This window comes from Pedobacter sp. UYEF25, from assembly GCF_054061655.1.
Map to the genome: position 1 here is coordinate 1 of NZ_JBSSEL010000026.1, position 42640 is coordinate 42640.

Below are 42640 nucleotides of genomic sequence, written 5' to 3' on the forward strand. Positions count from 1 at the left end.
AAGGTAAAATTGTCATGCCATCATAAACTGATGAGCCAGATCCCTAGGGGGGTCAGTATCATGCATTACCGGGGTCAACATGTCCGGAATATCCATCTATTACCCGTATTATATTATTTTTATAGGTCGTATAAATTGTTAGTAATTATTCCTTTAATTTTTATATTTCTACAATTTTTTGTTTTATCCATTTTTATATTTATCCTAATTCCGTTCATAGTTACATGGATTATTACAATGATACTCTTAAAACCTACCAAAGTTCAAAATTAATTTTCAGGTTGGAAAATCTTGCCATTCGCCATCTTCGGCAGTGCGATGTCGAATTTAAAACAAAATGTAATTGCAATATCCTGCTATTAAACACTTATTGATCTAACAGTTTTAGATCTTTGGTAAGATATTCTAAAATATCGTTTGGATTTACCTCTATCGCCAAAGCGACTAAATACAATTCATCAACCCTCAAATGTGAATTTGCTTGAGTTGATAACCTAGCCAACCGCGTTATGCTAATTCCTGTTTTCTGACTTACTAAAGATCTATTTACAGACTTTTTCGCCAGATAAATTCCAAATTCCGTTAACGTGTTTTTTTCAATTTTAGCCAATTCTGTTCTAATGAACTTAAAGCTACACTATGATATATTCTTAATTAAATAAACCTTTTATTAGATACATTATGTAATTACTTCAACACATCATGTATCAATTTATTATTTTCTAGGAGAAATCATGTTTTTAGAGGATGATAAGGTAGCTTTTGGGAGAAATTCAACACACTGATCAGTTATTTTTGAAAGACCTTAATAAAAAAAGGGAATCTGTTGATTCCCTTTTTTAGTTTCCGAAGGACAATTGGAGGGTTATAGAACGATTTTTTGGTTTTAATCGGTTAACAAAACAATTATTTCAATATGAATTTAATTAAAAATAAATTATGATAAAAACGCGTGGACACTGTCGCTTATTTTACCATGTAATGTTCTATATTTTTTTCCAACTTGTTAAGCGATAAATAAGCTTCAAGGCAATGAAGTAAAAAAACCGTCACTATCTTACCTTTATGATATCATCCCAAGAATTTGTGTAATCTGGCATCAGATAACTTCGACGCATATCCCATTTTTTCTTCAAACCTTCACTAGCCACTCTAATTGTTCCATTACCATAATATTTATTTAGGCTATCAATCACAGCACTCACTTCATTATTCTTTGACTTAAACTCCTTAAATAAATTTAGCTGCACTTCTTCTTCTGGTATAAGATTAGTCGCCAACACTTCTACTTTTTGAAATTTATATCCTTTTACAAAAATTCTCTTAAGGCCATTAAGCGCTACTTTAACAAGTTCTGGGGTGTTGTTGGCAGGATGATCTAGTTTGATCGTTATACTTGGATAAATTTGAGGCATGTCTGCTCTAAATCGATTGGTTAATAATCTTATCGAAATTACGTTGGTACAGAGCTGTTCCCGTCTTAACTTTTTTGCTAGCCGGGAGGCATAACTTGCGGTTGCCTGCTCCATGTCTGCAAAACTATCTACTAGTTTTCCAAAAGATCTGCTTGTACACATCGCCTTTCTAGGGTTTAAATGCTTTTTAAGATGTAAACAGCTTTCGCCTCTCAGCTCCTTCCACAAACGAACGCCAACTATAGACATGTTTTTGTTCACCCATTCGATTGGCAACACCCTAAATTTCTCCGCGGTATCGATATCTATCGAAATTAGCTTCTTAGCATATTGTCTCCCGATTCCCCAAACATCTCCGACAGGATAATTTTTAACAGCTTCGCTAATTTTAGATTCTGTATCTAACATTACGACCCCCCTACCTTTTTTAGCTAATTTGTTTGCAAGCTTAGCAAGTGTCTTAGTCGGCCCATAGCCTACACTAACAGGTATTCCTGTATTTTTAATGATAGTTGTGCGAATTTTGAAAAGGTATGGCTCTATATCAGAGAATCCTTCAAGTCTTAAGAAACATTCATCTATGCTGTACACTTCAATATCAGGACTAAATCGAGCTAAGTTATTCATCACCCGTTCGCTCATATTTCCGTATAATGCGTAATGGCTACTAAAAACGATTACCCCTTTTTCCTTAATTAAATCTTTGATCTGAAAGAAGGGTGTCCCCATTTCAATATTTAATGCTTTTGCTTCGTTGCTTCTGGCTATTACGCATCCATCATTATTACTTAACACCACAACTGGCGAAGTTCTATATTGAGGCATCCACACCCTATGACAGCTCGCATAAAAATTATTGCAATCTACTAGGACGTACATATTTACTTTTTTGAGGAACGCAATGCCAGGTTACGGCTCCGAATATTTCTATATCTTTTCCAGTAATATTTATTGGCGGTTTATGTCTGGAAGCATACAGTAATATCTGATTGTCTTTTTTAACAATAAATCTGTTCAACCATTCTCCATCTACATTGCAGATAATTAGGGAACCATTAAAAATTTCGCGAGATCTATCTACAATGATGATAGTACCTTCAGTTATTCCGTGCTCCTTCATTTCATCATTCATTGCTTCGAAATAAAAGGTATTTGTCGGATCGGCAACTATTTTTTGTGCGATATGAAGCTTTCTGTCTTTGTAATCTTCTGCAGGACTGATAAAACCACTTACAGAACCTGCATTCTCCAAGGGTTCTTGTTCATCATTTCGTGGAATTTCAATTTCTCGCAGCATCTTAATAGAATTATAATACAAAATAATGCTAATATTTTTAGCATTCCAAATTTAAACTAACGCTATTTTTTTTTAATTTTTAAAAGATTTGGCTGATGGCTGATGCTTATCTAGTTAGGGGAATTAAAGATGATTTTTATTCTTATGTTGGCAGGATCTTCAGTTTTGGGAAGCGCAAGTAAAAAAAGTTGAAGCGAGCCTTACGAGCGAAAGTGTTTTTTCGATGCGGTGCGTATCGGAAGATGTTTGATATGAATTGGGTTTGGAATGGCTATTAAACTTCTGGAGATAGAAGGATTAAAGTTCTGAAAAAGGTTTTACGCTGAATTTAATTTAAAATCTAGATCCGCCACCTAACTGTAATCTCAAATTTTTTCATACTAAAATTACAAAACTCTAGTTCGTCTTTTTTTTTAAAACTGATTTCTATATATTTATGTTTTCAACTAGAATTTGCATTTAAATTTAAGTGCCTGTTCCGTTCAGATAAAAAGTTTTCTAATGACTAGTATAATTGTAAATCAAGCATCTTGCTTTTCAAAAATGACATATGGAGCAATTCAAAACTAGGATTACAACAGCATACGGGAAAAATATTGTGAGGTGTAGTTTTGTAGAAGAAAACCTTATGCTTGTCATTGTAGAACAAACTGTTGATTTTGAAGAATTCTTGAGCGCGGTTAGAGATACCGTAAGGGGACATGTAACATTTAAACATCCTTACACCTTATTTCTGTTACAGTCTTCTGATTATCAGAGTGCATCAGATGCAAATTACAAGCAGGCACTCGTAGAAATTAATAATTAATCCTTTTACCATGTGCTATCTAGTAACCCAAAAAAGTAATGCTTCGGAGATAAGTGCCTATTACGATGCGCCCGTAACTAACTCTGAAGAAATTGAGGAGATGAAAACGTGGTTTAAAGCAGACGGGTTTGCTCATCCAAAATTAATGGTTTTACGAGATCAGGAAGGAAAGCGTGAATTGGAACTACAGCAGTGGGGATTGATGCCATCTTGGAATATGCCAATGGATAAAATGTTAAAGCTTGCGAAGGGCACATTAAACGCGAAGTCTGAAACGATAAGGGATTTAAAATCTTTTAAAAATTCCATCGATTCTAAAAGATGTATTATTCCGGTGAATAATTTTTTTGAATACAAGCATGTAAAGGAAGAAAAAGAAGTTCAAAAGCTACCCTATCTAATTCATCCTGTCGAGCAGCCCTTCTTCAACTTAGCAGGCATTTACAGCCATTACAAAAATCCCGCGACTGACCAGTGGATTACTTCATTTTCTATCGTCACAGAGCCTGCTAATGTTTTTATGGCAGGAATACACAATAGCGCTAAACGAATGCCTCTAATGGTGTCAAATGAACTAATTAATGACTGGATTAACCCAAGTTCTCCTCAAAAAATGGTTGATGAGATTATGCAATTTGCTTGTGACGATTCTTATCTAGCTGCTTATCGGGTTAGGCAAGATTTGAAAAAGGCAGGAAATGATGAGAGTGTGATGGCACAAATTGAGAGTTAACTAAGGTTTTGCAACTCGGATCGAATCTTTTAGTCGTCTAATTGAATCCTCCATGCTTCTGTTCGCATATTCTAAAATTGCGAGGATAGATTTTACATCTTCGGGGTTTCTTTCACTTAAAAAACTACTCTTTATAATACTGATTGTTCTTCCTTCGCCAATTTCTAAATCGTTTGATAAATTTAGCGCTACTAAATTAGTTTGAAAATAGTCTAAAGCTTTTATTTTTTCCTCATTATCGAAGCTAACGTACCCCACATCTACGGTGTCTTCAGAAAGTTATCCATATTTAGTCAAAAATTGAGTTTTTACTCTAAGTTTTAGACTATCTAAAATTTCAATTTTTTGGAAATCTATTGGGAATCCAGTGGAGTCTAGAATTAAGCTGCCAAATAGATATTTTCGATAGTCTGATGTTAATTTTATAATCTTACTTTCTGTAGAATTTAAGAGCATAGGAAAATCATTCAAAACTGATCCACCCATATCCTTATAGTAATGCCTCCCATTATTCCCTTTAACTTCTAATAAAAGTGTACTTCCAAGGATCATTTCAATCTGATTCCCAGTATTTTTAAATAAAAACGGTACCTCGATAGTAAATTTATCATTGTTATAGTTCGGGGAGAAAAAAGTATACTGCACTTCATGATTTTTATAAAAGAACTGAAAGTATACAGCAATTAATGAAACTAATAATGCTGAAATACTTAAAACGTCTGAAATTGATATTTTGTAAACCCGCTCTTTAGATTTTTTGACTATTTTCTTCAAGTTATAAATTCTATTGTATCCCTTTATTATTGATTAAATATCACTTTCAAAATCGTAAAACAAACGGTTAACAGTTACGCTTCCACGATAGCTATCTCTTCTTCAGTGAGGTTGTAAAGTTGATAAACTAGTTGGTCTAATTTATTTACAAGGTCTAGGGAATTGACGGGAGCAATTTCGTTTCTAATGTTTTTAACTAATATTGAAATACGATTTTGGTATTCAGAGTTTTCAGGAATATTAAAAGATGACAAGGTATCCGTATTAATTTTCGGAAAAGCAGCTCGATCAAGATTTACATTAGATGACTTTACGACGTAGGAAAGGAATCTCGAACAAATTAATCCCAAATAAAAATCTAAATCGATATCTCTATTTTTTGGTTTAAGGGTAATTACGTCTGTATTGCTAATTTTAAAAGTAGATTCTATAGTAGCATCAATATAACGTTTAGACACTATTCGTCCCACCAATATTCTTTTATCGTTAAAGATATGGCGTTGGCGCGATGCCGCTAAATTTTCGCCATACTTTACAAAATAATTTGAATTGGTGGTTTTAAATCGTTTAATGTCCCTTGCTCTCAATAACTCTACATAACTATCATCTATTTTAGTATTTGATTCATAAATTTTTTCTTTAGAAAAATCTTTCGTCTGAACTGGTAGGCCTTTACCAACTTCATAAAGCTTTGCTCCAAACCTCAAATCAAAAACTTCGCCTATAGTCATAGTACCTTTCGAAACAATTTTTTTCTCAAATGAAATTTGTGGGATTTTATCGCTAATTTTTGATTTGAACGTCTCGTCATAAATCCAAGACTTAGCATGAATTGCGTCTAAACGTTCGTTAATTGTTTTAAATTCTCGATCGATGGACACAACTTGCATTAATTTAGTATCTATTTCACTTTTTAACGTGAAGATAATTAAGGTATCTACTGTTGCTAATTCAAAAATAGAATATGTATTTACCAGCAAATACGAGTGATAAGTTTTGAACAAGTATCTTCTTAACAGGTCATCATACTTCGTAGACAACCAATAATTAGGAACAATATAGCACTGAAGCCCTTCTAATTTTAGAATTTTTAACCCTTTTTCAGCAAACAGACCGAAAGTATTAATTTGGTATTCTGAGGTTTCAAAATTTTCCTCGAGAAATTTCTTTTCTATTTTCTCAATTTTATTTGAAGGTATGTAAGGCGGGTTGCCAATCACCACATCAAACCCAACAAAGCCTCCCTCATTGTTCAGTACTTCAGGAAATTCAAAACGCCATTCAAAGGCATTTTCGAAAACCTTATTCGATTTTATCTCTTCAATTTCATTCTCGAGCAGTTTAATTTCTTTGCTGAGATTTTCTACATCTTTAGTCCAATTCGCTTTCTCCTTCTTACCTTTTTCAAAAAGTTGCACTTGGTTAGTTAATTGAAATAACTCTCCCGAAAGTTTTCTTAGCTTAACCGCTTTTTTATCATTCAAAGAAATCTCACTTCTAAAGTCAGATTTAATTGCTGCGATAAGCCGTTCCATCTCTCGCTTCTCGTCTTTATTTTTTGCATTCCGATAGGTATCTACCGCTACCCGATAGCTATCTATACTCCATTTGCTTTTTTTCAGTGCCTGTTTTAAGTCGGCATCTATGGCAAACCTACTTATCAAAGAATTGCCGCACTTTATATTGATATCAATGTTCGGAAGCGTTTCTAATTCCGTGGCATTCTTGTAATAGGCATTTTTTAAAAGTTCTATCCATAACCTTAACCTGCAAATTTTAACAGAATTAGGGTTTATATCAACGCCAAATAAACAGTTTTCTATAATGGTCTGCTTTTCATGAAACAGCGTTTCTTGTATCCTTTGGCTCTCTTTATTGTTCGGATTATAGTCGAATAATTCGCCATCTTCATCAGTAAGAATAAGTTCATCATTTACCACTTCTATGTGATATTCTTTTAAACGTTTCCCACCTCTATCTTGTAATATTTTGAGGTCGTTCTTTACCGAAATTATTTCGTTTAGTGCCGAGACTAAGAAATGCCCAGAACCAACGGCCGGATCACATATTTTTATACTGTTAACAATTTCATTTGCTTCTTTTCTATTCTCAATTTTATCATACAAATCTTCCAAGTTGATACAGTGCCAATTTTTACGCTCGTTAAATTTTTGTACAATTGCTTTTCTAATGGTCTCGCGGCACATGTACATGGTAATAAATCCAGGTGTAAAGAAAGAGCCATCTTTATAACCGTTTATTTTCTCGAAGATTAAGCCAAGAACAGAAGCATTAATTAAGGTTTTGTTTTCTTCTTGTATTTCCTCAGAACCTTCGCTAGTAAAGTCGTATGCATTTAAAAACTCAAATAGGTATTGGAGCGTGGTCAGATTGCCAGTGAGCTTATTACCATGCTCATTTTTTAAAACCGTAGAAGATATTATCGGTATTTTTTTATCGTCTTTTAAATTACTAATGTACAACCCAAGATGCTCGATCTCTGTCGGTTCAAATAACGAAGAATTTAGATAAGGTACTTTGTCAAACAGCTGCTTTACATCTTTATTTCGATCTTCGAATTTCCTCGCTAATACTTGAAAGAACAGACTGTTTAAATCATCGTAGTTTTTAATTTTATCACTATTTAAAAATGCAAAAGAAGTATCTCCTTTATGGTAGGTAATAAGTTGAGCTTCTAATAATTTTAAAAACAGGATCCTATTTATCCAAGTAATAGAAAGTTCTAGCGCTAAATTAAATAGCCGTTCTTGGTGGGTAGCACCAAATTGGCTGGGTTTTTCCAGCCTGCCAATTTTATCCATCGTGTCTAACTGGATAATGGCATCTTCTAAAATACTCCCAGTATTTCTATTGGCCTCTTTGTTCCGGCCAATTAATTTTTTTCCTCCTTCTTTAGTTTCTGCTAAACCAATTATATGAAGCAGTTCGCTATAAAAGCGCTTATCTAAGCTATTGCTATCATTGGTAAAAGGAAGTTTTAATAAATGCTCCGGAGAGAGTATTTTGTAAAGTGCGATTAAAATATGATCATCTTTTTTATCTTCGTTTCTTAGTGGCTTCTGATAATCTTGCAAATTGAAATGAGTAAATTCAATTTCCGATTGGATACTATCTATAAACGGCTGCGCAATTTGACTATAAAAAAATTCTGTTTTTACTTCTGCCAATCGACCGCCTTCAAAATCTAAAAATTTTTGCTCCAAACTTTTGTTCTGTGCAAACAACCTGTCGAAGGTTACGGCATCAAAAATAAACCATTCGTTAATATTGGTAACAACGAGGTGTCTAACCTCTAAATTTTTATGGGTAATACGCTCCCGTAAATAATAGAGCACCAACTCTTGAAAAGCTTTAACGTTCAGCTTTGAGGCGCTGATCATTTCGCTTTTGTTTGTCGGTTTTTTTGCTTCAATAATAACTCCTACCGTAGTCTCCGCTTTATTTCCGTTATGAATGACTAAATCATTTCTCCCTTTCGTATTTATGAAATGATTAGGCTCGTAATACGTTCTCTTTAAGAAATCGCTCACCAAATTTTTATGAAACTCTTCAGATTCATGGTCATTGGTTCGGTCCAACAATTGAATAAGATTAGTTTTAAATTTTTCGATTTCCGCCCTGCTAGGTTTAACTTTTAGAAAAGCCTTGTTTAATGCCTTTCTCGGTTTGAATTCTTTTAAAATCATCTATCGCTTTTGAGAGGTTGTTAAGATAGGGAATATAGGGGAATTATAATTGAAAAGAGGACATTCTTTGCTCCCTACTAAAGATTTTTTTGTACCATGCAATAATGGTATTGAGCTTTACGAAAATTTATAGATTAAATATTTCCCTTTTAAAATCTACATAATTTTCGCTTGGATCTAATAATGATTTAAAGATGTCGTCTGCCTTTATTTTAGTAAAACTGTTTCCCAAATCTTTTCGAACTAATGCGGCCAATTCCGCCCAATTCCAAAGTCGTTTTCCAGAAAGTCTATTTTTCTCCCATTTAAAAAATTTGTTGATAATCAAGGAGTTTGGAGATCCTATAGTTTCCGACCTTCTTTGTAGTTACGTAAGTACAAATCCCAATTATTTCTATGCTCTTTTCTAAATTTAAACCGATTAGGAACACGTGGTTTTTTTCTGATGCGCATGTAGTTAAAAGGTAAAAATACAAAAGGATAAACTCGCGAAGGCACAGGTTTTTAAGCTTAAGAGAAATTAGAAGTAGCGAAAGGAACAGATAGGAAAGCGGTTTTATCAAAATAAAAAAAAGTCAATTTTGTTTGCACTATGTTTGCACCAATAATTTTTTAAATTTGTAAACAATTCACTATTAAGTATTTGACAAATAAAATTCGAACCCCTCATTTCCCACATTATTAATAACAACTGAAAGGAAACGTCTAGAAACCGTTTCCTTTTTGCATTTAAAGCCCTTTTCTCAGGATATTTAAGTTAGCAATCAATATTTTTTGCACCAATGTCTGCACCAAAATGGCTTCAATAAAAGCTCTACACTATACTAGAAAGACGTATTCAGGTGGCGGTCATTCGACTATTTCCAACTAATCGATCTTCGACAGGTTTTAAAAAAAGTAATATATAATTGCATCCCAAAATATTGGGATTTAAGTCTCTCGTTTAAGGTCAGCCGCCCCAAATGCCTTTGAAATAAATAGACTCATAAATTATCTGATCAATGTGACGGAGCCTGTAATTGGCTTGGCTGATTTTGTGGTGATTACGTAATAATAAACCCCTTCAGGTATATCCTCACCATGTATCCTACCATCCCAAACTGGCTTAATTCCCTTGCCTTCAAATACGATGACCCCATACCGGTTGTATACGCGCACTACTGCTTCTGGATGATCTTCTAAGCGCTCCACCTTCCATACGTCGTTTAGTCCGTCACCGTTGGGACTGAAAGCATTGGCCGGGCTTAATGGCGGGCAATAGGCTACTACAATATAGGCGGTATACGCCTTACAGCCACCTGCATCCGCCACTTCCAGCGTATAGGTTCCCGGCTCAGTAACTTCCAGATAATTGGCTGTTCCGGCCTGCCCTTGCCAAGTATAGGTTTCAAATCCTTCTGCTGCGGTAGGCCTTAAACTTGGCTTCCGAATGGTACAGATCTGTATTTCCGGTAAGTGGTCTAACTTGATCTCACTTTGCACAATTACTGCTGTGGGCGCGCTCACCTTTTGGCAATAGGAGTCGAGGGTCATCGAAAAAAAATAGTCTCCAGATTTGTTAACTTCAATTTCACGGGTCGTTTCCCCGCTACTCCACCGGTAAGTAGCGCCCAAAAGTAAGGGAGCAGTTAGCTTTACTGTTTCGCCATAACACAGCGATTTATCCGTACTGCGGGTAATGATCGGTTCAGGCAACTGCAGGAAATTGACTTTCACGGATTTTGAGGGAGTGTAATACTCATCACAATTATTGACTTCTACAAGGTAAACCCCGGGGGACGTGACCCTGTAGGTGTTGGAAGTTCCGCCATTTATTGGGTTCCCATCCTTCATCCACTGGTAACGGTAGGTATTGTTGGCTGCAGTCGTTAACAATTTTGACCCGCCTTGGCAAATGTTGATCTCGTCAGGCGGTTGGAAAGTGATCATGGGATCGGGTGTATTCCTAATGGTGATGTTACCAATTTCCGTCACTATATTTTCGCAAAGCGAGGTCACTATCACACCATAAGTGCCCCGTCTGGTCACCAGTATTGATTTTCGGCCATGAAGGTCGATCATCTCTACCCGGTCACCATAGTTGTCTTCAGACCGCATCCATTTTACGTCGTATCTTTGTGCATAGTCGGCAGGTAAGTTAAGGTGCAGATCAACCCCACCACCACACAGGTTGAAAAAGGGATTTGCACAAATTGTGCCCTCAGCCTGTGGGTTATCAGAACTTAGCAGAAAGCTCGAACAAATATCACCCCGAACGTTTATGGGGTTTATGGTCAGTTTTTTAATACCAGCATCCGTTGCCACCCAGATCACCTGCTCGCAAAAATCAATGAGACTTTCTGGGGCACGGTTTGAGCCATTTGAGATTTCCGTTGCGATGCCGTTTACTTTTCCCAATGCCATCATCACCCCTTCTGCAGCCGGCAAGGTTAAATCCGGCTGAAAACTGAAACTTCGGATGTAATAAAGCCCTTTATTTGTTCCGGCCAACAGAAATCTGGTATTGGCGGAAGACCTCAACAAGTTGATCTCCGCCAGATCGCTCACTTTTGTATCGCTGAGTATGGTTCCGGTGCCGCATTGATCTTCCTGTTTAAAGTATAGACCGTTGTTTGTGCCCCAAAAGTCATAGAGCGTGCCGGAACGCCCCGGGATCGCATTAAAAGGGGATTCAAACAAAGTACAGTTGATGTTTGAAGGATTTGGCACCGAAGGTTCGGCCAAAAATGTTGATACGGGCTCTCCCGCCAACCGATTTAACACTCCCTCATTTGCCGGAGCGCCCGAGCAGGTTAAGCCAAATCCTTTATACTTAAATTCAATTGATTTCAGTCCCGAGTTGGTTATTCGCCAGTCTGTTTTATTAGGAGCCGAAGCAACCATTGGTGTGCCCACGATAAGCGGGGCGTCTCTGAAAACCGGATAGAGATTGTTATCTGTTGCCATGGCGAGCCAATCTCTTGTTCCGTAATAACTGCTAAAATCCGGGTTGATGCGCGCATTTACAACTGCGATATCGTTGATGCTGTTCACCCCTGCCGGACTGGAGATGGGCTGTAAAATCCCGTGATGATCTGAATAACTGATTACTTGCGGTCCCGGAAGCGCCGGCTGCATCAGAAAATACAGCTCGTTTTCGTTGTAACCTGTTATGTCTGTAATTTTTTGACCTGCAGTTGGTGTAAATACCGAGAATTCATTCTGAGTGATCAGCTTATAATAAACCACGCCGGTCGCAGATACGGCCCAAACCGATCTGTCTTCGGTACAAACAAACACCTTGGCCATCGCCTCCGTAGGAAACGTTCCCGGCGCCTCGGTAAGCCTAAAGTCGTACTGACCAAATCCCTTTAGCCAAATCAGCAAAAAAAATAATATGGATAATATTTTGATGCTCACTAGAATTGTTGAAGAAACTAACTCCCTCTCGGTGATTCAAATATAAACATTTTATGAATAGTGATTTGGCTGTTCAGAATTTTTGTTCCAATGACCATCTGCTCTCTATTCTGCTGCTATTAACTCCATACCATCGGCAATACTTATTCGCTCGTGGCTCTTTTACGTTGGTTCTAGCAAACGTAAGAAAATCATCGAACAGTTTGTCAAATAACAAATCCCTTTTAAATGACATTCAATAATTTTATAACTTATGGAAGCAGTCTTTAATTATTTACTACAGTTTGAGCACCTCAATCAACAACAGATGACCACCACTAACACCATAAGCGTAGCAGACACCGTAAAGGGCCTAAAACCAAATTCCAACGTCATTAAAATTCCTTATCTACTGTTAAAAGCGGCTAAATTAACTTTCTATATCCTCGATTTTCAGGTTGATAAATTCTCCCACCCGAAATCCACAGCCATAAATAAGACTTAGCATAGTTCGATGTTTTAGGTTCTCACAACTTCCTATGCCGGACGCGATAATCTTGGCGTCCAGCATTTTCGGCAATATGCTTTCTTTCTGCGGCCTTCAATCTCATTTTTATAGCTGCCAAATTTCAATAGGTTCCGGCAATAATAAATCAAAAATTTGATCAACGTGTAAGCGCTGCTTGCACGGAGGCTAATTTTTTCGAAATAGAATTCATGTTGTAATTTAGCTGAAAACATCCTACATTACTACAGCGTTTTCCGGCATCGATTCGTAAGAAAACTTTGCTTCACAATTCCTAAAAACTCAATGAATCAAATAAAATTTAAATATTGGATAGAAGCAGATGGCAAAAAGTTTTATGGGCCAGGCCCGCATGAACTGCTGGAAAAAATCCAAACTTTAGGTTCGCTTTCCAAAGCTGCCAAAGAGATGCAAATGTCTTATAAAAAAGCATGGGAAATGGTGCAGCGGCTAAATAAATATGCCGATGACCCACTGGTGATCATGAAAAAAGGCGGGGCAACAGGCGGCGGAGCAGAAATTACACCATGCGGACTTGCAATTATGAATGCCTACTCCATTTTTCAAAAAAAGATCAAAACACTCATAAATAAAGAGAAAGTGCTTCTCGCATTTTTGAAATAAACTTTCGTGTGCAGGTATTTCATAGAAATTGCTAAATTTGTTAAGCGTTATGTTTTCAAAAATATAGCGTTTTTTCAATGATAGTAAAAGATTTGGCACAAGATTATTTTGCGGGCTTCGAGCTAATAAATTCATGAGAGAGTTAGATTCTATCATAAAAAAATACGAAAATTTAAAAGCTCAAGGAACAAATTCCGTTCTTGCAACCGTTGTGCATGTAGAAGGCTCTGCATATAGGCGCGCTGGCGCAAGAATGATTGTTGATGAATTTGGAAATATTACAGGCGCCATTAGCGGCGGATGTTTAGAAGGTGATGCACTTCGAAAAGCGCTACTTGCATTGCACCAACAGCAGAATAAATTGATCACCTACGATACAAATGAGGATGCTGACGCAACAATTGGCGCACAATTAGGCTGCAATGGCGTTATCCAGGTGTTGTTTGAACCCATATACTACCATGACAGTACCAACCCTTGTGAATTACTAAAGGTTTTAGTTTTGCAACAAGTTGCATCAGCAATTGTTATCGGTTTTAATTTCGACAAAGCAAAACAACAATTGGGGACTACCTTAGTTTTTGATGAAGATCAGAAGCGTTTTGGAATGCAACCTGAAATTGAGTTTTTAGAGATGGTGAGTAAGGAAGCAAATCTAGTGCTAAAAAACCAAAAATCTAGCGCTATTCAATTGATTATCGAAGGAGAAACGCAACAGATTTTTATACAAAATTATCAACCGCCGATTAAGTTAATTATAGTTGGCGCAGGCAATGATGCGCAAATTTTGGCAAACCTAGCAGAATTGTTGGGTTGGGAAGTTATTGTTGCAGATGGCAGACCTTCCCATGCCAGCAAGCAACGTTTTGTAAGTAGCTGCCAAGTAATTGTAACTAAACCCCAACAAATACTTTCTTCCATCGATGTAGACTGCAGAAGTTATTTCGTGCTAATGAGTCATAATTACAATTACGATCTGGAAGTACTGAGTGTTTTGATTGCTGAAGATGAAGTACAATATATAGGAATTCTTGGTCCGTTAAAAAAATATCAGCGTATGCGAAGCGATTTGAAAAATAAAGGATTTGAATTAACTAACGCGATAAATAAGAAGATTTACGCGCCTATTGGCTTAGATATCGGTGCTGAAACTCCTGCAGAAATAGGACTTTCAATTTTGGCAGAAATACAGAAAAGCTTAACCAAGAGTAGTGGCAGTTCTTTGAGAGAAAAAACAACCCCTGTGCACAAAGTAGAAGACAATCAATTAAAACACGTAAAAATTTGATCTCCTCCGCTAAAATTGGTGTTGTCATTCTTGCTGCTGGTTCGTCTAGTAGACTAGGATATGCAAAACAATTAGTTGAACTTAATGGAAAGTTTTTATTACAAAATGTTATTGATGTAGCAGAGGAGTTAAATGTTGAACCACGAGTGTTGGTTTTAGGGGCGAGGGCAAATGAAATAGCAGGTAACATTAATTTTAGAAATTTTGAGGTTTTAATAAATCGAAATTGGGAAGAAGGGATGTCTAGCAGCATCAAACTCGGGTTGGAGAGCGCTCAAAAAATGCAAACCAATCTAGCACATTTGCTTATATTGCTGTCAGATCAACCGCTTGTGAGTAAAATAAATTTGGAAAATTTGATTTCAACTCATCTAGCCCATGATAATCAGGCAACTTTTTCAGAATATGCTGGAGATATTGGTGTTCCGGCAATTTTTTCGTCAATCGTTTTCCCATATTTAAAAAAGCTCAAAGGTGACCATGGAGCAAAAAAATTGATAGAACAGGAAATGCTTAATTTTGGGACTGTAAAATTTGATGGAGGAAAGTTTGATGTTGATACCGAAAAAGATGTAGCCACACTTAAACAATTTGAGATAAAAAATGAAAGTTAGTGTAAAATATTTTGGCCTGATGGCAGAATTAGCAGGCAAGAATGAAGAGGTTCTAGAAATACAGGACAGCTGTTTCGCTGAAGCTGTCAAACTTAAACTTGTAGAGAAATATAACATTCCTGATTCTGCTTCTGTTCAATTGGCCGTTAACAAAACTTTAGACTACTTGCTAGCCATAGAAGATGGTGATGAGCTTGCCCTTTTACCACCATTTGCCGGAGGATGATGCGGTACGATAGACAGATAAAGTTAGACGAAGTTGGTGTTTCTGGACAGGAAAAACTGGCAATGGCGCGCATACTAATTATTGGTATCGGTGGCCTCGGTTGTCCTGCGGCGCAATATCTTGTAGGTGCAGGTGTAGGTAAAATCGGCCTCATGGATTTTGATAAGGTTTCTATCACGAATTTACATCGCCAAGTGTTGTATGGTGAATTTGATGTTGGAAAACCAAAAGCTACTGTAGCTAAAGAAAAATTATCAGCATTAAATAGCGAAGTAAAGTTGGTTTCAATTAATCAAGCGCTGACCAAAGAAAATGCCGAAGAATTATTTAGTCAATATGATCTAATATTAGATGGAACGGACAATTTTGAAACCAAATATTTAATTAACGATGCGTGTATATTAACTGGAAAGCCATGGATTTACGCATCTATTTATAAGCAAGAAGGACAGCTTTCGGTTTTCAATTATCAAAATGGACCATCTTATAGATGTTTGTTCCCAAAAACTACGAAGCAACATATAAGTTGCGAAGAAACTGGAGTTTTGGGATTTGTGCCTGGCGTTTTTGGACTGCTGCTGGGGCTGGAAGCGCTAAAAATTATGCTTGGTATTGGAAACGTATTTTCTGGAAAAATCCTAATTTACAACCTTCTAAGTGGCGAGCAGGAAACTTTAAGCCTTCGGCGGAAGCCAGAAGAAATTGAAAAAATAAGGCAACAAGGAATTATACCAATGCAACTAAGTTGTGAATTGAATAACCAGAATCTGAAATATTTAGATGTTCGTGAAGCATCTGAACAGCCAAAAATAAATGGTGTAAATGTAGTTCAAATTCCGATTGCAGAGTTAAGGCATCGCTACCGCGAAATCCCGAATAAAGAAGAAGTATTGGTGTTTTGTCAATCGGGATCGAGAAGCCTTAAAGCAATTGAGATTTTGCAGCAGGAATTCAATTTTAATAATTTAAAAAATGTAACTGGTGGGATAAAATCAATTATAAATGGATAGGAAAACGCCAAAGAAAGTATTTGCGCATGGAGCTATTTCGCCAGACCAAATTTCAAAATCAATTGCCAACCATAGCTCCAAAACCAATATTGGTGCGCATAGCATCTTTTTGGGCCAAGTGAGAGCAGATGAAATTGATGGCAAAATAGTAAGTGCGATAGAATACTCAGCCTATGAAGAAATGGCCGAAAATATTTTTCACGAAATTAGAGAAGCCGCTTTTTTAAAATTTGATATGACCTGCGCACACATTTATCATAGTTTGGGCGAAGTTAAGGCAGGAGAAATATGTCTTTTCGTTTTTACCTCCTCTGCGCATAGAAAAATTGCGATAGAAGCTTGTAACTATTTTGTTGAAGAAATAAAAGCCAAAGTGCCCGTTTTTGGCAAAGAGATTTTTGAGGATTCATCCCACACATGGAAAGTAAATAAATGGTAGATATAACCCATAAAATTAATACGTTAAGAGAAGCTACAGCCATTGCAATTGTTAGAGTTTCTAGCTTGGAGACTATAAAAGCAATCGAAGACAATAAAGTTCCAAAAGGAAATGTGTTCGAAATGGCTAAAGCAGCAGGCTTACTCGGAGTTAAGAAGACACCAGATTTATTGCCGGATTGCCATCCAATACCTATAGAGTTTACCGGTATAAATTATAAAATCGAAGGATTAGAAATTAAAATCTTCCTAACGGTTAAGACCATTTATAAAACGGGAGTTGAAGTTGAAGCCATGCATGGTGCAAGTATAGTTGCATTAACAATGTATGATATGCTGAAACCGATAGATAAGCATGTAGAAATTGGGACGATCAGACTCGATCATAAAAAAGGTGGAAAATCATCCTTTGAAGTGGATGCTACAGGCTTAACAGCACTCGTTGTAGTGTGTTCTGATCGAATTTCTAGTGGCATCGGTACGGATGCTTCAGGAGAAATTATCCTATCGAAAGTAGAAAAATTCGGAATAAGCACGAGCAAAATTATTATCCCAGATGAGGTAGAAAAGATAGTATCGGTATTAAATTCAGCAAATGCCGATTTAATAATTTTTACGGGTGGAACGGGCGTTGGGCCTCGAGATGTTACACCAAAAAGCATCGTTCCCTTGTTAGATTTGAGGTTAAATGGTGTAGAAGAGCAGATGAGAAGTTACGGACAAGCACGAATGCCCTTTGCAATGCTTTCTAGATCTATTGCGGGAATAAAAGACGGAAAAATAGTTTTAGCGCTGCCAGGTTCTACTAAAGGAGCGGCAGAATGTATTGACGCCGTTTTTCCACATCTATTGCACATTTTTAAGGTAATTGAAGGAAATAGACATGACTGAAAGATACCCAAAGATAATTGACAACTTTGGCAGGCCGCATACCTACCTCCGCATTTCTTTAACCGACCGGTGTAATCTCCGTTGCTTCTATTGTATGCCAGAAGATGGCATCGAACTCATGGAAAAATCAAACATCATGAGCATAGAGGAAATTATAGCACTTGCAAAAGTTTTTCGAGATTTAGGTGTCCATACCATACGTTTAACCGGCGGAGAACCTTTGGTACGAAAGGATTTTGGATTTTTGATTGAAGAACTAGCTAAGCTAAAAGTTGTTTTAAAAATCACCACGAATGGCATTCTACTCGATAAATATTTAGATACTTTCCAAAAGATTGGTCTCAAAAAAATAAATTTAAGTCTGGATACCTTAGATAAAGCAAAGTCTGTTTTTATAACAAAAAGGGACTATTTCCAGCGGATCTTAAAAAATCTAGAAACGGCTTTAGAGATGGACATGGAAGTAAAACTAAATATTGTGTTGATTAAGGGCGTTAACGATAACGAGATAATTAACTTTATTGAGTTGACCAGACATAAAAACCTTACTATTAAATTTATAGAATTTATGCCTTTTAAAGGCAATAAGTGGGATTGGAGTAAGGGCGTGGGTAAAGAGGAAATTTTAACCACCATTGCTGCAAATTTCGGGAGTGTAGAAGAACTTAATAATCCAACACATAGTACATCTTCCAATTTTAGGGTAGAAAATCATGTCGGAACTTTTGCAATTGTAAGCACCATTACCAATCCATTTTGCGGTGATTGTAACCGAATTAGGCTTACCGCCGATGGGAAGATGAAAAATTGTCTTTTTGCAAATTCCGAAACAGATTTGTTAACACCTTTTCGAAATGGAGATGAAATGGAAGGTATTATTGTAAACGCTATTAAAAGCAAGAAATACGCCCGCGATGGAATGGATTTAAAAATGGATGCTGAACATTACGAGCAAAATAGATCTATGATTTCAATTGGAGGATGATGGTTAAGATAGAAGAAGCGCTTAAAATTATAAAGAGCCAAAAGGTGCTGCTAAAAGAAGAGATTAAAAACCTTAACGAAAGTGTTAATTATGCCCTTGCTGAAGACATTAACGCACCATTTGATCTGCCATCGTTTGATAATTCTGCAATGGATGGCTACGCTTTATGCGGAAGTTTTTTGGAATATAAAATTGTAGGAGAGGTTGCAGCTGGCGACGAACTTGAGTTAAATTTATCAGAAGGCGAAGCCGTTCGGATTTTTACCGGAGCTAAACTTCCATTAAATACTTTTGCAATTGCAATGCAGGAAAAAGTAACTTTAGCAGAAAATAAACTCTGCTTGGAAGAATTTCCAAAAAGAAATCAATTTATTAGAAAACAAGGTGCAGAACTGCCTAAAGGAAAATTAGTTTTTAAAAAGGGATATGGCATTACGCCTGCCGGAATAGGTTTATTGGGAAGTTTCGGACTTAAAAAGATAGAAGTCTTTAAAAAACCGATGATCAGTATAATCACCACCGGAAATGAACTTGTTGAACCTGGCGACTTAAAAGCCAAAGCCCAAATTTATGAGTCTAACAGTTATGCGCTTGAAGCCGCTTGCAATCAGTTTGGCTTTTATTGTGTTGAAAAAAAACGCATTGAAGATAATTTTCAAGAAATTAAAAAGGGAATTGAAACCGCTTTTCAAGTTTCAGATCTTTTAATTCTCTCTGGTGGAATTTCTGTGGGAGATTATGATTTCGTAAAAAAAGCGTTAGAAGAAAATGAAGTAGAGCAGCAGTTCTATCAAGTATTCCAGAAACCCGGTAAGCCAATTTATTTTGGCAAAAAGGGAGATAAATTCGTTTTTGCCTTACCTGGAAATCCTGCCTCTACACTAACTTGTTTTTATGTTTACGTGCTACCCTTTCTCTATCAGCTAAGCGGCTCTGAAAAAACTGGGCTACCTTGCTTTTCGTTGCCAATCGCTCATAATTTTGAACACAACAGTGATAGACCATCATTTTTGAAGGCAAAAATTATAGATGGGGAAATTGAAATTTTGGATGGGCAGGGTTCTTCGATGATCTCGTCTATGGCTTTCGGAAATGCTTTGGCATTTATAGATATTGAAAAATTGCTTAAAAAAGGGGATAAAATATCTTGTATGCTAATTCCGTAAAATGCTAGCAGAATATTTACCCATCCTCTTCTTTTTTATTGCGCTGCTTTACAGTTCTGTAGGTTTTGGTGGAGGATCTAGTTATTTGGCCATTTTAAGTTTGGTATTGCCCAACTTTTATGAAATTAGATCTACCGCACTCTTACTAAACATTTTAGTGGTAACCATAGGCACATTTATCTACGTAAAAGACGGCGTATTAAAACCAAAGCAAATTTATCCATTTTTTATTTTGAGCATTCCCATGGCCTACTTTGGTGCACAGGTAAAAGTAACCCAACATGTCTTTTTCTTAATATTAGGAGGTGGATTAGTCCTGGCAGCTTTGTTTATGGTGCTGAGGTTTGTCAAGCAAAACATCGAGACCACCGAATTCTCCATTGCGAAAAAAATAATGTTAGGAGGCGCTATTGGGTTGCTCTCAGGTATTTCTGGGATAGGCGGGGGGATTTTTCTATCGCCGGTTTTAAACCTTTTGAAGTGGGCAAACCCAAGAATTATTGCCGCACTAGCCTCTGTTTTTATTTTGGTTAATTCCATTTCGGGGCTTATTGGCTTAAAAATGGCAGGTACGTTCACTTTCAACTCCGAGCGAATTATAAAATTGGGAATTGCCGTAGTACTTGGCGGGTTGTTGGGCTCTTATCTATCAAGCAAAAAAATAAATTTAAAGTACTTAGGGGTGTTAACGGCTATTTTGGTTTTTTATGTAGGTGCAAAATTAGTGCTCCTTCATGGATTTAAGATTAATATTTAAGGAAGATTGTTGTGGCAATTTTAGAACGCTACTTTAATCAAGCGATATAAACAGATAGAATAGCCTATTAATTTAAGAAAAAATTACTAGGAAAGACCGGTTACCTTCATAAATGCTTTTACAATTGCGCGCTTTCCAAGTTCTATTTTGTAGTCATTGTCACCGTAACCTTTGGCATCTTTCATTACTTTATCGGCAATTTGTTGAAAAAGTGCTCTGCTTGGTTTTTTACCTCTAAACATTGCTTCCGCCTCTAAGTCTCGCCAAGGTTTGGCCGCAACGCTACCCAAAGCCATTCGAGCATCTTTAATTATGCCGTTTTCTACTACTACAGCTGCAGCAACAGAAACCAATGCAAATGCGTAAGAATGTCTATCTCTTACTTTTAAATAATAGGAAGATTTTGCGAAAGCTCTAGAGGTTTCGGGGAGATCAATTGAAGTAATCAGTTCACCGGGCTTCAGATTGGTATCAATCTCCGGACTATTGCCTGGCAACCTTCTAAAATCAATCAAAGGAAGCGCTCTTTTTCCTCCATCTGCCGTTTGAATCTGTACTACAGCATCTAACGCTGCAAGTGCAGTGCACATATCAGACGGGTAAGACGCAATACAATCATTTGAAGTACCGAGTACAGATAAAATACGATTATGCCCTTTTATAGCATCACAACCGCTGCCAGGGTTGCGCTTATTACAAGCAAAATGTGGGGACATGTAGTAAGAACAACGGGTATTTTGCATTAAGTTGCCTCCGTTTGTAGCCTTATTTCTCAATTGATCCGTTGCTCCAAGTAGAATAGCCTCGCTAACCATCGGATAATCTTTTAAAACCAAAGCATTGTCTGCAGTATCGCTATTGCTTGCCAATGCACCCAATCGAAGAACATTGCCGACGCGCTCTATCTTGGAAAATGGCAATTCTGTTACATCAATAAGATAATCTGGCCGGATAACATCTCTACGCATTTGATCTATCAGATTTGTTCCTCCAGCTAGGTAAGCTGTTTTCTCATGCTCCAAATGTGCCTTTACGGCGGCATTGGCTGTTTTAGCCTTTGAGTATTGGAAAGGATTCATAATTATGCGGTTATAGGAGTTTTCGGAATTAGTTTTTTATCATATGTATTGTCTCGAACTGCTTTAACAGCCTCTACAATTCCTTTGTAAGCGCCACAACGACAAATGTTTCCACTCATCCATTCTCTAATCTCTGCATCTGTTCCTGCATGTCCCTCTTCTATCGTCTTAATTGCAGACATTATTTGTCCAGAGGTACAGTACCCGCACTGAAAAGCATCATTCTCCATAAATGCAACTTGGAGGGGATGGTATTCCGTATCAGACCCAATACCTTCAATTGTTACTACAGACTTACCGTCGGTTTGCACTGCCAAAGTTAAACAACTGTTTATGCGATCTTTGCCAAGATGAACGGTACATGCGCCGCAAGCACCTTGATTACAACCTTTTTTGGAACCCGTCAGTCCCAATTGTTCCCGTAAAAGGTCAAGTAAGGTTGTCCGAGGGTCAACTTTCATTCGCATTTTTTGCCCGTTGATGGTTGTATTTATCTCAACGAATGAGGCAAAATTCAACGGCGTCTCAGTTGGCTCAGCAAAAACTGTTGCATATGGTGCAACTGCCAACCCCACGGCGGCTAATGTTGCAGTTGCAATAAAATTTCTCCGACTGATTTCTACTTTAATAAGCGATTTTTCCTCAGGCCAAAGCTCCTTATTTTCTTCACTATTTTTCATGTGTTTTTCTTAGGTGGTTAGCAATCAAATAAGCTTATCCATAGTTATTGGCAAATCTCTAACTCTTTTTCCTGTTGCATTATAAACTGCATTTGCAATTGCAGCAGCGGTTCCTACAATGCCAATTTCGCCTATTCCCCTTCCGCCGTGCTTACTAAAATTATAATCTGGCTCGTCTATATAGTCCACGGTCAGCTCATTAATATCTGCATTTACAGCTACGTGATATTCGGCTAGGTCTGCATTTACAACACGTCCTTCTTCATTGTAATCTGTTTTCTCCAGAAGCGCCATTCCATAACCCCAAACCATACCACCATATAGCTGACTTTTGCCAGTTTTTTCATTAATGATCTTACCTACATCAAAAACCCCTGATAGTCGAGGTACAGTTATTACTCCTAAATCTGGATCTATTTCCACTTCAGCAAAAATTACCCCAAAAGAATGTGTGGCAAATGGTGCATCTGCCTTCGAGCCGAAACCTCCTTTTCCAACCTGAGAGGTGTCTGTAAATTCGCACGTGCTTTTGCCGCTACGCTTAATGATATTATCAATACTTTCCTGTCTTCCATTTTTGTCCTGAACAAATCCATTTGATATGGAAAGATCATTCATTGCTGCATTGTAGTGTGGACTTTTTGGCTGAGCAATACTCATACTAAAAAGCAGATTTTTTAGTTTCTCTACCGCAATAATAATATAATCTCCTGCTGTTGCAGTTAGATTAGAACCGCCCGATAAAAATCCTTGTGGCAAATCTGAATCACCAATCTCCATCTTCACATTTTTTGATGGAATTCCAAGTGTATCTGCAGCAATTTGCCCCATAACCGTCCAAGTGCCGGTTCCAATATCTTGTATAGCAGTCTGCACGGTTAAATTACCATCGGCGTGCATAATTAGGCGAACAGCGCCACCTGCTTTTTGCGCCGGATAGGTGCTTGTTGCCATACCGTATCCCACTAATTTTCCGTCACGCATAATGCTTTTTGGCGTCATTTTACGCTTATCCCAGCCAAAACTTTCGGCGCCTTTGCGATAACATTCTCTAAGTTTTTTTAATGAAAATGGTTTTTTATCGAAAGGGCTAACTTCAGCATAATTCTTAAGCCGTAATTCAATAGGGTCTATGCCAATTTTTGCTGCAAATTCATCTAGGGCGGATTCTAGCGCAAATGAACCAGGCGCTTCGCCCGGAGCACGCATGAAAGTCGGTGAAGGCAAATTTAGCGGTTTAAATTCATGCGAAACACTCATATTGGGTATATCGTATAGTATCCTTGTTAGGTTGCCGCAAGACTCTGTATATTCTGAGTCAAAGCTTTTATAGGAATGGGTTTTATGCTCAATCCCTGATATTTTCCCATCGTTCCCGCCAACAACAGTAATATCTTGTATTGTTCTAGGCCTATTGCCGCAGGAAGTGAACATATCTTCACGCGTCAAATTAATTTTAACAGGTCTATTCAATATTTTTGCAGCCATAGTCGCCAATATGGTGTGAGACCAATATCCTCCTTTACAACCAAATCCACCACCTATATATTTAGCGATAACCCTAACGTTTTTTGGGTCCATACCAAAACACCATGCAGTCGCATTTTGATAATTATTTACCCCTTGGGTGGTGTCATAAATGGTAAGCTTATCTCCATCCCATAAAGAAATACAACTACTAATTTCTAACGGATTATGGTGCTCTGGGGGTGTGGTATAAGTTGCTTGTATCGAGTTTGCCGCACTGCCCATCGCTTGGTGAAAATCTCCCATATCAAACTGCAACATCCCCTGCTTTGGCTTTACCGTATCCCCATCAAGCTTATACAGATCTCCATCACCAACTTCCTTTATATAAGTTACTTTTAGTTGTCTAGCTGCCCAAACCGCATCTTCTAAAGTTTCAGCAAGTACCAACGCAACGTCTTGCCCTATAAAATTTACATTGGCATCTTGAAAAGGGGCATTTTTATACGGGGCATTAATCCCGGCAGGCGCATTTTCAAAAGACTTTAGTTTTAATGCATTTCCTGAATGTATTACTTTGACCACGCCTGAAAGCGCTTCAACCTCCTCAACATTCATGGCGCTTATCCTACCTTTATTTATACTGCTTTTTACAGGCACGGCATATAGAGGTTTATCAACCTTATATTCTAAGGCATACTTTGCGGCACCGGTCACTTTTTCTGGTCCGTCTACTCGTATTTTAGGGGTTCCTAGCATTGCTGTTGACTAATTTTCTGCGGAAAATTAAAATGATTTCTTGTAAATCACCTTAATTAGTTAGCTGTAAGTTTTAATGTATCTTTAATGAACACGAGTTATCTAAGTTAGTTTTCAATAGCATTTAAAAAAAAGAAATATTTTTTTAAGAAATAATTTTTATCATTTGTTAAGCGCTATTGGTTGAACAAAAACTAAGTCTTAATCCCATTTGCACTAAATTTTTTTCGCGTGGTATGATGGTAGAGATTTCGGAGCGTCAGATCAGTTTATTTCAGAAATATGCACAATCCATTCCGTTCGAAATTGACCACCTCAAAACATTAATAATAAAGCCATTACAAAAATAAATTTAATTAGTTTGACTGTTCAATCCGCTACGGAACAATATGGCAGTTGCTCCTAAATATCCATCCTGATAGGAAAGTAAAGCCTGAGCAGGGTTTCAAAAAATAAAATTATTTTAACACCACACAATATTTCCGCTTAATATGCGCTTATGTATATGAGAGCGTTAATTTAGATAAACGGGACTGGTCAGTAGGACTAGCCCCGTTTTTTTTATAGCGCCCTTGGCTGGGTTAACCGGCTTGAACGGTAAGAAATTCAATCAGGTTTTCTTCCAGCAATTCGGTATTGTACTCCACATCTACGGCATTGTTTGATACCATCAAGTCATCTTCCGTAACAGTTATGGTAAATGCAGCGTTATCAATTACCTCAGGGAATGAAATATTAATGATATCGGCAACGTGGGCATATTCAATAGTTAGGTTGGAATCCAGCTTGGTATTGATAAATTCTGCGAACTCTTTTTTCAAAATGTCGAAAAGTTGTTCTGCGCTTAAAGGTTTAACGTTTTTAATAGGTTCCATATTATATGTTTCCAATACAACTGTTTATTGATGTATATAGTTTTGTCAGGTAAGAAATAAGCCCAAATAAGGAGTGCGGATATGAAAACCCAAATGACACAGAGCGAATGTTTGAAGGGCGTACTTATAAGCGATGGGCAAGTTTTGAAAACGCTGTTTCTTACGAATTATTAAGAAAACTCAATATTCCAATACATATTATCGCTGCAACCCGTGACAATAGTTCTCCAACTTTTTGGTCTGGACTACATACAATTAGAGTTTATTCGCCTGGGCAAGAAAAATTTAACTTATGATGTATATGTAGGTTTTGATCACAATTTAGCAAATGTCATAAATGAAAAGCCTGTCGGGCATAACGATTACTTTCAGAAGGTTTTAGATTGGATAGATAAAAAAATGAGTGCTCGATATTTTTTGCCTTACTAAAGAGCAGATCTCTAACAAATAAAATGAATGTTGAGTTCAAGATTCAAAAAGCAACCCTTATAAGTCTAGTCATATTCCCTGGAATTTTAATAAATGCAAGCTTGAGTTATCGTTATTTTACCGTTTTACGGGCTAATTTATATTTTCCAGTTAACTCGCTTATCAGACTATTCATCCGAATTGAAGTGTATAAATGTAATTGTGTGAGATTTATATATAAGTTAGTGGTACTCTAATGCAACAATATTTATGAAAAGACTATTTGCCTACATAATTGCGGTTTTCATTACAAGTCTGGTATCCGCTCAAACCAAGAATTATAAGGCTGCGAGTGACGATTTTCAGAAGAACTATAACGCAAATAAATACGATGAGATTTTTAATCATTTCTCACAAGAAATGAAAAAAGCTTTGCCTATTGAGAAAACAAAAGCGTTTCTAATCCGCGTGAAAAGCCAGGCAGGCAACATAGATAGTATGGAGTTCGTCAGCTATCAACAGAAAACTTATGCGCTGTATAAAACGAAATTTGAAAAATCTATTATGGCGGTGAACATTTCGCTTAATGATCAAAACCAAATTGACGGTCTCTTTATAAAACCTTACGAAAACCTCCGAGTAAGTGAAAATAAAACCATAAACTCATTGGACGGTTATCCGAAGGAAATTGCTGAAATCGTGTTTTTAACATCCAAAGATTTACCGAACAATGCACAATTTTCTATTGCCATAATTCAAAATGGAATTACGAATTACTTTGGAATTACAAAAATAAATGACACCATAAAGCCATCTGAAAATCAAAACAAATTGTTCGAAATTGGTTCAATAACAAAAGTATTTACGGCAACCGTTCTAGCCTCACTTGTTGAAAATAAAAAGCTCAAATTAACAGATAAAATTAATTCATACTACCCATTTGCTTTTAAAGACAATATTAAGTTGACTTTTGAAAGCTTAGCTAATCATACATCCGGATTACCTCGATTGCCTGAAAATTTGGATTTATCAAATGATCTGAATCCATATAAGAGTTATGGAAAAATCAAAATTGAAGAGTATCTTAAAAGTGTTATGAAACTTGAAAAAAAACCTTCCACAATTTATTCATATTCAAACATCGGCGTAGGGCTGCTAGGCTATACGCTCGGCTTGTCTCAGAAAACGAATTTCCAAAACCTTTTACAAAAGAAAGTTTTCGATAAGTATAAAATGACAAATTCAGTCACAAGTTCAAAAAATTTGGGGAATAGCCTGGTGAAGGGACTAAATAAAAATGGAGAAATCGCATCCAATTGGGATTTTGACGCTTTGTTTGGCGCTGGAGGAATATTATCTACAACAGAAGATTTAGCAAAGTTTGCAAACGCACAATTTAATCCTAACAATAAAGAACTTGAAATGACGAGAACAACAACGTTTATAATTAAAGGGGATACCAAAATTGGTTTAGGTTGGCACAAACTAGAATCTACAAATGGTGACGAGTTATTTTGGCACAGCGGAGGAACGGGCGGATATTCATCTTCAATCGTAATGAAAGTTAAAGAAAAAAAAGCAGTTATTATCTTATCAAATGTGTTTGATATTAATGAAAAAATCGACGCTTTATCCTATGATTTGATAAATCTCACGACCATAAAATTGCGCGGCAACTAACTGATATTGCATTTTGATGGCCTTAATCATCCCTAATCCACCGCTGGGAGTATGATGAATTATAAAAATCAATAAAATTATAACTCAAATATGAAACCGTGTCACATTCTCAAGCTGCTTGGCCATGTGATTGATTGAGGGAAGACGAAGATTTCCTTACTTATAATCCGGAACATTATTATTATTCTTCGGCTTTTTAAGATAGATCAACCTTGAAATCTCGTTATTTCACCGTGGCTGTTGCAGAAATTCAATAACTTTTAATTAATGCTTTTATAAAGCGTCGAAATGCAACCTATTTAGTTAATGGACCTCAGCCATTTTAGCATGAAAGTACAAGACAGTAATAATTTCCTTAATTGTTATGTTTGATTTAAAGCATCAATTAACTAAGTAGCTCTTTTTATGACAAGTTTATCACTGACCGTTCATAATAAGAGGCTATGTTTTTTAAATATCTTGAAACGTAACCTAACTCAGTATCGACAATATTTAAAATGAGAAGATTTATTTATTTGGCTGCGATGCTAACATTTTTTACCGCCAATTTATTTAGCCCCAATTGGTTAGTGAAAGGATTTGGCCTAATTGTTCCTATCATGAAAGAATTGGCGGAGATGAATTATCAGTACGATAGAGATTATTTCTTCGATAGTTCAAAGTTTAACAACTACTTCAACTATACTCCTACAACCCATGCTATTGCGGTAAAACAAATAAATGACGGCAACAATAGAACAACGACCAGCTAATAACGGTTTGGCAAAAAAGCGGATTCAGTGATTCGTATGACAGTTTTTTCCTAAATTTAAATTGTAAAAATTCCACCGGTTTTTGAAAATATGGATAACAATATTATTGAAATATCTTTCACATTTAGATTCTTGAGATATTCGTGATTTATAGTCGCCATGGATCTTATGATGGATGATTAAAATAGGATCCTTGTAAAGTATTTTATTGCACTAAGGAATATTGAGAGATAATAAAATTAATTGCTTTAATTAGAAAAAAGGGTGTTCATGTTAGATCTTTTAAGGTATCTGACAAAGTAATGACTTACCCGATATCATTGGCTATCATTTTACATGAACAATAACTTATGCGCAGCTGTGTAGCGTTCACCTTCAGTTTGACGTATTTTTAACGAAGCTAAGAGATGTCTTTACCATTTTTAAGCAAAAAATTAAGTGGGTTTTTTTTTATACAAACAAACTTCATAACAATCACATAAATCAATCCTGAAGAATTAAGTGAAGAAATTAGTAATCAAGTGGGAAAATGATTAAGATTTGATTTAAAGTAGACATTTTAATATAAACAGAGAATTCTTAAAAAATTAGTGGTATAATAATGTTTTATTAGTGCTTAGCAAAAATCGAGTTAACAACAACGACTTCTAACAGCATGGTTAATGGCCTCCTTCATAAAAGATTGGTGGCATTTTTAAAGCGGATTTCCGATTGGATATTTATAAAAATCGTTTACCGTGTTCTTTAAGATAGATACTCCAAAATTCATCATCAATTTCTTTAACAGAATAGTTTCTGCAGCCCAATACAAGTTGGGTCTCAATCTAAAATTTACAGATCTAAAATCTTGAATCGAAGTTGACATTTTGCTGAATGCTGAGAAACGTTTTGCAAAGTTCTTCAGAAATTGCATTGCTTGCAGCGCTATTGTAGAACCGCACAAAGCTGAGTAAATGAAAAGTGAACTCATGTAAACCCAACTTTTATTCCAATCAAGTTGGATCACCTTGAATGATACCAGTTATTGTTAATTATTTCAGATTTCCGCCTTCGTTAATTACAGCCTGGTTTACCTCCTTAACTTTTTCCACGTCCATTTTTTCATACGCGCGATCATAAGTAAGCAAACCATTTATCTCATGTTCCACATCTGTTGTTTGTGTATACACCGCTACACTAAGTCCCTTGTACTTCATCAACTGTTCTACCTGATTCATCAATAATACATAACGGTCGGTTAAAGCGGATTTTGTTGGCTCATAGCCGTAGGCATTATTTTCAACTGGCCACATGTGTCCTCTTACAAAAAGCCCAACGCCTCCGTATTCACCTAGCGAGGCTGCCCTCTTACCATCAGGCTGAGAAGCACCATCTGGCCCTATGTAGATATGAGTGTCCACAAAATCTCCATTGCCTGGGTCTCCTGCGGCCGTCTGATATCCCGGGTTATTATTGAACCCTGAATTGCCATTTACCAAACGAGAAGGATCATACGCTTTTACCCAATCCGTGATTTCTTTCACATCAAACGCGCCCCAATTTTCATTAAAGGGTACCCAAGTAATTATGGAAGGCGCGTTGTAATTGTCATCCATCACTGCTTTCAATTCCTTGCGAAAGACGGTTCTCGTTCTGGCAGTATCTTCATTCTGATACCACATGGCAGGCATATCCTGCCAAACCAAAATACCTAGTTTATCTGCCCAATAGTAAAAACGTTTAGGCTCAGTCTTCATATGTTTTCTAATCAGGTTGAAGCCTGCGTTTTTTGTAAACTCGACATCATGTTTTAGTGCTTCATCAGTTGGCGCGGTCAGTATCCCGTCGGGCCAGTAACCTTGATCGAGCAAACCGATCTGCATTACAAATTCACCGTTCAAAAGCGGTCTAACTATCCCGTTAATTTTACCAAGTTTAATATCCCTCATCCCAAAATAGCTCAAAACCTCATCAGTTGCTTCACCATTTTTATCTGTTAAGCTTAATTTTAGACCATATAAAAATGGATTCTTCGGAGACCACAGTTTTGGATTTTTTATTGGAATGTAAAAAGCAGTCGCCCCTTTTGCGGTAGTTTCTGAGACTATAGTCGCTCCATCTAACACAACTGCTGACACATTTGCTTTCGGAGCGTCTACAATCAACTTTAAACGGCTATTTTCTACATCAGGTGTTATCCGAATCCCTTTTATGTAGTTCTTGTGAACAGGCTCCATCCAAACGGTTTGCCAGATTCCTGAGCTATAGGTATAATCACCGCGAGGGCCATTTTTACCAGAAGGGACATGGCCATCATTTGGATCGTGAGCGGCAACGATCAACGTGTTGCTGCCTTCTTTAAGAAAAGTACTGATATTAAAGCTAAAACCGTCATAGCCGCCAGAATGACTTCCAACCTTTTTGCCGTTCACGAAAATGGTCGCATCATGATCAACGGCGTCAAAATGCAAGATTACCTCCCTTCCACTCCACGAATGTGGGACAGAAAAGCTCCGATGATACCACATATTTATTTCTTGTTTGCGTTCAATTCCAGAAAGCACTGATTCTGGGCAGTAGGGAACCAGTATTTTATCAGTTTTGTTTGGAAACTTGATGGCTTCTGACGGATTGAGTGCGTTTGAAACACTTTTACCGCCCACGTAATCCCATTTACCATTTAAACACAGCCATTCTTTCCGCTCGAGCTGTGGCCTTGGATACTCCTGAAAAGGAATATCCGCCTTCATTGCAGCTGCTGTCCACTTAGTAGGTAATTTTGGAATTTGAGCAAAAGAAGTCTGAAAATATGCACAGCAGATAACCAAGAAGTAAAATTGGATTTTATAATTTTTCATAAAGACTTAAATCATTGTGGAATTTAGCGCTTGTAGTTAAGGGAAGCAAACATCACCTATTAGACTTAGAAAAAATAAATCGTTTGAGGTAAAATATCCTCAAGCGGTGTTTTGTCCTTATAGGAGAAAATTTATTTCTGGTTTTTAATTCTTGTAATTTATCTAAAAATTTTTGATTAGATTACCATTAGGTACGGCGATTTAAAAATTTTTCCAAAAGAATTCGGGTTACTTGTAGAACCATCGTCGCACCGAACTATATTAGATAAAAAACTGATGAATTGGCAGTTGCTACGGTCAGCCATTTTTGAGTGAATTTGTTGTTTAGTCGTTTGTTGTTTTTCTTGTAATATTATCTCTCAAATTTGAATATTGTTTCTAAGAGTCTCGTTAAAGAGAGCAATTTTTACAGTTCGCATTTCGGTAATCTTAATACTAAACTCAACTTCGAGAATTAAAAGTTGGTCTTATTGTTGTTGAACATTATCCGTATTAAATTGACGTTGAGGAATTCCAGCATCAAAAGTGCCTTTTGATAAACCTTGGCTGGCTCAAAATGTCCGGGCGCTGGTTCTAACAAAACCTCTAAACCTTCTTGTTTGTCTTTATAATAACTATTTTTAAATCTCCTATCCGTTAAGAGTAGTTTTTCTATTTTTTATTTTCCTGTATACACCGTCCCAAAGGTCAATACGCTTTTGTAGAGATTCAATAGTCGCTTGCTCCGCTTCTTTCCAAAATTGTTCGTCAGTACCGCAAAGATTTGCTGTCATTTTTAAGGCGAGATGACTGTGATGGTCTCCGTCAACCTCTATGTGTCTTTCAAGATAATATTTAAAAATTGAAATGCTATCAGGAAAGTTTTTATGAATGTCGTTGACGATTGAAATAAACATTCCCGGGATTAGATCTTCACGACCAAACGTGAAAATTGCTGATTGTAAATAATCTTTATTACTTCCAATAATTTTGAATGTAAAGTCAACAAAATCTCGAGCTTCTTTTGGTGTCTCCGAAGCTTTGAATGCTGTTTGGAAGTCGCCCGTATTTTTTAATACCGTTATAAATTTTTCGATTTGAGAAACATCTGCCCCACATTGTTGCATGGCGTCGAGGTACAGTTCAAAATGACTTTTCCTAGTACCGAAACTGTCAACGTCAGATTCTTCACCAACAACTATTTCATTAATAAGTTGTCTGGTGTCTGCCGAGCCTTTAGGAAACCAAGGAATAGAAGTACAGGTCAAATTGTTTTGTAGCGCCTTTAGTAGGGACATAAAGTCCCAAACTGCAAAGATGTGATGCTGCATAAAAACTTTCAAGTCTTCAATGCCATTTATTGCGGAATAAACTTTATGATTAATAATTTGCTGTCTTAAAGGTTCAGTCGCCTTTTTAAGTCTGTCTAAATGGCCGTTCATATGGTATCTGTATGCTTTGTTTTTATAATTATTGCTGCCGTTTTTTAGTTGGCGAAGTGGCTAAAATTGAAGTACACATTTGCAGATTTGCACAAAAGTTGAATCGGTGGACGGCCGTTAAATTTAGCACAAAAAATGCCATTTTGCCAAACTACTGGTAGCTATGTTAGCTGTTTTTTTGGAGTCTTCTCGTTCTATGTCCTAACAGATTGTCTCTTTAATTGTTTTCTAAAGCATTTTTCTTATGCGCCTCTGCTAGTTTTAAATTATTTATGCGCTTAATACGGCCTTAGATGGTTATAAGTATTGCAGGCGATGGAAATGATTTTTTCGCAACACCATAACCCGAGAACATTTTTCCATGTTTAATTCGTATTTAGCTACTGGATATTCCTGATGGATCGTTAGTCAATACAAAAAACTATTGTTTTAAGAAAATGAACAGTCCTTTTTTATAAAGCACCATTGGCTATCAAAAGGTTTTAACTCGAATTTAACAGGGATTTTATAGGGAAATTTCCGTGTATTGTCCCTGTAAAGTCCCTGTTAAACCCCTGTTAAACCCCTGTTAATTTAAATTCATTAATTCAGCACTTTAGAAAAGATGATTTCAAGGCGGAAAGAAAAATAATAAAGTTTTTTTTGTCAAAACCAGTACAATTAATTTTGTAGCCAGTGGGAGACATCAAAAATTATGCACGTTATTTTTTTTTAAAAACGTACTGATCTAGCAGAATGCCTTTACAAACTACCAATCCATTTTAATTAGTGAAACACCTTGTCTGGGCAAAATTATGTTGACAACTAAAGATCCCGCTTCAACTTTTCGGCTTTCAATCTTCCCAATAGTTTGGAGGGACCCTGATTTTTTAAGTGCTATAATTTGTTTGCTTGTTGGATTTTGCGGGGATCTCATTTTTTTCCAAACTTCGTAGGAGTTGCTATGCTCGTTGTCTATGCGATAATGCGTCAACTTGATAGATTGCACGGGGATGCCTTTTATGTTTATCGAGACAGGCTCGGCGGGGCCCTGTTTATCATCATCATGGTAGTTCCAAACCATTATTGCTGCAGTATTTTTATCTTTTGATGCCAATACACCAATATCGGTTTGTTCGCCTCTAATACTTGAATCTAACACTGTGCTGATTGGATACATACGGTTACTGATGGCCTCTACTCGGCTACCCTGCATTTTGCCAAACATTCTAAATACGTTGAGCACAGGTTTGTCTACACCGTTCGTTGCCAGATCGCGAAAACCATAGAACCAGGGTTGATTTTCGAATTCGAACGCCCATGAAACTGCACCTTTAAAGTTGATGCCATACTGATCTTCGAGCTCATACTTCCTAGCAAAAGAAGCTGCCGTATAACTGGAGTACATGGTTCCGTTCCGATAAGCGTTTGAAGGATTTGTTGCCATCCCGCATGCCGCACAACCTTCGGGATCTGACTCTCCGATAATCAACGGAATATTTTTAGTTTGAGGATACGAAGCCGCAATCTTGAACCCAGCTGCAATATCACGCAATTGCGGAGCCATGTTCATCTGTACAATACCATTTATGACCCTAGGAGAGCCTTTTGCATGGAAAAGTAACGCTTCCATCGGTGATCCAATTTTACCTGTTGCATAATTTGTGCCTACCGTACAATGCTTTATAAACTCATTGAGCCATTTTTGCGCCCCTGAACTAGATGTTCCTGCAATATTTGCTCCCCCGATTTTTGCGGTTGGCAAAGCCCTTTTTAAACCGTCGGCCGCATAATCATATAATTTAAAATATTCTTCCATGGTACCTTTCCAATAACCATTTGGCTCGTTCCATACTTCCCAGTACCAGCTTTCTACTTCCTTTTGCCCATAACGGGCTACACTATGCTTTACCCAGTTATAAACCAGATCGCCCCATTTTTTGTAATCTTTCGGAGGATAGGCCCAACCGGTGAATATGTCACTGTAATTATCACCCGGTTTCCAATGGTGTTTATATGGCTTGGGGTGCGTAGATAGCGCTTCGGGCATAAAACCGATCTGAGCGAGTGGCTTCATGCCACGTTTAATATAGGTATCAAAAATGCTGTCGATAATCTTCCAGTCGTAAATTGGGTTGCCATCCGCATCTTCGGTGTAGGCATTGGTTGAGCCCCATTTCAACGCGGCAACACCATCCCCCGTAACCAATAGGCTATGCGTGCGGACGAAAACGGGAACATAACTTAGCGCAGATAATTCGGAAAGCAATTTTTTGCCGTCTTTCATATACGTATAATTGGGTTCATCATACCCAAACCATGCCCATACAGGTTTCATTGGAGCTTTTTCCTTAGCAAGATTCACGTAGATCTTTGCTTTATTTATTGTCGTATTTTGGGCAACAACAACGCTCGATAACATCATTACTAAAGAAAGCAATCCCAAATAATTTATTGATTTTAACATGTGATAGGTATTAAAGAGTTGGTTATATTTAAGATAATCTAATCATTACTTTGGCATTAGTCGCGAATATTATTTATCCAATCCTTCGCACATAAGCTTCATCGGTACTATTTCATAAAGCTACATGTAAAACTGCCCATCAAGAAAAGATATTATTGAAAACGTATTTTAGCAGGAATCAATAGAGCGTTGCAAAAAGTAAATATTCAATTGAAGGTTGCGAGACAAGTTTTTATTCATAGCTCCAAGCGCCGACTACCAATGTGTTTTTCATTTTGCAATTTAATTAGTTCAAAATTAGACAAGTGTTGTGTGGTTAATTCAACCTAATCTCACTTACCACACTTTTTTTAAGGGAATGGATTTATATCCCTTCAGCTTTTGCCGTGTGAAAAATCGAACTAACTTTACAATCGTCATCTTTGTGATTATGAACGAATAAATAAATTGTCTATTTCGGTTTAAAAAGCTAAATGTACAACAAATTGAATTGGTTAAAAGCAAAGCGAAATCTCTAGAATTGAAAAAGACGAATATGTTTCTGAAGCTGGGAAAATACCCAAACGAGTTGCCTTTATTAACAGCGGGATTTTGCGCGTTTGCTTTTACGACAGAAAAAGTGAAGAAAATAAAAAATATTTTATAGGTGAAAATAACTTTGCTGTAGACTTAACAGTTTTACTAAAAAATTTCATCTTCAAAATATGTACAGGGGGTAATTGACTGTTCATTTTCAATTTTTTCGATTGAAACACCGCCAAATCATCATTAAGTAGAACAAGAAAAAACTATGAGAAAAATATTAAATGAAAATCTTCCTGTCCTAGTTGAACATTGGGCAGGTAATCCGCTTGATGGGGACGGAAGATATAAGAACCTACATGAGAAAAGTGAAAAAACGTATAAAGATTTGTTCAAATGGCAGTTGGATAAAAATGTGTTTAAGAATCAGAAGAAAAACCAAAGAACAAATGTTGAAGTAATTAAAACTAACGATTTTCTACATGATAAGCAAGATGGATTCACTTGGTTTGGGCATGCAACTTTTGTATTTACGTTGAATGAAAAAAACATTATTATCGACCCTTTATTCGGCAATATAGGACCTTTGAAAAGGTATACCGAATTACCTTGTACTTCAGAGGATTTAGTCGACATTGATATTATTCTGTTATCACACAACCACCGTGACCATTTAGACGAGAAAAGCGTTAAACAATTGTGTAATCGAAACCCCAAAGCGGTAATTTACACAACCCTTGGTATATCGGACTTATTGCGCAATTGGTCTATTAAAAATGAAATCATCGAAGCTGGATGGTATCAGCAATATGAAGAGATTGCCGGGATTACTATTTCTCTACTGCCAAGTAAGCACTGGAGCAGAAGAGGACTTTTCGACCTGAATGAGATGCTTTGGGGCGGCTTTATGATTCAGACAGCGAATCATTGTCTATATTTTGCAGGCGACAGCGGTATTGACGCCCACTTTAGCCAAATAGGGAAATTATTTCCTGAAATAGATTACGCATTTATCGGCATTGGGGCCTACGAGCCGAATTGGTTTATGCGAGATTCTCACACCAATCCGGCGGAATCCTTGGAATGTCTTAATATGCTAAATGCAAAAAAACTTTTCCCTATGCATTATGGCACTTTTGATCTAAGCGACGAGCCTATTTTTCTTCCTAAAGAAAATTTGCAGAAAATTGCGAGCGAAGAAAAGTTAGATAACGTACTATTTGGAACTATAGGAAAGAAAGTGCTTCTGTAATTTGTGAAATGGAAAAATCGCAAAAGATGAACAATTCATATTAACTTCCAGAAAGATTTAAGGCGGCAAGAAAGCGATTAGAAAAATCTAGGAAAAAACTGGACACCAATATCTTAAATGTTTACAACTTGATCTTGCTTCACTAAAATCTATTCTGCACTTTGTTAAAGTATTCGCTAAAGAAAAACACGATTCGATTGTCACCTTTATACACAACGCAGGCGTGCAAAATATTGGCAAAACAATATACGACTCATGGGTTTGAAATAAATTTGTCTACCAATCATTTAAGATTTTTTTTGTAATTACACAATTGATGCTCCTTTCCTTTGGCAAAACGGAAGTATTGCATTTACTGCGAGTGATACACATGATGCCGCTAAAAAAACGGGGATGGAAACGCATATTTATACCAACGCCGCAGTTTTCGGCTATCCTGAAACAACAGCTATCGAGAAACAAAACATTGTTGGGCAGGACAGATACCTAACCCATGTGCGTAATTTTTTAAAAACCAAGTTCCATCAACAAGTCTTCGAGGTCAATTGCTTTAGTAAACATCTGTATTCCACCATCAGGGTTATAGGGCCAAAGTTCACGTGGCCTGTCCCAATAAAGTTCTACACCATTGCCATCTGGATCATCTAAATAAATGGCCTCAGATACTCCGTGGTCGCTTGCACCGCTGAGCGGATAATGTGCTTTTAGTAAACGATCATAAATTACTGCAAGGTCTTTCCTTGTGGGATAAACTATCGCAGTATGATATAATCCCACACTATTTTCTGGCGCTGGCGGCAAACCTTTGCTATGCCAGGTATTTAAACCAATATGGTGGTGGTAGCCGCCGGCAGATATAAATGCCGCTTGATCTCCATACAGTGCCATTACTTCAAAACCTAGTAAGTCTATGTAAAAAGCAAGCGAGCGATCTATATCTGCTACTTTTAAATGAACGTGCCCAATCCGGGTATTTGCAGGCACTTTGTAATCGTTTTTCATATCAAACTAAATTTTACGAATTTCCTTTTCTAATTTTAAGCACCAGTTTGCCCCGAACGTGCCAAGTTTCACTTTCGCGATGTGCCTCTACAACTTATGCTAATGGATACACTTTCCTGATGTTTTCTTTTACTTTACTTTTGATACTATTTTCACATAATCTTTCATTTTTTGCGCTTTTAAATTTCGATTGAGCTGTTCTTTATTTTTGATAGTGAGGTCCTATTTTTTTTCAGATAATATTGGCATTTTATGAATGAACTCCTTTTTATCTAAATGGTCAATCATAAATTTTGCTAATTGTTTTCGGCTTATGCTAAATGGTGAAGGTGTTTTATTGTAACTGATAACCAATTGCCCCAATGTTTCCTTATTATTTAGGGCAACAGGCCTTGCAATAGTCCAATTAAGATTTGAGTTCAACAGTAATTGTTCCTGCTTATCGTGGTCTGCAAATACAATTTTGAAATTGGAAATTTTAATAAATAACCTCATAAACCAAGGCGCATACCGAAATGAATTACCAACACCAATAGACGAAAGTGAGATGATACGTTCTATACCATATTCCCGCATACATTCTATACTATTGTAAATGCTCTTCTCGATCGTATGTGGCGGGTCTATCTTCCTGAATGACATACTTTCTTTTTCTGGAAGGGCGCTTAAAAGGCTAATGACATAATCGCAATTTTTCATTGCATTCCTTACATCTCCAATGTTGGTAGGTAATCCTTTTATTATGGTTAGTTTTTCTGATTGTAAACTTATTTTATCGGGATTACGGACGAGTGCTGTTACTTCATAGCCTTGTGCTATTGCATATTCCAATGCTAATCCCCCGGTTCGTCCCGTTGCTCCATACATTAAAATTCTTTTCATTTTTTTATTTAGAAGGTTGCTGTTAGAGAATTCAATTCTTGTCGATGTTGGTTTGCGGTCGCCGGGATACGCTTGTTTTACTTATTTTAAACGATAGCTTACAAAGGCAATTCTTTTACTGTCTGGAGACCATGATGGGACATTTATACTGCCCTGTCCACCAAAAAATTTTGCCATTATTTTTATTTTCTTTGTCTTGAGATTCATCAGCCTCAGCATCACATTTTTGTTGGGCGGGTGCGAACCTGCGGGCACCTCTGTGCCAAAAGTTATATAAACTATCCACTTGCCATCTGGAGAGGGGTGGGCAAACCAGTCGTTGTATTTATCTTTGGTTACCTGCTCTTGGTCGCTACCGTCTGATTTCATGCGCCAAATTTGCATGGTATCAGTACGGGCAGAATTGAAATAGATATATTTTCCGTCGGGTGAATATTCTGGGCCATCGTCTAGCGGTTCGGCATCTGTCAACCGGGTTTCTTTGCCGCCCTCTACTGGAATGGTATAGACATCAAAATTACCGTTACGTTCTGCACAGTATGCCAAAGTCTTGCCGTTAGGAGACCAACCGTGCCAGTAGGATGGGCCAGAGGTGGTAATTTTTTTTGGCGTTCCACCATCAATTGGAACAGTGTAAACCAACGAACCCATTCCTTTTGTATCGTTGCTTATAGCCATTGTTTTACCGTCTGCAGAAATGCCGTGATCGTTGTTAATTCTGTTGGCAAATCCAGTATCCATTTTTTCCGGAGTTCCTCCCTCAATCGGAATTTTATAGAGCGAGCCACCGCTGTTATAGATTAGCGTCTTGCCATCGCGTGTCCAATTGGGCGCTTCAATATGTGTATCAGTTTGATAGATTACCGTTCTATCCAAAGTGGAAACAGATATGATTTCTAGGGTACAATCAACTTCTTGCTTTGTTGAATTAAACTTCTTGTCATCGCTGTCAATTGCATTACTGCTAAATTTGATGGTATTTACAACGTCGCCGTCTGCTTTGAAAGTTTTACGACTTTGTGAATATCCAGCCTTTGCCATCATCAAGATTGTAATCGATAAATAAATTGCCCAGAGTTTTACTTTCATTGCTTATGAGTTTAAGGTTACAGTTGTTTTGCTTGTTGTGCCAGAAATTCAAGGCCGGTTATTTTTTGCGCGGTATCCCAAAGTTTCTCAGCTACTTTTTCAATCATTACATTTTCTTGAAGGTTGGCCAAAGTTGGATAACCTCTCAATCCATTATCTTCAGGTTCGTACATATTTCCTCCGCTTGCTTGTTCAGAAACTGCTAGATATTACACCGATAAGCACCTTGCCAAGGCTCCATAAATACTTCATAGCCTTGTTCTATTGCATATTCCAATGCCAATTCCCCGGTTCGTTTTGTGGGCCCGTACATTAAAATTCTTTTCTGTTTATCTGCTAGCGAACTATTCCTGTAATTTTTATTCTATTTCAAATATTCCATATCCTCGACAGTCAGGTTGATATCTACTGCCTTTATATTTTCTTTGAAATGTGCTAACGAAGAGGTTCCCGGGATGGGCAATAACCATGGTGAGTGGTGCAGCAGCCATGCAATATTTATCTGCGCTTCGGTTGTCTCATATTTCTTCGCAATTTCCGCTATCCTCATGTCTTTTTTTTGATTGGCTGTTTCCAGCGAAAAAAATGGAATAAGCGGAATTTCATTTTCCTCACACAGGTGCAATACCTCTTCGCCGCCACGCGTATCGCCATGTGCGCCAGACATATCTCCGCGTTGCGCATGCCCAAAAAGATTTTCGACGCTGGCTATTTCTCCCATGGACATCGCAATTTCAAGTTCTTTGCGGTTCACGTTACTCACGCCTACATGCAAGATTTTTCCCTCCCGTTGCATGGCAAACATCGCTTCCAATGATTCTTCCAAACCCTTATCGCCATGCATCACCCTGAAATGAACAAGGCTTATCTGTTCCAACTTTAGCGTTCGCAAATTGTTTTCAATGCTTTGGCGCAGTTCCAATGGCTTGTTGTATGGAATCCAGCTTTTATCCGATTTTCGTGTGGCACCTACTTTGGTGCAGATCACCAGGTCTTCATTGTATGGATACAAGGCTTCTGCAATTAGGCGGTTTGTTACATCTTCACCATAATAATCTGCCGTGTCTATAAAATTGATGCCTTGTTTTGCTGTTTCGCGTAATATTTCTAGAGCTTCATCCCGCTTTGAGGGTTCGCCCCAAATGCCTTCGCCTGTTAGCCGCATTGTACCATAGCCTACACGGTTTACTGTTAACGGATGATTACTTCTGCCCGCTATTGTAATTGTTTGTTGTAAGTTCATTTTATTGTGTATTAAATATTTTCTTTCATTTCATTTTCATTCTTCGATGAAAACTTACTGCAGTCATTTTAGCAAGAATTCTAAAATTAGGAAAAATGGTATGCCTTCAACCTGTTCATTTTTTAAAAAGTTGGTTGTTGCGCCATTAACATCTGTCAGCAAAATCTGTATTTTGGGTCGAAAACACCTAGGTTCTCAATGATTTTTTTTTAAAAAACTCGTTCTTTCCATTTTAGCTTCTGGCAAGGCCGCTTAAGATTAAACGAGATTTAATTTCAAATAACGTATAATGTTCTCTTTTTTTCTTTAGCGAAATAAACCTTGAAATTACTATTGTAAAAAAAATTAATAGCATTCATTTTAGGGTTAAAGTCTCTAACATGTTTTCTTGAGTATTGTATTCATTAGAAGTTTCGCTACAAGTTTGCCAGGAAAATTTTTGCAATAGCTCAATCTCTTCTGCTAATACTTTTTCTATTCTAACGCCTTGCATAATTTTAAGTCTTATTAGCAAGCAATAGTACAAGACCATTGTGCCAGTTGCTCTATTTTTATTGAGCATTTAGGGATTGGTAGCCCATACGTTCACTTCTGGAATAAATCCAATATCGTTTAATTGCAACATAGAAACCATAACCTGTGCAATTTCTAATCCCTTTAACTTTTTTTCTGCATTAGCAGACACGTATCCGAGTTTTTGGATAAAAGGCGTTACCACTTCGCTCGGGTTTACTTGCATCACTCTCACATTATGCTTACGCAATTCTGCCCGCCAACACATGGTTAAACCCGTAATTGCTGCTTTGCTAGAAACATAAGCTGAACCATTCGCAAACCCACTTACGGCGCCCATTGAAGAAATGTTTATAATATTTCCGGTATTTTTTTGAATGAAATGCTTTGCTGCCTTCTGCCCGCACATAAAAACACTTTTTGTGTTTACGTCCCAGATGCGGGAAAAATCTTCAATTGTTGTTTCAACTAAAGATCCCATAAATCCGACTCCAGCATTGTTTATCAGGACATTCAAATCGCCCATTTTCTCAAAGGCAAAGTCGAAGAGACTTTCCACATCTTTTCCTTTCGAGACGTCTGCCACTATTCCGAAAATATTTAATTCGGTGGTCACTTCTTTTACCATTTTCTCATCACGACCACAAATTACTACCTCTGCGCCATTCTCTTTTAGCAGCTTTGCAGTTTCATACCCAATTCCAGAAGTTCCACCGGTGACAATCACTTTTGCTGTTTGTAAATTCATTTTTTTTAAATTTCTATTAATTTATTAGATGATGAAGGAAACGTAAAATAACTAAAGCGTTTCAATATCTTCAACGAAGCGGTAATGTACATCGTTCTTAATATTTTATCGTGAGAAGTTACTATGTCTTTAATGTTGATAAGTTTGATGTCGGCAATAATGTTGTATTCTGAGTAAAAAATGTTAAGTTTTTTTTGTTTCGGAAAGGTGCCATTAAAATCGTTAGCGCACCTCTCATTTCGGCTATTTTTGTGTATTCTATGATAAAAAGCAAATAATTAAGCGGCAAATTTAAAAGTATCTATAAAAGGATTACCTCTGTTGATTACTGCAAATACTCGGCTAATC

Annotated in this window: 41 protein-coding genes; 18 read left to right on the forward strand and 23 right to left on the reverse strand. The window is 37.1% G+C overall.

The window, feature by feature from the left end:
• Nucleotides 1–367: 367 nt before the first annotated feature.
• The 3 genes from ACVWYG_RS17610 to ACVWYG_RS17620 all read right to left on the reverse strand — a co-directional run bounded on the left by ACVWYG_RS17610 (nucleotide 368) and on the right by ACVWYG_RS17620 (nucleotide 2712).
• Nucleotides 368–610, reverse strand: coding sequence for a helix-turn-helix domain-containing protein (locus ACVWYG_RS17610; RefSeq protein WP_457272098.1), 243 nt, complete (start codon nucleotides 608–610; stop codon nucleotides 368–370).
• 442 nt (nucleotides 611–1052) lie between these two features.
• Complete coding sequence (locus ACVWYG_RS17615) at nucleotides 1053–2294, reverse strand: Y-family DNA polymerase (RefSeq protein ID WP_457272100.1); 1242 nt, start codon at nucleotides 2292–2294, stop codon at nucleotides 1053–1055.
• A complete protein-coding gene (locus ACVWYG_RS17620) occupies nucleotides 2269–2712 on the reverse strand; it encodes a LexA family protein (protein ID WP_457272101.1) in 444 nt (147 codons plus the stop codon). The genes ACVWYG_RS17615 and ACVWYG_RS17620 overlap by 26 nt, the downstream gene beginning before the upstream one ends.
• Before the next feature lie 550 nt (nucleotides 2713–3262).
• Here ACVWYG_RS17620 and ACVWYG_RS17625 point away from each other — a divergent pair.
• Together ACVWYG_RS17625 and ACVWYG_RS17630 are read left to right on the forward strand one after the other, a co-directional pair.
• Complete coding sequence (locus ACVWYG_RS17625) at nucleotides 3263–3520, forward strand: hypothetical protein (RefSeq protein ID WP_457272103.1); 258 nt, start codon at nucleotides 3263–3265, stop codon at nucleotides 3518–3520.
• 10 nt (nucleotides 3521–3530) lie between these two features.
• Nucleotides 3531–4253 carry an SOS response-associated peptidase gene (locus ACVWYG_RS17630; RefSeq protein ID WP_457272105.1) on the forward strand — a complete coding sequence of 241 codons (723 nt, stop codon included), beginning with the start codon at nucleotides 3531–3533 and terminating at the stop codon, nucleotides 4251–4253.
• On the opposite strand, the gene ACVWYG_RS17635 is transcribed toward ACVWYG_RS17630, so the two are convergent.
• The 5 genes from ACVWYG_RS17635 to ACVWYG_RS17655 all read right to left on the reverse strand — a co-directional run bounded on the left by ACVWYG_RS17635 (nucleotide 4254) and on the right by ACVWYG_RS17655 (nucleotide 11254).
• Nucleotides 4254–4511, reverse strand: coding sequence for a hypothetical protein (locus tag ACVWYG_RS17635; protein WP_457272107.1), 258 nt, complete (start codon nucleotides 4509–4511; stop codon nucleotides 4254–4256).
• Between the two features lie 21 nt (nucleotides 4512–4532).
• The gene (locus tag ACVWYG_RS17640) at nucleotides 4533–5027 is read right to left on the reverse strand and encodes a hypothetical protein (RefSeq protein WP_457272109.1); all 495 of its coding nucleotides are present in this window, start codon (nucleotides 5025–5027) and stop codon (nucleotides 4533–4535) included.
• Nucleotides 5028–5101: 74 nt separating this feature from the next.
• A complete protein-coding gene (locus ACVWYG_RS17645; protein WP_457272111.1) occupies nucleotides 5102–8734 on the reverse strand; it encodes a DUF7149 domain-containing protein in 3633 nt (1210 codons plus the stop codon).
• A gap of 127 nt (nucleotides 8735–8861) precedes the next feature.
• Nucleotides 8862–9062: a hypothetical protein gene (locus ACVWYG_RS17650; protein ID WP_457272113.1), complete on the reverse strand. Its 201-nt coding sequence runs from the start codon at nucleotides 9060–9062 to the stop codon at nucleotides 8862–8864.
• A gap of 662 nt (nucleotides 9063–9724) precedes the next feature.
• Nucleotides 9725–11254: a gliding motility-associated C-terminal domain-containing protein gene (locus tag ACVWYG_RS17655; RefSeq protein ID WP_457272115.1), complete on the reverse strand. Its 1530-nt coding sequence runs from the start codon at nucleotides 11252–11254 to the stop codon at nucleotides 9725–9727.
• A gap of 115 nt (nucleotides 11255–11369) precedes the next feature.
• On the opposite strand from ACVWYG_RS17655, the gene ACVWYG_RS17660 reads away from it, so the two are divergent.
• From ACVWYG_RS17660 to ACVWYG_RS17715, 12 genes are all read left to right on the forward strand, one after another.
• Nucleotides 11370–11660 (forward strand): hypothetical protein, encoded by a 291-nt coding sequence (locus ACVWYG_RS17660; RefSeq protein WP_457272117.1) that lies wholly within the window; start codon nucleotides 11370–11372, stop codon nucleotides 11658–11660.
• Nucleotides 11661–12386: 726 nt separating this feature from the next.
• Nucleotides 12387–12617: a hypothetical protein gene (locus ACVWYG_RS17665; protein WP_457272119.1), complete on the forward strand. Its 231-nt coding sequence runs from the start codon at nucleotides 12387–12389 to the stop codon at nucleotides 12615–12617.
• 306 nt (nucleotides 12618–12923) lie between these two features.
• Entirely contained in the window at nucleotides 12924–13262 is a 339-nt protein-coding gene (locus tag ACVWYG_RS17670; RefSeq protein ID WP_457272121.1) for a winged helix-turn-helix domain-containing protein, read from the forward strand.
• A 133-nt stretch (nucleotides 13263–13395) separates the two neighbouring features.
• Entirely contained in the window at nucleotides 13396–14550 is a 1155-nt protein-coding gene (locus ACVWYG_RS17675; protein ID WP_457272123.1) for an XdhC family protein, read from the forward strand.
• Nucleotides 14547–15164 carry a nucleotidyltransferase family protein gene (locus tag ACVWYG_RS17680; protein WP_457272125.1) on the forward strand — a complete coding sequence of 206 codons (618 nt, stop codon included), beginning with the start codon at nucleotides 14547–14549 and terminating at the stop codon, nucleotides 15162–15164. Before ACVWYG_RS17675 ends, ACVWYG_RS17680 begins: the two co-directional genes overlap by 4 nt.
• Entirely contained in the window at nucleotides 15154–15390 is a 237-nt protein-coding gene (locus tag ACVWYG_RS17685; RefSeq protein ID WP_457272127.1) for a MoaD/ThiS family protein, read from the forward strand. The genes ACVWYG_RS17680 and ACVWYG_RS17685 overlap by 11 nt, the downstream gene beginning before the upstream one ends.
• The gene (moeB, locus tag ACVWYG_RS17690; RefSeq protein WP_457272129.1) at nucleotides 15387–16400 is read left to right on the forward strand and encodes a molybdopterin-synthase adenylyltransferase MoeB; all 1014 of its coding nucleotides are present in this window, start codon (nucleotides 15387–15389) and stop codon (nucleotides 16398–16400) included. Before ACVWYG_RS17685 ends, moeB begins: the two co-directional genes overlap by 4 nt.
• A complete protein-coding gene (locus ACVWYG_RS17695) occupies nucleotides 16393–16839 on the forward strand; it encodes a molybdenum cofactor biosynthesis protein MoaE (protein WP_457272131.1) in 447 nt (148 codons plus the stop codon). The genes moeB and ACVWYG_RS17695 overlap by 8 nt, the downstream gene beginning before the upstream one ends.
• A complete protein-coding gene (moaCB, locus tag ACVWYG_RS17700) occupies nucleotides 16833–17729 on the forward strand; it encodes a bifunctional molybdenum cofactor biosynthesis protein MoaC/MoaB (RefSeq protein ID WP_457272133.1) in 897 nt (298 codons plus the stop codon). The genes ACVWYG_RS17695 and moaCB overlap by 7 nt, the downstream gene beginning before the upstream one ends.
• Entirely contained in the window at nucleotides 17722–18714 is a 993-nt protein-coding gene (gene moaA, locus ACVWYG_RS17705; protein WP_457272135.1) for a GTP 3',8-cyclase MoaA, read from the forward strand. The genes moaCB and moaA overlap by 8 nt, the downstream gene beginning before the upstream one ends.
• Nucleotides 18711–19880 (forward strand): molybdopterin molybdotransferase MoeA, encoded by a 1170-nt coding sequence (locus ACVWYG_RS17710; protein WP_457272137.1) that lies wholly within the window; start codon nucleotides 18711–18713, stop codon nucleotides 19878–19880. Before moaA ends, ACVWYG_RS17710 begins: the two co-directional genes overlap by 4 nt.
• 1 nt (nucleotide 19881) lies before the next feature.
• The gene (locus tag ACVWYG_RS17715) at nucleotides 19882–20637 is read left to right on the forward strand and encodes a TSUP family transporter (RefSeq protein ID WP_457272138.1); all 756 of its coding nucleotides are present in this window, start codon (nucleotides 19882–19884) and stop codon (nucleotides 20635–20637) included.
• Nucleotides 20638–20723: 86 nt separating this feature from the next.
• On the opposite strand, the gene ACVWYG_RS17720 is transcribed toward ACVWYG_RS17715, so the two are convergent.
• The 4 genes from ACVWYG_RS17720 to ACVWYG_RS17735 form a co-directional block, all read right to left on the reverse strand.
• Nucleotides 20724–21716 carry an FAD binding domain-containing protein gene (locus tag ACVWYG_RS17720; protein WP_457272140.1) on the reverse strand — a complete coding sequence of 331 codons (993 nt, stop codon included), beginning with the start codon at nucleotides 21714–21716 and terminating at the stop codon, nucleotides 20724–20726.
• A 2-nt stretch (nucleotides 21717–21718) separates the two neighbouring features.
• Nucleotides 21719–22396 (reverse strand): (2Fe-2S)-binding protein, encoded by a 678-nt coding sequence (locus ACVWYG_RS17725; protein ID WP_457272142.1) that lies wholly within the window; start codon nucleotides 22394–22396, stop codon nucleotides 21719–21721.
• A gap of 24 nt (nucleotides 22397–22420) precedes the next feature.
• Nucleotides 22421–24622: a xanthine dehydrogenase family protein molybdopterin-binding subunit gene (locus tag ACVWYG_RS17730; RefSeq protein ID WP_457272144.1), complete on the reverse strand. Its 2202-nt coding sequence runs from the start codon at nucleotides 24620–24622 to the stop codon at nucleotides 22421–22423.
• A gap of 581 nt (nucleotides 24623–25203) precedes the next feature.
• Nucleotides 25204–25497 (reverse strand): hypothetical protein, encoded by a 294-nt coding sequence (locus tag ACVWYG_RS17735; RefSeq protein WP_457272146.1) that lies wholly within the window; start codon nucleotides 25495–25497, stop codon nucleotides 25204–25206.
• A 213-nt stretch (nucleotides 25498–25710) separates the two neighbouring features.
• Between ACVWYG_RS17735 and ACVWYG_RS17740 the strand changes: the two genes are divergently transcribed.
• The 3 genes from ACVWYG_RS17740 to ACVWYG_RS17750 all read left to right on the forward strand — a co-directional run bounded on the left by ACVWYG_RS17740 (nucleotide 25711) and on the right by ACVWYG_RS17750 (nucleotide 28337).
• On the forward strand, nucleotides 25711–25926 hold the full coding sequence (locus ACVWYG_RS17740; RefSeq protein ID WP_457272148.1) for a hypothetical protein: 216 nt from the start codon (nucleotides 25711–25713) through the stop codon (nucleotides 25924–25926).
• Nucleotides 25927–26175: 249 nt separating this feature from the next.
• Nucleotides 26176–27585: a serine hydrolase gene (locus ACVWYG_RS17745; RefSeq protein ID WP_457272150.1), complete on the forward strand. Its 1410-nt coding sequence runs from the start codon at nucleotides 26176–26178 to the stop codon at nucleotides 27583–27585.
• 497 nt (nucleotides 27586–28082) lie between these two features.
• Nucleotides 28083–28337: a hypothetical protein gene (locus tag ACVWYG_RS17750; protein WP_457272152.1), complete on the forward strand. Its 255-nt coding sequence runs from the start codon at nucleotides 28083–28085 to the stop codon at nucleotides 28335–28337.
• Nucleotides 28338–29031: 694 nt separating this feature from the next.
• Here the strand turns inward: ACVWYG_RS17750 and ACVWYG_RS17755 are convergent.
• The 4 genes from ACVWYG_RS17755 to ACVWYG_RS17770 all read right to left on the reverse strand — a co-directional run bounded on the left by ACVWYG_RS17755 (nucleotide 29032) and on the right by ACVWYG_RS17770 (nucleotide 35041).
• Entirely contained in the window at nucleotides 29032–29202 is a 171-nt protein-coding gene (locus tag ACVWYG_RS17755) for a hypothetical protein (RefSeq protein ID WP_457272154.1), read from the reverse strand.
• 166 nt (nucleotides 29203–29368) lie between these two features.
• Nucleotides 29369–31174: a glycoside hydrolase family 2 protein gene (locus ACVWYG_RS17760; protein ID WP_457272156.1), complete on the reverse strand. Its 1806-nt coding sequence runs from the start codon at nucleotides 31172–31174 to the stop codon at nucleotides 29369–29371.
• Between the two features lie 629 nt (nucleotides 31175–31803).
• On the reverse strand, nucleotides 31804–32595 hold the full coding sequence (locus ACVWYG_RS17765; protein WP_457272158.1) for a DUF3050 domain-containing protein: 792 nt from the start codon (nucleotides 32593–32595) through the stop codon (nucleotides 31804–31806).
• 748 nt (nucleotides 32596–33343) lie between these two features.
• Nucleotides 33344–35041, reverse strand: a complete 1698-nt coding sequence (locus tag ACVWYG_RS17770) for a GH39 family glycosyl hydrolase (protein WP_457272160.1) — start codon at nucleotides 35039–35041, stop codon at nucleotides 33344–33346.
• Nucleotides 35042–35831: 790 nt separating this feature from the next.
• Between ACVWYG_RS17770 and ACVWYG_RS17775 the strand changes: the two genes are divergently transcribed.
• Nucleotides 35832–36815: an MBL fold metallo-hydrolase gene (locus tag ACVWYG_RS17775; protein ID WP_457272162.1), complete on the forward strand. Its 984-nt coding sequence runs from the start codon at nucleotides 35832–35834 to the stop codon at nucleotides 36813–36815.
• Between the two features lie 507 nt (nucleotides 36816–37322).
• Here the strand turns inward: ACVWYG_RS17775 and ACVWYG_RS17780 are convergent.
• The 7 genes from ACVWYG_RS17780 to ACVWYG_RS17810 all read right to left on the reverse strand — a co-directional run bounded on the left by ACVWYG_RS17780 (nucleotide 37323) and on the right by ACVWYG_RS17810 (nucleotide 42292).
• Entirely contained in the window at nucleotides 37323–37817 is a 495-nt protein-coding gene (locus ACVWYG_RS17780; protein WP_457272164.1) for a VOC family protein, read from the reverse strand.
• 222 nt (nucleotides 37818–38039) lie between these two features.
• Nucleotides 38040–38699 carry an NAD(P)-dependent oxidoreductase gene (locus ACVWYG_RS17785; RefSeq protein WP_457272166.1) on the reverse strand — a complete coding sequence of 220 codons (660 nt, stop codon included), beginning with the start codon at nucleotides 38697–38699 and terminating at the stop codon, nucleotides 38040–38042.
• An 81-nt stretch (nucleotides 38700–38780) separates the two neighbouring features.
• Nucleotides 38781–39788, reverse strand: a complete 1008-nt coding sequence (locus ACVWYG_RS17790) for a TolB family protein (RefSeq protein ID WP_457272168.1) — start codon at nucleotides 39786–39788, stop codon at nucleotides 38781–38783.
• Nucleotides 39789–39805: 17 nt separating this feature from the next.
• A complete protein-coding gene (locus tag ACVWYG_RS17795; protein ID WP_457272170.1) occupies nucleotides 39806–39961 on the reverse strand; it encodes a hypothetical protein in 156 nt (51 codons plus the stop codon).
• 191 nt (nucleotides 39962–40152) lie between these two features.
• On the reverse strand, nucleotides 40153–41031 hold the full coding sequence (locus ACVWYG_RS17800) for an aldo/keto reductase (RefSeq protein WP_457272172.1): 879 nt from the start codon (nucleotides 41029–41031) through the stop codon (nucleotides 40153–40155).
• Nucleotides 41032–41386: 355 nt separating this feature from the next.
• Nucleotides 41387–41524, reverse strand: a complete 138-nt coding sequence (locus ACVWYG_RS17805; protein ID WP_457272174.1) for a hypothetical protein — start codon at nucleotides 41522–41524, stop codon at nucleotides 41387–41389.
• Nucleotides 41525–41593: 69 nt separating this feature from the next.
• Nucleotides 41594–42292, reverse strand: coding sequence for an SDR family oxidoreductase (locus ACVWYG_RS17810; RefSeq protein WP_457272176.1), 699 nt, complete (start codon nucleotides 42290–42292; stop codon nucleotides 41594–41596).
• Nucleotides 42293–42640 lie beyond the last annotated feature (348 nt).

Excerpts from the sequence above, each read along its gene's own strand:
- ACVWYG_RS17670 (WP_457272121.1), top strand. The coding sequence starts at position 12,924 with ATGAATCAAATAAAATTTAAATATTGGATAGAAGCAGATGGCAAAAAG.
- ACVWYG_RS17810 (WP_457272176.1), bottom strand. The coding sequence starts at position 42,292 with ATGAATTTACAAACAGCAAAAGTGATTGTCACCGGTGGAACTTCTGGA.
- ACVWYG_RS17735 (WP_457272146.1), bottom strand. The coding sequence starts at position 25,497 with ATGGAACCTATTAAAAACGTTAAACCTTTAAGCGCAGAACAACTTTTC.
- ACVWYG_RS17675 (WP_457272123.1), top strand. The coding sequence starts at position 13,396 with ATGAGAGAGTTAGATTCTATCATAAAAAAATACGAAAATTTAAAAGCT.
- ACVWYG_RS17615 (WP_457272100.1), bottom strand. The coding sequence starts at position 2,294 with ATGTACGTCCTAGTAGATTGCAATAATTTTTATGCGAGCTGTCATAGG.
- ACVWYG_RS17780 (WP_457272164.1), bottom strand. The coding sequence starts at position 37,817 with ATGAAAAACGATTACAAAGTGCCTGCAAATACCCGGATTGGGCACGTT.
- ACVWYG_RS17750 (WP_457272152.1), top strand. The coding sequence starts at position 28,083 with ATGAGAAGATTTATTTATTTGGCTGCGATGCTAACATTTTTTACCGCC.
- ACVWYG_RS17790 (WP_457272168.1), bottom strand. The coding sequence starts at position 39,788 with ATGAAAGTAAAACTCTGGGCAATTTATTTATCGATTACAATCTTGATG.
- ACVWYG_RS17665 (WP_457272119.1), top strand. The coding sequence starts at position 12,387 with ATGGAAGCAGTCTTTAATTATTTACTACAGTTTGAGCACCTCAATCAA.
- ACVWYG_RS17620 (WP_457272101.1), bottom strand. The coding sequence starts at position 2,712 with ATGCTGCGAGAAATTGAAATTCCACGAAATGATGAACAAGAACCCTTG.
- ACVWYG_RS17755 (WP_457272154.1), bottom strand. The coding sequence starts at position 29,202 with ATGTCAACTTCGATTCAAGATTTTAGATCTGTAAATTTTAGATTGAGA.
- ACVWYG_RS17720 (WP_457272140.1), bottom strand. The coding sequence starts at position 21,716 with ATGAATCCTTTCCAATACTCAAAGGCTAAAACAGCCAATGCCGCCGTA.
- moaCB (WP_457272133.1), top strand. The coding sequence starts at position 16,833 with ATGGTAGATATAACCCATAAAATTAATACGTTAAGAGAAGCTACAGCC.
- ACVWYG_RS17770 (WP_457272160.1), bottom strand. The coding sequence starts at position 35,041 with ATGTTAAAATCAATAAATTATTTGGGATTGCTTTCTTTAGTAATGATG.
- ACVWYG_RS17625 (WP_457272103.1), top strand. The coding sequence starts at position 3,263 with ATGGAGCAATTCAAAACTAGGATTACAACAGCATACGGGAAAAATATT.
- ACVWYG_RS17695 (WP_457272131.1), top strand. The coding sequence starts at position 16,393 with ATGGATAGGAAAACGCCAAAGAAAGTATTTGCGCATGGAGCTATTTCG.
- ACVWYG_RS17730 (WP_457272144.1), bottom strand. The coding sequence starts at position 24,622 with ATGCTAGGAACCCCTAAAATACGAGTAGACGGACCAGAAAAAGTGACC.
- moaA (WP_457272135.1), top strand. The coding sequence starts at position 17,722 with ATGACTGAAAGATACCCAAAGATAATTGACAACTTTGGCAGGCCGCAT.
- ACVWYG_RS17645 (WP_457272111.1), bottom strand. The coding sequence starts at position 8,734 with ATGATTTTAAAAGAATTCAAACCGAGAAAGGCATTAAACAAGGCTTTT.
- ACVWYG_RS17725 (WP_457272142.1), bottom strand. The coding sequence starts at position 22,396 with ATGAAAAATAGTGAAGAAAATAAGGAGCTTTGGCCTGAGGAAAAATCG.
- ACVWYG_RS17805 (WP_457272174.1), bottom strand. The coding sequence starts at position 41,524 with ATGCAAGGCGTTAGAATAGAAAAAGTATTAGCAGAAGAGATTGAGCTA.
- ACVWYG_RS17765 (WP_457272158.1), bottom strand. The coding sequence starts at position 32,595 with ATGAACGGCCATTTAGACAGACTTAAAAAGGCGACTGAACCTTTAAGA.
- ACVWYG_RS17785 (WP_457272166.1), bottom strand. The coding sequence starts at position 38,699 with ATGAAAAGAATTTTAATGTATGGAGCAACGGGACGAACCGGGGGATTA.
- ACVWYG_RS17760 (WP_457272156.1), bottom strand. The coding sequence starts at position 31,174 with ATGAAAAATTATAAAATCCAATTTTACTTCTTGGTTATCTGCTGTGCA.
- ACVWYG_RS17710 (WP_457272137.1), top strand. The coding sequence starts at position 18,711 with ATGATGGTTAAGATAGAAGAAGCGCTTAAAATTATAAAGAGCCAAAAG.
- moeB (WP_457272129.1), top strand. The coding sequence starts at position 15,387 with ATGATGCGGTACGATAGACAGATAAAGTTAGACGAAGTTGGTGTTTCT.
- ACVWYG_RS17775 (WP_457272162.1), top strand. The coding sequence starts at position 35,832 with ATGAGAAAAATATTAAATGAAAATCTTCCTGTCCTAGTTGAACATTGG.
- ACVWYG_RS17795 (WP_457272170.1), bottom strand. The coding sequence starts at position 39,961 with ATGTACGAACCTGAAGATAATGGATTGAGAGGTTATCCAACTTTGGCC.
- ACVWYG_RS17715 (WP_457272138.1), top strand. The coding sequence starts at position 19,882 with ATGCTAGCAGAATATTTACCCATCCTCTTCTTTTTTATTGCGCTGCTT.
- ACVWYG_RS17745 (WP_457272150.1), top strand. The coding sequence starts at position 26,176 with ATGAAAAGACTATTTGCCTACATAATTGCGGTTTTCATTACAAGTCTG.
- ACVWYG_RS17685 (WP_457272127.1), top strand. The coding sequence starts at position 15,154 with ATGAAAGTTAGTGTAAAATATTTTGGCCTGATGGCAGAATTAGCAGGC.
- ACVWYG_RS17800 (WP_457272172.1), bottom strand. The coding sequence starts at position 41,031 with ATGAACTTACAACAAACAATTACAATAGCGGGCAGAAGTAATCATCCG.
- ACVWYG_RS17630 (WP_457272105.1), top strand. The coding sequence starts at position 3,531 with ATGTGCTATCTAGTAACCCAAAAAAGTAATGCTTCGGAGATAAGTGCC.